At 40.0% G+C, this 57671-nt stretch carries 44 protein-coding genes (1 of these 44 running past the window's edge); 24 read left to right on the plus strand and 20 right to left on the minus strand.

The window, feature by feature from the left end; all coding sequences use genetic code 11:
* On the minus strand, positions 1–217 hold a 217-nt coding region (locus AC1M83_RS07980; protein ID WP_481590403.1), incomplete at its 3' end, for a hypothetical protein.
* 107 nt (positions 218–324) lie between these two features.
* Complete coding sequence (gene tusA / locus AC1M83_RS07985; protein WP_035264077.1) at positions 325–582, minus strand: sulfurtransferase TusA; 258 nt, start codon at positions 580–582, stop codon at positions 325–327.
* 200 nt (positions 583–782) lie between these two features.
* Between tusA and AC1M83_RS07990 the strand changes: the two genes are divergently transcribed.
* Together AC1M83_RS07990 and lnt are read left to right on the plus strand one after the other, a co-directional pair.
* Positions 783–1622 carry an HlyC/CorC family transporter gene (locus tag AC1M83_RS07990; RefSeq protein ID WP_092767211.1) on the plus strand — a complete coding sequence of 280 codons (840 nt, stop codon included), beginning with the start codon at positions 783–785 and terminating at the stop codon, positions 1620–1622.
* Positions 1619–3178: an apolipoprotein N-acyltransferase gene (gene lnt / locus AC1M83_RS07995; protein ID WP_481590404.1), complete on the plus strand. Its 1560-nt coding sequence runs from the start codon at positions 1619–1621 to the stop codon at positions 3176–3178. Before AC1M83_RS07990 ends, lnt begins: the two co-directional genes overlap by 4 nt.
* A gap of 63 nt (positions 3179–3241) precedes the next feature.
* Here the strand turns inward: lnt and AC1M83_RS08000 are convergent, their stop codons facing one another.
* The 3 genes from AC1M83_RS08000 to gspF all read right to left on the minus strand — a co-directional run bounded on the left by AC1M83_RS08000 (position 3242) and on the right by gspF (position 5545).
* On the minus strand, positions 3242–3574 hold the full coding sequence (locus AC1M83_RS08000) for a hypothetical protein (RefSeq protein ID WP_481590405.1): 333 nt from the start codon (positions 3572–3574) through the stop codon (positions 3242–3244).
* Between the two features lie 281 nt (positions 3575–3855).
* Positions 3856–4281 (minus strand): type II secretion system major pseudopilin GspG, encoded by a 426-nt coding sequence (gene gspG / locus AC1M83_RS08005; protein ID WP_228143111.1) that lies wholly within the window; start codon positions 4279–4281, stop codon positions 3856–3858.
* Positions 4282–4339: 58 nt separating this feature from the next.
* On the minus strand, positions 4340–5545 hold the full coding sequence (gene gspF, locus AC1M83_RS08010) for a type II secretion system inner membrane protein GspF (RefSeq protein ID WP_481590406.1): 1206 nt from the start codon (positions 5543–5545) through the stop codon (positions 4340–4342).
* 152 nt (positions 5546–5697) lie between these two features.
* Between gspF and AC1M83_RS08015 the strand changes: the two genes are divergently transcribed.
* The 6 genes from AC1M83_RS08015 (at position 5698) to AC1M83_RS08040 (ending at position 12577) form a co-directional block, all read left to right on the plus strand.
* Positions 5698–7920, plus strand: coding sequence for a primosomal protein N' (locus AC1M83_RS08015; RefSeq protein ID WP_481590407.1), 2223 nt, complete (start codon positions 5698–5700; stop codon positions 7918–7920).
* A 110-nt stretch (positions 7921–8030) separates the two neighbouring features.
* Positions 8031–9911 carry a monovalent cation:proton antiporter-2 (CPA2) family protein gene (locus AC1M83_RS08020; protein WP_481590408.1) on the plus strand — a complete coding sequence of 627 codons (1881 nt, stop codon included), beginning with the start codon at positions 8031–8033 and terminating at the stop codon, positions 9909–9911.
* Between the two features lie 50 nt (positions 9912–9961).
* Positions 9962–10837 carry an Hsp33 family molecular chaperone HslO gene (hslO, locus tag AC1M83_RS08025; RefSeq protein WP_035264061.1) on the plus strand — a complete coding sequence of 292 codons (876 nt, stop codon included), beginning with the start codon at positions 9962–9964 and terminating at the stop codon, positions 10835–10837.
* Between the two features lie 153 nt (positions 10838–10990).
* A complete protein-coding gene (locus AC1M83_RS08030; RefSeq protein ID WP_035264059.1) occupies positions 10991–11914 on the plus strand; it encodes a DnaJ C-terminal domain-containing protein in 924 nt (307 codons plus the stop codon).
* The gene (locus tag AC1M83_RS08035; RefSeq protein WP_035264056.1) at positions 11911–12237 is read left to right on the plus strand and encodes a chaperone modulator CbpM; all 327 of its coding nucleotides are present in this window, start codon (positions 11911–11913) and stop codon (positions 12235–12237) included. Before AC1M83_RS08030 ends, AC1M83_RS08035 begins: the two co-directional genes overlap by 4 nt.
* A 76-nt stretch (positions 12238–12313) precedes the next feature.
* Positions 12314–12577 (plus strand): HP1242/YdcH family protein, encoded by a 264-nt coding sequence (locus AC1M83_RS08040; protein ID WP_035264053.1) that lies wholly within the window; start codon positions 12314–12316, stop codon positions 12575–12577.
* Positions 12578–12659: 82 nt separating this feature from the next.
* Here AC1M83_RS08040 and AC1M83_RS08045 read toward each other — a convergent pair whose 3' ends face one another.
* From AC1M83_RS08045 to rpsO, 3 genes are all read right to left on the minus strand, one after another.
* The gene (locus tag AC1M83_RS08045; protein WP_481590462.1) at positions 12660–13892 is read right to left on the minus strand and encodes a magnesium transporter CorA family protein; all 1233 of its coding nucleotides are present in this window, start codon (positions 13890–13892) and stop codon (positions 12660–12662) included.
* Between the two features lie 106 nt (positions 13893–13998).
* Complete coding sequence (gene pnp, locus AC1M83_RS08050; protein ID WP_481590463.1) at positions 13999–16086, minus strand: polyribonucleotide nucleotidyltransferase; 2088 nt, start codon at positions 16084–16086, stop codon at positions 13999–14001.
* Between the two features lie 242 nt (positions 16087–16328).
* A complete protein-coding gene (gene rpsO, locus AC1M83_RS08055; protein ID WP_035264047.1) occupies positions 16329–16598 on the minus strand; it encodes a 30S ribosomal protein S15 in 270 nt (89 codons plus the stop codon).
* Between the two features lie 249 nt (positions 16599–16847).
* Here rpsO and AC1M83_RS08060 point away from each other — a divergent pair, with 249 nt between their 5' ends.
* A complete protein-coding gene (locus AC1M83_RS08060) occupies positions 16848–18143 on the plus strand; it encodes a serine hydrolase domain-containing protein (RefSeq protein WP_481590409.1) in 1296 nt (431 codons plus the stop codon).
* 64 nt (positions 18144–18207) lie between these two features.
* On the opposite strand, the gene AC1M83_RS08065 is transcribed toward AC1M83_RS08060, so the two are convergent.
* The 5 genes from AC1M83_RS08065 to AC1M83_RS08085 form a co-directional block, all read right to left on the minus strand.
* Entirely contained in the window at positions 18208–19668 is a 1461-nt protein-coding gene (locus AC1M83_RS08065; RefSeq protein ID WP_481590410.1) for a S8 family peptidase, read from the minus strand.
* A 43-nt stretch (positions 19669–19711) separates the two neighbouring features.
* Positions 19712–19999, minus strand: a complete 288-nt coding sequence (locus tag AC1M83_RS08070; RefSeq protein WP_481590411.1) for a hypothetical protein — start codon at positions 19997–19999, stop codon at positions 19712–19714.
* 606 nt (positions 20000–20605) lie between these two features.
* Positions 20606–22375, minus strand: a complete 1770-nt coding sequence (gene recD / locus AC1M83_RS08075; RefSeq protein ID WP_481590412.1) for an exodeoxyribonuclease V subunit alpha — start codon at positions 22373–22375, stop codon at positions 20606–20608.
* Between the two features lie 87 nt (positions 22376–22462).
* A complete protein-coding gene (locus AC1M83_RS08080; protein WP_481590413.1) occupies positions 22463–26182 on the minus strand; it encodes a UvrD-helicase domain-containing protein in 3720 nt (1239 codons plus the stop codon).
* Positions 26179–29847 (minus strand): exodeoxyribonuclease V subunit gamma, encoded by a 3669-nt coding sequence (locus AC1M83_RS08085; RefSeq protein WP_481590414.1) that lies wholly within the window; start codon positions 29845–29847, stop codon positions 26179–26181. The genes AC1M83_RS08080 and AC1M83_RS08085 overlap by 4 nt, the downstream gene beginning before the upstream one ends.
* A 187-nt stretch (positions 29848–30034) precedes the next feature.
* Between AC1M83_RS08085 and AC1M83_RS08090 the strand changes: the two genes are divergently transcribed.
* Positions 30035–30547 (plus strand): hypothetical protein, encoded by a 513-nt coding sequence (locus tag AC1M83_RS08090; RefSeq protein ID WP_092767239.1) that lies wholly within the window; start codon positions 30035–30037, stop codon positions 30545–30547.
* Positions 30548–30611: 64 nt separating this feature from the next.
* On the opposite strand, the gene pap is transcribed toward AC1M83_RS08090, so the two are convergent.
* Positions 30612–32066, minus strand: a complete 1455-nt coding sequence (gene pap, locus AC1M83_RS08095) for a polyphosphate:AMP phosphotransferase (RefSeq protein WP_481590415.1) — start codon at positions 32064–32066, stop codon at positions 30612–30614.
* Positions 32067–32261: 195 nt separating this feature from the next.
* Here pap and AC1M83_RS08100 point away from each other — a divergent pair, with 195 nt between their 5' ends.
* The 14 genes from AC1M83_RS08100 (at position 32262) to AC1M83_RS08165 (ending at position 48060) form a co-directional block, all read left to right on the plus strand.
* Positions 32262–32972 (plus strand): DUF8198 family protein, encoded by a 711-nt coding sequence (locus tag AC1M83_RS08100; protein WP_481590416.1) that lies wholly within the window; start codon positions 32262–32264, stop codon positions 32970–32972.
* 224 nt (positions 32973–33196) lie between these two features.
* Positions 33197–34141 (plus strand): bifunctional demethylmenaquinone methyltransferase/2-methoxy-6-polyprenyl-1,4-benzoquinol methylase UbiE, encoded by a 945-nt coding sequence (gene ubiE / locus AC1M83_RS08105; protein ID WP_035264034.1) that lies wholly within the window; start codon positions 33197–33199, stop codon positions 34139–34141.
* 19 nt (positions 34142–34160) lie between these two features.
* Positions 34161–34817, plus strand: a complete 657-nt coding sequence (locus AC1M83_RS08110) for a ubiquinone biosynthesis accessory factor UbiJ (RefSeq protein ID WP_035264026.1) — start codon at positions 34161–34163, stop codon at positions 34815–34817.
* Between the two features lie 19 nt (positions 34818–34836).
* The gene (locus tag AC1M83_RS08115; RefSeq protein WP_481590417.1) at positions 34837–36456 is read left to right on the plus strand and encodes an ABC1 kinase family protein; all 1620 of its coding nucleotides are present in this window, start codon (positions 34837–34839) and stop codon (positions 36454–36456) included.
* Between the two features lie 58 nt (positions 36457–36514).
* Positions 36515–37600, plus strand: a complete 1086-nt coding sequence (locus AC1M83_RS08120) for a patatin-like phospholipase domain-containing protein (protein ID WP_035264022.1) — start codon at positions 36515–36517, stop codon at positions 37598–37600.
* A gap of 91 nt (positions 37601–37691) precedes the next feature.
* Entirely contained in the window at positions 37692–38474 is a 783-nt protein-coding gene (gene hisIE, locus AC1M83_RS08125) for a bifunctional phosphoribosyl-AMP cyclohydrolase/phosphoribosyl-ATP diphosphatase HisIE (protein ID WP_092767251.1), read from the plus strand.
* Positions 38475–38637: 163 nt separating this feature from the next.
* Positions 38638–40131, plus strand: a complete 1494-nt coding sequence (locus AC1M83_RS08130) for a UvrD-helicase domain-containing protein (protein ID WP_481590418.1) — start codon at positions 38638–38640, stop codon at positions 40129–40131.
* A gap of 27 nt (positions 40132–40158) precedes the next feature.
* Positions 40159–41526 (plus strand): AAA family ATPase, encoded by a 1368-nt coding sequence (locus AC1M83_RS08135; RefSeq protein ID WP_481590419.1) that lies wholly within the window; start codon positions 40159–40161, stop codon positions 41524–41526.
* A gap of 314 nt (positions 41527–41840) precedes the next feature.
* Positions 41841–44678 (plus strand): monovalent cation/H+ antiporter subunit A, encoded by a 2838-nt coding sequence (locus tag AC1M83_RS08140; RefSeq protein ID WP_481590420.1) that lies wholly within the window; start codon positions 41841–41843, stop codon positions 44676–44678.
* Between the two features lie 3 nt (positions 44679–44681).
* The gene (locus AC1M83_RS08145) at positions 44682–45047 is read left to right on the plus strand and encodes a Na+/H+ antiporter subunit C (protein ID WP_092767259.1); all 366 of its coding nucleotides are present in this window, start codon (positions 44682–44684) and stop codon (positions 45045–45047) included.
* Complete coding sequence (locus AC1M83_RS08150; RefSeq protein ID WP_481590421.1) at positions 45047–46858, plus strand: monovalent cation/H+ antiporter subunit D; 1812 nt, start codon at positions 45047–45049, stop codon at positions 46856–46858. Before AC1M83_RS08145 ends, AC1M83_RS08150 begins: the two co-directional genes overlap by 1 nt.
* Positions 46859–46861: 3 nt before the next feature.
* The gene (locus tag AC1M83_RS08155) at positions 46862–47386 is read left to right on the plus strand and encodes a Na+/H+ antiporter subunit E (protein WP_416224323.1); all 525 of its coding nucleotides are present in this window, start codon (positions 46862–46864) and stop codon (positions 47384–47386) included.
* On the plus strand, positions 47383–47658 hold the full coding sequence (locus AC1M83_RS08160; protein WP_092767266.1) for a monovalent cation/H+ antiporter subunit F: 276 nt from the start codon (positions 47383–47385) through the stop codon (positions 47656–47658). Before AC1M83_RS08155 ends, AC1M83_RS08160 begins: the two co-directional genes overlap by 4 nt.
* A gap of 15 nt (positions 47659–47673) precedes the next feature.
* On the plus strand, positions 47674–48060 hold the full coding sequence (locus AC1M83_RS08165; RefSeq protein ID WP_481590464.1) for a Na+/H+ antiporter subunit G: 387 nt from the start codon (positions 47674–47676) through the stop codon (positions 48058–48060).
* Positions 48061–48093: 33 nt separating this feature from the next.
* Here AC1M83_RS08165 and AC1M83_RS08170 read toward each other — a convergent pair whose 3' ends face one another.
* From AC1M83_RS08170 to aroK, 6 genes are all read right to left on the minus strand, one after another.
* Complete coding sequence (locus AC1M83_RS08170) at positions 48094–48984, minus strand: metal-dependent hydrolase (RefSeq protein WP_481589148.1); 891 nt, start codon at positions 48982–48984, stop codon at positions 48094–48096.
* Between the two features lie 281 nt (positions 48985–49265).
* A complete protein-coding gene (locus AC1M83_RS08175) occupies positions 49266–50687 on the minus strand; it encodes an FAD-dependent oxidoreductase (protein ID WP_035263992.1) in 1422 nt (473 codons plus the stop codon).
* Between the two features lie 72 nt (positions 50688–50759).
* Positions 50760–55235: a glutamate synthase large subunit gene (gene gltB / locus AC1M83_RS08180; protein ID WP_171076729.1), complete on the minus strand. Its 4476-nt coding sequence runs from the start codon at positions 55233–55235 to the stop codon at positions 50760–50762.
* A 413-nt stretch (positions 55236–55648) separates the two neighbouring features.
* Positions 55649–56494: a hypothetical protein gene (locus AC1M83_RS08185; RefSeq protein WP_481590422.1), complete on the minus strand. Its 846-nt coding sequence runs from the start codon at positions 56492–56494 to the stop codon at positions 55649–55651.
* 14 nt (positions 56495–56508) lie between these two features.
* Positions 56509–57588, minus strand: coding sequence for a 3-dehydroquinate synthase (gene aroB / locus AC1M83_RS08190; protein ID WP_481589151.1), 1080 nt, complete (start codon positions 57586–57588; stop codon positions 56509–56511).
* Between the two features lie 25 nt (positions 57589–57613).
* Positions 57614–57671, minus strand: the 3' end of a protein-coding gene (gene aroK / locus AC1M83_RS08195) for a shikimate kinase AroK (protein ID WP_035263975.1). The gene runs 485 nt beyond the window's last position; only the last 58 of its 543 coding nucleotides appear in the window; its start codon lies off the right edge, out of view — the gene reads right to left on this strand; it ends in the stop codon at positions 57614–57616.

Here is a 57671-nt window from a genome sequence, read left to right on the forward strand (position 1 = left end):
TGCCGATGAATTGTTTGAGTGGAATTAAGGCATTGGTCGAGAGACAGATGAGTTCTGCTTGCACGCCTTCGTTAAGGGCATGGCTGCCATCGATGCGTTGTAGGAAGACTTGGCTATTCAGCTGTGAATGACTGAATTGGATGTGGAGGGCTCTGTTTTGGGCGGTTAGACCGAGCTGTTCAATCGTACGCTGAATATTATTGATGAAATTCTTCATGTCAAAATGAGTTAATCATTATTATTTAGATATTCTTAACCCAAATTGTACACGAAAAAATCAATTTTAAACGATATGAATTGTTTCAACCGTTAATTCACGACGGGCTAACCTTTTTTTACCAAATAATGAAATTCTTTGTTCCCATTGTCATCTAAACGTTCTTCTTGCAACAGCAATTCATGACCAAGATGCATACAGAATTTAGGAATATCCCAAGAAGTTGAATTATCTGTTGCAAATACTTCCACCACATCACCAGACTTAGATTTACGAATGGCTTGATGTAACATCATCACCGGTTCTGGACAACGTAAACCACGTGTATTCAACTGGATTTGAGGTTGAACTTGAGAATCAGACATTCAATATCGCCCTTAAAAGATTGGGCGATTATTTTATCATAATTCAATCTTTTCACTCCCAAATTCAGAAAAAGACTCCAAATACAGTGGTCTATGATCAAATAGATCATTAGGAATCAAAATTTTACCAATAGACAAGCGTATTTTCTTCGGTATGATTAAAACTTATTTTTTCAATTGAAGAGTCTTTAGGAAAGATCATGCAAGAGGAATCAGGTACATCGTGGGGTATGCGTGGCTTACGCAAATGGTTAGGCACAGCCCCAGAAACCCGAGATGAACTGTTAAAAATTGTACAAGATTCACGTCGACTACTCGAACCAGATACAGTAGCGATGCTCGAGGGAATCTTTGACCTTCCAGCGACTAAAATTCGTGAAGTCATGACGCCACGAACTTCAATGGTCAGCTTACAAGAAGATGATGAGTTATTGGATATTCTTGATGTTCTCATCGAGTCAGCGCACTCACGTTTCCCTGTATTTTCAACAGATCAACCTGATAACGTCATTGGTATCCTTTTGGCAAAGGACCTCTTACCTTTCTTAAAAGATCGTGATTCGAAAGTAAATGTACATTCGCTGATGCGCCAACCGATTTTTGTGCCTGAAAGCGCGCGTTCTGATCAAGTGCTCCGAATGCTAAAAAACACTCAAACACATATTGCGATTGTGATTGATGAGTACGGTTCTACTTCGGGTTTAGTGACACTTGAGGATATTCTTGAAGAAATTGTGGGTGAAATTGAAGATGAACATGACAATGTCGATGAAGAAGCCAATTTTATTGTTCCAGATCAAACCAGCAACAGCAGTAACACGTGGTTAGTTCAAGCACTTACACCAATTGAACATTTTAACAATGTTTTAAATGCTGAATTTTCCGATGATGAAGTGGAAACTGTGGGTGGACTATTACTGCAAGAAATTGGTTTAGTCAGCGATCTTCAAGGCCAAGTGATTGAATTGGGAGATTGGGAATTTACCATTGTGGAAGCAGATGTCCGTACTATTCATCTGATTCGAGCTGTGCGTAAATGAGAGCCTATTTTCAAAAATTATTGAGTCCTTCAGAAAAACAAAAATCATTACCTTTCATTTATCCACTCCTTATTGCTTTAACAGCAGGTGCGACTTTTAGTCTCGCACTTGCACCTTTTTATTGGTGGTGGCTGGCAATATTATCGCCAGCATTGCTATATGCCACACTCAGTAAGCGGAATTCTAAACAAGCATTCCTCATCGGTTGGGCTTACGGTTTTGGATTATGGTTTGTAGGTGCATTCTGGTTATACACCTCTATCCATGTGTATGGTGATACATCTGCGTTTTTAAGTGTCATCATGATTGCGATTATGGCCTTGGTGATGGGGCTATTTACTGCAATACAAACTTGGATATATCGTCGATTCTTTCCAGAAACACCACTTACTTTTGCCCCTTTATGGGTATTCTTTGAATGGGCAAAAACTTGGGTATTTACTGGTTTCCCTTGGTTATTTGCAGGTTATGCTTTTACCGAGCGCTTCTTAGATAGCTATGCACCTTTATTTGGTGTATTTGCAGTTTCTTTCGTGGTCATTCTCATTGCATCTGCACTTGTTGAAATCCTACGAAGACGCTACTTTTGGGCTATTCCAGTTTCAATTGTATTACTAGGTGCATGGGGCGCATCCTATTTAACTTTTGTTGAAGAAAAAAAATCAACACCGCTGAGCGTTTCTTTAATCCAAGGTAATATTCCTCAAGATTTAAAATGGTTAACTGAGTATCAAATAAAGACACTTGAAATCTATGCGCAATTAACACGATCAGAATGGGGACGTGACTTGGTGATTTGGCCTGAATCATCAATCCCAATGTTTCAATCAGATATCGAACCATTTTTAGATGCAATGGATCAGCAAGCCAAAAGTACCAACACAGCTTGGGTAACAGGCATTCCATATTGGGATTTAAATGAATCGAAGGCATTGGGTTATCCTCGTTATTACAACTCCATGATGGCATCCGGTGATGAAGCTACAGGCTTATATAAAAAACAGCGTCTCGTTCCTTTTGGTGAATATATTCCGCTGTCTGGCCTGTTAAGTTGGGTGTTACCTGCGCTTCAAAATGATCCTTCAATGAGCGGTTTTTCACGTGGTCCACAGGATCAAGCTCCATTTTCAATTCACAACCACAAATTAGCTGCTGCGATTTGTTATGAGGTTGCCTATCCGAACCTAACCCGACGCAATGCACTAAATAGTGATTTCCTCGTCACCGTTTCAAATGATGCGTGGTTTACGGGTACCGCTGGTCCGTGGCAACATTTACAAATGGTACAAATGCGAGCAAAAGAAAATGGACGCTGGTTTATTCGTGCAACCAATACAGGTGTGACTGCTTTTATCAACCACAAAGGGGAAATCGTCAGCCAAGCCCCAATTGATCAAAAAGCGGTTCTTCGTGGTGATTTACCTGCAATGCAAGGGCAAACTTGGTATACGAGATTCAGTGATTGGCCAATATTGGGATTGTCATTGATTTTATTGGTGATGGGTTGGTTCTTTAGACCTCGTGTTGTCGATGTCAGTTTTAAATCTCGTCGATAACACTTGGTTCAAATCAAATATACGTTCTATATCAAAAAAACCGAGCAAATATGCTCGGTTTTTTTAAATTTGTGTTGTGAGGTAAGACAGCATTGCCATCAAACTCAACATCGGAATAGATCGATAAATTTTAATCAGCAGCGCTTCACATGTTGAAGATACATCAGACAGCGTCAAAACAGATGCTTTAAGTGCACTATAAAAACTTAAAATCGTAATCGCACTAAATACACTAATCGCCATAAATCCGATCATGATTTGACTGCTTACATCTGCATTTGACCAAAGATCAATAAATAAATGACTGATAGGCAATAAACTCAAAATAAGCAGTGCAGACTTGAGCACAGTCCAATGAAATAAATTGATTTCATCTGACAATATTAATGCTTTCATCATTCCCCCTTATTATCAAGCTAAGCTGTTGGCTCCATTATGCAGGGAATAATTAAAATAAAAAGCCTAATTTTCTTCATATTTTCTGTTTCTTGTAACCATTAAATATGGGAATAATTCTTATTATAAATCTCAAAAACCAATTATTTATAAAAATTATAATTATCAAAAACTTAACCAGATAAAATCAAATAATAAAGATTATCACTTCACTCAATATTTATTAATTCGATTAAGTGAAGTGATTAATACCATGAATGGTTTTTAATAATGATTTTTATTTATGGTGTGTAAAAGATATCAGCATCATTTCCTTCACCACCCTGCTTTCCATCTGCGCCGAATGAATAAAGATCATATGCACGACCTTCCGAACCGGGAATCACATATTGTAAATCATTATCCCAACTATCTTTAGGATAACCACCCTTCACATAACCACCAGGTAACCAATTTTTTGCTGAAGCTGGTTGATTGACCAAGGCATCCAAGCCCCCATCTTGCATCGATGGATATTGGTTATTGTCTAATTTGTATTGATCTAATGCACCTGCAACACCTTTCAGCGTAATGATTGTGGTATCAACCTTCGCTTTCTCACCACGCCCCATGACATTAGGCACAATCAGTGCTGCAAGCACACCTAAAATCACAATCACCACCATCACTTCGATCAGGGTAAAACCAGATTGTTTTCGCATTTTCATCTTGTTTCGCATATTTTCACTCGCTATTTCATTCATTATTAGAATTTATTGAATCTGTTTAAATCATATTGTTCATGTTGACGATTGGCAACATGACAGCAATCACGATCACCAATACAATCGCAGCCATTAACACCAACATTAGTGGTTCCAACAGCGCCAATAATGTTGAGATCAATGTAGTAACCTCTCGATCTTGCATCGTCGAAGCTCTTTCTAACATTCGATCCAACTCACCCGAGGCTTCACCACTTTTGATCATTTGCACCATCATCGGTGGAAAATAACCACAGCGTTCAAGTTGCGTCGCCAAATTTCCACCCTCTGTGACCTTTTCAGCCGCGACATTGACTGCATCTCGAATAACCCAATTGCTACTTACTGCTGCACCAATTTTCAACGCGTCGACCAAAGGAACACCAGATTGCGTTAAGATAGATAAGGTACTTGAAAAGCGGGCAGCATTAATACCTCGTGATAGTTTTCCAAATAATGGCAACTTCAACGTGAGACGATCAAAAGCATAATGCCCTGCGGCAGTCCTTAAAAAACGCACCAATATAATGAATCCCAACGCCGACGCGACCAATACAAATGGCCAAGCTTGACGTATAAAATCACTGGCTTTCATTAAAGCAACCGTAATCCAAGGTAGCGCATCTTTACTTTGGTCAAAGGTTTTAACGATGTCTGGCACTACATAGGTCATGAGTCCCATCACGATACCGAAAGACATCAACATCAAAATAATAGGATAAATCATTGCACCTTGAATCTTCTTTTGCATCGCAAAGCGATTTTCAGTGTAATCAGCCAATTGATCGAGAATAAGATCTAAGTGTCCTGATCGCTCACCAGCAGCAATCGTTGCAATATAAAGTTCAGGGAATCTGCCAGATTGTTGCATCCCTTGAGCCAAGGAATGACCTTCTAAAACCTTTGATCTTACAGATAACATCAAATTTTGCACGTGAGCTTTTTCGCTTTGTTTGGCAACTGCTCTTAATGCTTCCTCAAGTGGGATCCCCGCTGCAACTAATACGGATAATTGGCGAGTCATCAAAGCTAAGTCATAAGCTGTAAATTTTTTTTGAAAAAAACCACCAGTTCGATGCTTGTCTTTTTGTTCTACAGCATCAACTTGTACTGGAATCCATTGTTTATCCCGAAGCTGTTGTCGAATCTGTCGGGCTGAATCACCTTCTAGCACACCCTTTTGCTGCTTTCCTGAAGCATCGATGGCAGTATATTGATATGCGGGCATGATAATGCTCTAATTTTCCTAATTATGATGTCTTAAGAGTTGCCTTAGACCGTTCTCTTCATTCATATTGATCACTTGCAACAACTTGAACACTCTATCATAAGCATTGGTTATCCACGATAAGTTTTCACCATATTGATTGACGACTATATATGACAAATATTTCAGAATTAAGCCAAATTGTTTATCGAGTGCGCATCGCGGTGCCAGTTTATCTATATGATTGTTTTGATTATGAAGTTTCTGCAGAACAATACCAAACTATACACATAGGTTGCCGTGTTCTTGTTTCGTTTGGTCGTCAAAACTTAGTCGGAATCGTACTCGAAAAGATCGCACCAGAAACGCCATTAGATCCGAAAATCAAACTGAAACCCATCACTGAAATCTTGGATCTGCAACCCATACTCAATGCTACGATCATTCAGCTCGCGCAGTGGTCTGCTCAATATTATCAATTCCCCATTGGGGAAGTCATGCATACCACTTTGCCGACATTTTTAAGGCAGGGTAAACCCTATAATTTATTAGCTCACTCTTGGAAAGTTTTAAATTTAGACGCTGAAAAGAAAGTGGCTCGATCTTTAAAACAACAAGAGGCTTATAAAATTTTAAAGCTACACCCTCAAGGGACTGCCGAGACGATACTGAATTTGAGTGGTGTGGAAACAGCAACATTAAAAGCGCTTGAAAAGAAAGAAATCGTCGAATGTAAATTGATTCAGCAGGACTTTAGTCCTGAACCTGTACAGCTGGCTCAAATGCCATTGACTGCAAATGATGATCAAAAAAAAGCAATTCAATCCATCTTAAAAGCACAAAATCGCTATCAAGCATTTTTACTCGATGGTTTAACTGGAAGCGGAAAAACTGAAGTTTATTTGCAAGTCATGCAAGAGGTTTTACAAAAAGGTCAGCAAGTATTGGTACTGGTACCAGAAATTGGCTTAACCCCTCAAACTATCAGTCGATTTCAATCTCGCTTTCACTGCAATATTGTCTTGTTGCATTCCGGACTGAATGACACAAAGCGCCTCCAAGCTTGGCAATATGCTCAAACAGGGAAGGCCTCCATTATTCTTGGTACACGCTCTGCGATTTACACCCCCATGCCAAATTTAGGGCTCATTATCTTAGATGAGGAGCATGACCTGTCATTCAAACAACAAGAAGGTTTTCGCTACCATGCACGTGATGTTGCTCTCTATCGCGCTTATTTAGAGCAATGCCCCATTGTCCTTGGCTCAGCAACACCAAGTATTGACTCATATCATTTGGTGGAGCAAAAAAAATTAACGATTCTGAAACTCGATGAACGTGCCGCAGGTGCAAGCTTACCTAAAATTCATTTAATTGATCTAAAGATTGCTCAAAAACAGCATGGCATAAGCGAACAACTCATTAAAGAAATTCAAAAAAGACTCAATCAAGAAGAACAGGTACTGATCTTTTTAAACAGACGTGGTTATGCACCTGTCCTGATCTGCGAAAGCTGTGGATGGCAAGCCAATTGTCCCCATTGTGATGCACATTTTACGCTTCATAAAAAACCATATGAGCACCTGCATTGCCATCACTGTGGGACAATTAATCGACTGCCTGATCAATGCCCCTCTTGTCAGCAACACACCTTGAAGCCTATTGGAATGGGCACGGCAAAAGTTGAAGAGAATTTACAACATTTATTTCCAGACTTTCCTGTGGTCAGAGTAGATCGTGATTCCACGAGCCGTGTCGGTAGTTGGCAAAAAATTTACGAGCAAATTCATCAAAGTAAACCGATGATTTTACTTGGTACGCAAATGTTAGCCAAAGGTCATCACTTTCCGTATGTAACCTTAGTTGCAATCTTAGATATTGATAGTGGTTTACTCAGTGTTGATTTCAGAGCAACGGAACGTACAGCCCAATTGATTGTTCAAGTTGCAGGTCGTGCAGGACGAGGTGAAAAAAAAGGTGAGGTTTATCTACAAACTTTACGACCAGATCACCCTCTACTCAACACGCTCATTAATAAAGACTATCGTGCTTTTGCTCGTGAAACACTTCATGATCGTCAAGCTGCTTTACTCCCTCCAATGCGCTATGCAGCATTAATACGTTGTGAATCGCGTAGTCAGGAAGAAAATCTCAATTTTTTAACCAATATGACACAATCGCTCCAACAACATACTGGTGAGCTGATTGAGATTTGGGGTCCAATTCCTGCGCCAATGGAGCGAAAGGCTGGGCGTTATCAGGCACATGTGGTTTTATTGTCATCAGATCGTGCAAAAATGCATTTCTATATACGAGAATGGTGGCCATTCGTGCTTCAACAAAAACCTTCAACGATGAAGCTCAGTATTGATATAGATCCTCAAGAGCTAAGCTAATCATGAATAGAGTTAAATTATCAAAGTCAAAGACCTGAATTAAATTTACACAGCTAAAGCAGACACGATTACAATTTCATCAGTCCAACATTCCACTTTAGGGAAGGCCAATGCCATTGTTGTTACAAATCACAATTTTTCTAGCTGCCGCATTAATTTTTGTTCCGCTCGGAAAAAAAATTGGTATTGCGACAGTCTTAGGTTATTTGTTTACAGGAATATTACTTGGTCCAAGTGCATTGAATGTGACCAATGATGCCGAAACATTAATGAAATTAGCTGAGTACGGCGTGATTTTTTTGATGTTCTTAATCGGCCTAGAATTACGCCCTCAGCGCTTGTGGAATATGCGTCACTCTATATTTGTGATTGGAAGTGCTCAAGTCTTGATCACAGGTATAATTCTTGTCGCAACCATTTGGCTGTTCTTCCAACAGCATCTTGCTGCTAGTGTCGTAATTGGTCTTGCCCTTGCTTTATCATCTACAGCATTTGTCATGCAATTACTTGCAGAAAAGCAGCAGCTGAATACCGCGCATGGTCAGCAATCTTTCTCTATTTTACTGTTTCAAGATATTGCCGCTATTCCTTTACTCGCCCTGATTCCCCTACTCGCGGGAAATCAGTCTACACATCATGGTATTGCTTATTTTGCCGCTGTTGTTGCAACGTTTACTGGCTTATTTTTATTTAGTCGCTATGTGATGCGACCATTTTTTAGATTCATTGTACAGAGTGGTGCCACTGAACTCATTACGGCTGCTGGACTCTTCATTGTTTTAGCTGTCGTTCTGTTTATGGATATGCTCGGATTAAGCACCACGCTCGGTGCTTTTCTGACAGGTGTGTTACTCGCGGATTCTGAGTTTCGCCATGAACTGGAATCGAGCATTCAACCCTTCAAAGGTTTATTACTCGGTTTATTCTTTATGAGCGTAGGCATGATGACACCGATTGATCTCCTCGTAGATCAGCCGCTATTCATTTTTGGTGGGGCATTCGTGCTGATCATCATAAAAATATTAAGCATGATTGCAATCGCACGATATTTTAAATTTCAATGGAAAACCAGTGTATTGATTGCCATTTGTCTTGCTCAAGGAGGAGAATTTGCTTATGTGATCTTAGCTGTTGCGAATACCGAAGGTTTAATTACTCAAGCAGTGTTATCCCCTACGATTCTGATCATTGCAATTTCGATGGCACTCACCCCTGTCATTTTCTGGCTTGCACAACGATGGCTCATTCCATATCTTGATCGAAAGACTGATAGCGCTGAAGATGTCCCATTACCAGACACTCATTCAACATTAATCATTGCAGGTTTTGGACGCGTCGGACAAATAGTGGCGCGCGTTGCTTATCTCAATCATGTCAGCTTTACAGCCATTGATAATAATTTAGAAAAAATTGATTTTGTGAGAAAGTACGGTGGTAAAATTTATTATGGAGACGCCTCCTCCCCTGATTTATTGAGATCTGCAGGCATCGAGCATGCTAAGGCATTTGTACTTGCTGTAGACGATGTGGAAATGTCGATGAATATTGCTCGCCATTTACGTTTGAATTATCCAACGCTCAAACTCATCGTCCGTGCCCGTGATCGACATCATATGCATTTACTTAAAGACTTAGGCATTGAGCATATTTGGCGTGAAACTTTTCTATCTTCACTCGGTATGGCATTTCGCACCTTAACCGCGTTAGGTTTAAGTCAAGAACATGCTCAACATAGTATTGAAATATTTAGAGACTATGATGAGCGTCTATTAGCTGAGCAACAACGCATCTATACGGATGATCAAAAAGTCTTTGAAAGCTATCGAAATTTCTTAGCGGAACTCGAACAAATTTTTGAAAATGATGCGCAACAACATCAACCACTTTTAGAAAGTTTAGATGAAACCATTGATTCTGAAGTAAGTTCTATAGAACGACGCGCTAAGCACTCGCAAAACCAAATTAATGTTTGTCGAGATGAAGAATTTTAACTTGTGATTTACAATATCGTCACCATCTAGACAGGGATTTGGAGAATTTTATGTCTGATTTACGTCAACGTTTTTTTATTGATAACAGCCCTGTTCGTGGTGAAGTCGTACATCTTGAAGATACGCTTAAAACAATTTTAGCGCAACGCGCCTATGCACCTGCGATTCAAATTTTATTGGGCGAAATGCTCAGTGCAACTGCATTGTTGGCCAGCACACTTAAAATTAAGGGACGTATTAGCCTCCAAATTCAAGCTTCTGGCACCTTAAAATGGGCTATGGCTGAATGTAATCACCTCGGTGAAGTACGCGGATTAGCTGAATATGAAGCTGATCCACGTTTTGAAGAAGCATCAGACAGCAGCATCGTTCTGAAAACTTTGGTCAGTCCAGTTTTATTTATTAATATTGAACCTGAATTTGGCGAACGCTATCAGGGTATCGTGCCTTTAGATCAGCCGAATTTAGCTAAATGCCTCATGCAGTATTATGATTTATCTGCCCAAATCCCAACCAAGATCGTTTTAGCTAGTACTGCTCAACGCGCTGGTGGTCTTTTGATTCAATTGTTACCGCGTAACAATGATGAAGAGCAGCAAAAGGTTGATGAAGATATCTGGCCTCGTCTAACCATGCTCACTGAAACTTTAAAAACAGATGAACTTACTGAGCTAGATGCGCAAGAAATTTTGTATCGCTTATATAATGAAGAAGAAGTCAGACTACCTGAAGCTGAACAACTTCAATTTGGCTGTACATGTTCTAAAGAGCGTTGCTCTACAGCATTAATTCAGGTGGGTGCTGAATCTGTGCGTGAAATTTTAGAACAACAGAACCCTATTACAATGGACTGTCAATTCTGTAACACTCAATACAGATTTACTGCTGAAGAAGCACTCGGTCTATTCGGCGAGCACCTCAGTTAATCCTTAACAGTTCTCTTCGAAAATCAGCAAGTTTTACTTGCTGATTTTTTTGGTTGTAAGAAATTGAAACAATTATTCACCATCTGAACATATTGTAGTCTTCGAAAGTCTGCTCATAATGATTAAAAGTTAATCAACGGTTATTTTTGCTTAATGGCAAATAATTATTATGAGGAACTCGGACTAGATCGCGATGCGAGTCCTGAGGAAATAAAAAAATCATATCGAAAACTGGCTCGGAAATACCATCCCGATATCAGTCAAGCACCTGATGCCGAAAAAAAAATGCAGGCGATTAATACTGCGTATGACACATTAAGTGATCCTTTAAAAAAACAAGAGTATGATCAACAACTCGATCAGTTGAATAGTCAGTCTCCTTTCTCGGATACTAAAAACCATACAAATCATGAATTTTCTGGCTTTGAAGATTTGTTTGGGCGTTTTGGTACAGGTTTTGGTGGAGGTTATGCACAGCGCTCACACCAATATAAATCCCAGCCAATTCGTGGTGAAGATCAACATGCCAGTATAGAAGTGCCCTTACAAGTCGCTTTTGAAGGTGTCACTCAATCCATCCAATTGCGTATACCCACTTTTAATGCATATGGACAACCTGAAGTTCAGCGAAAAACCCTTGAAATTAGAATCCCGAAAGGGATGAAAAACGGTCAACAAATTCGGCTCAAAGGTCAAGGACAAGCTGGTTTATCGGGCGGTGAAAATGGAGATCTTTATATACAGATCCATTATCAAACCACTGACAGCATATATGTCGATCAGGCAGACATTTACTATCACATTAACATTAGTCCTTGGGAAGCTGCTTTAGGCCAAGACATCGAGCTAAAAACCCCCTCTGGAAAGATTAAAGTCAGCATTCCTCAACATACAATTTATGGCAAACAACTCCGTATTAAAGAAAAAGGGATTCCCTCTTCCCCCCCGGGACACCTTTATCTAATCCTGAATATTGTTTATCCAAGAGCAGAATCCCCGCAGCAAAAACAGGCATATGAGCAATTTGCTCAAGCATTTACACATTTCAACCCTCGTGATGAAGGAGGTGAATCATGACAACGATTCAGTACCGAGAAGTGTACAAAAATGGATATTTAGAGGCTGAAATCATTGATGACCAATGTATTTTTGATTTAAAGCATTTTGCCCAAGCATGCGGACAAAGTCCTGAGTGGGTTTTGCAATTACTTGAATATGAGATTCTACCTGCTCGTTCTGAGCAAAAAATCCATCAATTTTTTGGTGAAGAACTTACTCGAGCACGGAGAGCTTATCGCTTGCAACGGGATTTTGAAGCAAGTCTCCCTGCCGTCGCCATGATGATGGATCTGATAGATGAAGTACAACAATTGCGCAAGCAAGTGAAATACTTCAAATAAAGCAAGCCCACATAAATGCATGTACTGTTACATGCATTTATTTTTTATTGATTAGAATGAAAGGATTAAACCATCAATGAAAGTTAAAGAATGCAATAAAAAGCTGAAAAACCTTTTCCCTGAGTTCCGTGAACTTATTCAGCCTTTAAGAGAAGAAAACCCTCACTTCGCTAAAATTTTCGAGGAACATGAAACGCTAGATCATGAAATTACGCATTTGGAACTAAATCCAGTTAATGTAATTAATGATGATATTGAGTTTCTAAAGCGAAAAAAACTTAAATTAAAAGATGAAATGTATCGTTTGCTCAAACAAGCGCAGACGAACCTTACTCAGTAATTTCAATTTAATATTATAAAATAACGGTGAATCTGGCACTTATCATTCTGACTTAAAGCATAAGTGCCTTATGTGACGTTGACTATTTTAATCGAGTCCAACGTCCCATTTCTCGGAGCGTACCTTTCAATGTTTTTTGAATCGGTTCATACTCCAAAAATGCAAACAAACCGAGTTGTTGCTGCTGGTTTTGTTGAGCCAACAATTCCATCACACTTTTTTCACCGCGCCCGACCATTTGTCTACGATAAAAATACCAAATTAACAAAAGTGTTGTCACACACATGGCTGTGAGCATATACCAAAAGCCATGCGGTGAGTTTAATCCTGGAATAAATTCAAAATTCATTCCGTAAATACCTGTAAGAAGAGTCAGTGGTGCAAATACAGCGGTGATAATTGCTAAAATTCTCATATTTTCATTGGTTTGATTGGCCACTGCTGAAAAGTGCAAATCGATAGCGGCTTGTACTGCATGGTTTAACCGAACACTGTGCTTTTGTATTCTTTCAATATGGCTAATTAAATCATCCATTCGGACGAGCATTAAATTTTGCTTCTCTGCCTTACGTTTAGCTTTAATATGATGATAATTTTCGACAATTTCATCTCTTAATTCTTGTAGGCATTCAACCTGTTCTTCACACAAATTTTCAACTTGTTGAAAAGCGGTGATCTCTTGCAGCAGTTGATTCCATCGATTAAATTTTTGATTTCCTTGTAATAGTTCTCTTTGCCAAAATTCCACACGTTTGGTTAGTGGCACACGTAAACCTAAATAGCCATCCACCATCATATTCAGTAATCTAAGCACAATATCTACAGGACTCTGTGCTAATTTTCGTGGAATATTCTGTTGCTCTATAGGTCGTGTTTGAATCGCCTGCACTCTTTCAAGATATGTTTCAAATACACGATTACCTCGTTCATGCACTGTGATTAAAACATTTGATGTCATGACAAAACTTACCGGCGTTGTAACAATGTCCGCAGTTTGTTGCTCAGCTGAATGACCATTCTGAATTTGTATGTGGTCATCTGGGGTGATTAATTTTTTAAAGATCAACAAATCATAATCATCTAATGCATCAAATACGCAAGGATGCTCAAGGTTTTGAATATCTTTAAGATGAAATTCATTCAACAGAATTCCAGTGTTCTCAAAAATATATCGTTGCCACGTCTCTGTATTTTGAATCAATTCGTGGCGTTCAAAACTCAACCATATAAATTCTGCATCAACATCAGTCGATAATGCTTCACTCAGATAAATATACCCGTCACCTTGATGATAATAATAATTAAACTTTTGCATTTTAGTTATTTTTAAATGAGAACATTTTGATCGTGCCATAAAAAAAGCCTTGTGTAACACTCGTTTAAACGAAGCACCACACAAGGCTTAGAATTAGCTTAAATGATTAAGCTTGTTCAATGTCTTTCATTGTAAGTTTGATACGACCACGGTTATCAACATCCGCAACTTGTACCTTAACTTCTTGACCTTCAGTAAGAACGTCTGTCACATTCGCAATACGCTCGTTCGAGATTTGTGAAATGTGAAGCAAGCCATCAGTACCAGGAAGGATATTGACGAACGCACCGAATTCAACGATACGAATGACTTTACCTGTGTAAATTGTACCTGGTTCAATTTCTGCTGTAAGCGCTTGGATTTTCGCTACTGCAGCCATTGCCGCTGCTTTAGTTTCACCAAATACACGTACTGTACCGTTATCTTCGATATCGATCGCTGCTTTGGTTTCTTCAGTGATTTGACGAATAGTTGCGCCGCCTTTACCAATCACGTCACGGATCTTATCAGGATTGATGCTGATCACTTGGAATGTTGGTGCGTGCATTGAGATTTCAGGACGAGCACGTGAAATCACTTGATTCATCTCATTCAAGATATGCATACGACCTGCATACGCTTGATTCAATGCAACTTCCATGATCTCTTCAGTAATACCTTCGATCTTGATGTCCATTTGAAGTGCAGTAATACCGTTTGCAGAACCTGCTACTTTAAAGTCCATGTCGCCAAGGTGATCCTCGTCGCCTAGAATGTCTGAAAGAACTGCGAAACGTTCACCTTCTTTCACTAGACCCATTGCAATACCTGCAACTGGCGCTTTAAGTGGAACACCTGCATCCATAAGTGATAAAGAAGCACCACACACAGACGCCATTGAAGACGAACCATTCGATTCAGTGATGTCAGATACGATACGAATCACGTACGGGAAGCGATCAGCTGGTGGAAGAACTGCTTGAACACCACGACGTGCCAAACGACCATGACCAATTTCACGACGTTTAGGACCAGATTCACGACCAGTTTCACCTACAGAGTATGCAGGGAAGTTGTAGTGAAGCATGAAGTTATCAGTCTTCGTACCTGCAAGGGTATCCACCATTAATGCATCACGTGTATTACCTAAAGTCGTCGTTACTAACGCTTGAGTTTCACCACGTGTGAACAATGCAGAACCGTGCGCACGATCTAACACGCCAACTTGTACGTCGATTGCACGAACAGTTTTAGTATCACGACCATCAATACGTGGTTTACCAGACAAGATATTGTCACGAACTGTACGATATTTAAGGTCTTCAAATAATTCGTTCACTTCATCAGCAATACCTGTTTCATCATTTTCAGGAACGAATTGCGCAATTGCTTCAGCATGAAGTGCATCAAGTGCTGCATAACGGTCTTGCTTAACCGCAATCGTGTATGCTTCAGAGATTTTCGCTTCAAATGCTTCTTTTAATTTTGCTTGAAGTTCTTCATTTTTAGTTGGTGCAGTCCAAGTAGACTCTGTTGCACCCGCTGCTGCTGCGAATTCTTTGATTGCTTGAATTGCAATTTGCATTTCGTCATGACCAAAAAGAACTGCGCCCAACATTTGGTCTTCAGAAAGTTCTTTCGCTTCTGATTCAACCATAAGTACAGCAGCTTCAGTACCCGCAACGACAAGATCAAGATCAGATTGAGCAAGTTGTTCGTGGCTTGGGTTAAGAACGTATTCACCGTTGATTAAACCGACACGTGCAGCACCAATTGGACCACGGAAAGGTGTACCTGCAATTGCAAGTGCAGCAGAAGTACCTAACATTGCAGCAATGTCAGCTTCCATTGTTTTGTCAGATGATACAACTGTCGCAGTCACTTGGATTTCGTTGTAATAACCTTCTGGGAACAACGGACGAATTGGGCGGTCGATCAAACGTGAAATTAAAGTTTCAGCTTCAGATGCACGGCCTTCACGCTTACCATAACCACCTGGGATACGACCTGCAGCATATTGTTTTTCTTGGTAGTTAACAGTCAATGGGAAAAAGTCTTGACCTGCTTTCACAGTCGGTTGAGCAACAACAGCAACCAATACAGTCACACCACCCATGGTAATCACTACTGTATTTGCTTGACGCGCCACACGGCCTGTTTCAAGCACAACTTGGTGCTGACCGAATTGGAATTCTTTACGAATAATATTAAACATCGACATGTTCTATTTTTTCCTGATTTTATTCTAGTGGAGACCCCTAAGGTTTGGCATTCACAACACAGGTTTTAAATGACAAAGCTTAGAAGCCGACCTCACTAGAAACACTATTTTTAAACACAAAGAAGGAGCGAAACTATTCGCCCCTTCCCCATGATCTAGTCGAAACTAGATCGCCTTTAGTTTTCAGCAATACAGCATTCAACATGCAATAATCCGAAAATAAAGTTTAAATCGAATTAACGACGTAAACCTAAAGCAGCAATCAAATCGCTGTAACGAGTAGCATCTTTACCTTTAAGGTAGTCAAGAAGCTTACGACGTTGGTTAACCATACGGATAAGACCGCGACGGCTATGGTGGTCGTGTTTGTGCTCTTTGAAGTGACCTTGTAAGTCATTGATTTGAGCAGATAAAAGAGCTACTTGAACTTCTGGTGAACCAGTGTCGTTTTCAGCGCGAGCAAATTTAGCAATGATCTCTGCGCGATCTGCGTTTGTTAAAGCCATTCGATTTCTCCGAGATGCTTATTTAAAAGTATTTGATACAAATCAATGACGCTCTTCAAAGCGGAATTGACTGCCGTGCATCACTACAGCAGCGTGCTATTTTAAAGGAACCCCCCTCAAAAAGCAAAATTATCCGCTCAATAACTTCTGGCAGAAACAATCATCAATTCATGTCGTTAAAGATACTGACTTTTGTTTTTTGGCAGGGCAAACTTGCCTGTTATAAAAACAATGAAACATGGAATGAACGTGAAATTACTCTCTACAAATACGTGCATAGCACCAAAAGACTTAACTACGATCACTCGTCATAAAGACGAAGTTGCGCCAGAACTTGGGGGAATGACGCAACAGCAAATTGATAAAATTTGGCACAGTGTTGAAGCACTTTATCGTACTGGCAATCATCCAATGATCAGTATGTGTTTACGTCGCAAGGGTCAGATATTAATTAATCGCAGTATTGGTTACACAGAACTTGGTCCAAACTATCAAACAGACCCTTCTAAAGTTGCGACACCAGAAACACCGGTCTGTATGTTTTCTGCCTCTAAAATCGTTAATGCCATGTTAGTGCATTTGTTAGATCAACAAGGGAAAATTAACTTACTTGATCCAGTGAGTCGCTATATTCCAGAGTTTAGTGTTAACGGTAAACGACGCGCCACCATATTTCATTTGTTATCACACCGTGGCGGTATTCCTAAAATTGAAACTGAGGTCACTCCAGAGCTTTTATTTGATCGTCAAGGGATCCTGGAGCATCTTTATGCAGCAAAACCGATTGCACCCGTAGGCTCGCAACTCTCTTATCATGCTGTAACTGCTGGATATATTTTAGGAGAATTGGTTGAACGTGTAACAGGACAAGATATTCGTGATTACTTGCACGAACATATTGAAAAACCAATGAATTTACCTTTCTTCAACTATGGTTTAAAACCAGAACTACGTCATTTAGTTGCAAAAAATTATCCAACTGGGATTCACCCTGTCTTGGGGACTGACCTATATCTCAATCGTGTATTAGGCGGAGGACTGCAACTGGCAGTGGATGTCACTAATGATCCCCGTTTTATGGATACCGTCTGTCCTGCAGGAAATATTTACACCAGTGCTGAACAAGCCAATCGCTTTTTTGAAATGTTACTCAATGGTGGTCGTTATCAAGACCAGCAAATTATCAATTCAGAAACGGTTTTCAGAGCAACACTCCCTACATCCAATACAACAATAGACCGTAACCTTTTAGCACCTATGCGTTATGCACTTGGTCCGATGTTAGGCAGTAATCCAATCGGTGTATTTGGCCCAAATACTGGACAAGCTTTTGGTCATCTAGGTTTCTCGAATATTTTATGTTGGGCAGATCCTCAACGGGATATCAGTGTATCGTTCTTAAATACAGGGAAATCTGTGTTAGGCACACATTTAGCCGCTTTAGCAAAAGTGCTATATCAAATATCCAACCAATGCCCAAGTATTCCTAAGGAAAAAAGACGCGCGTTATTTGGAACTGATCAATCTGAAACTGAACGTGTTTAATATCAATGTAAAAAAGGCATCATTTAGATGCCTTTTTTTAAAGTTTTCATCTATTAGCTATTAATTAACCACTACAGATTGTCACAAATAAGAAAGTACGACAGTTACGTTGTGGTGCTGGAGTTGGTGTTGGCGTAGGAGTTGGCGTCACTACAGGTGGCTCAACAACAGGGGGTTGTGGTGCTGGAGTAGATGGAGCACCATTTAACGCAGCAATTAAATTCAAACGAGGTGTGCGAATTGAGTTACGATGATCCGTAACCAAAGTTCCCGTAGACGTCATACGTGCAACAATTTGATCCAATGATTCATTCGGGAAAGCATTATTCGCACGTAACACAGCAACAGCCCCAGCGACGTGAGGTGCAGCCATTGAAGTACCATCCATTGTATATCCGCCAGCGGTAATACGTGAACCAGGCGCCAATAAAGTTAAATTACGACTCGAGTTACTGAAACACGTTACTTTGTCGCTATAAGTTGCACTGTCAGAGCAATTTTTAAATCCAATTGAACCTACATTAGCATCATAAACCGCTCCTACACTGACCGCACCCGCAGTACATGCTGGATAGGATATACCTCTCAGATGGCTATCATTACCAGATGCAACAACTGGTAATACCCCATAGCCTCTCAACTTCGAAAAAGAATCTGTAAGTACGGAACTAGTACAAGTTGAGGAATAACTACGTCCATTACCAATGCTTAAGTTTACAGATTTAATGTTTTTGCTTTGGGAGTGGTTCGCCACCCAATTCAAGGCAGCCACTAGATCATAATCGTATGCCGGCCCCCCATCTCTAGAGGTACTACCAGTGAAGACATCAAGCATGACAATTTTTGCACCTGGTGCAACTTTAGAAGCAATTGCTGCAACGTTAGTTCCATGTCCATTAACATCTAACTGATAGTCTTCTCGAGCAACCTCGACAGTTTCTAAAACTTTACAAGTCGATGATGGTACACCTGGCGCTGTACAATTACCAAAATCTGAATGTCGGTAATTAATACCTGTATCTAAGATAGCAATTGTTGTCCCCTCACCAGTATAGCCTTGCGCAGCCGCAGGTACTTGACCAATTAATGGTAGACTTTGAGATGCTGTCGTATAAGAAACATTATTTGGATAAACTGCTTTTACATTCGGGTCATTCAATAAGCTTACGAGCGTGTCACGCTTTTGAACGCGATGAAAGCTATATGGTAAAGCATTATAATCACGTAGTAATTGAATACCACCTAAACGTATAAACCGCGATTGAATCGATTGCTTCTTTTGAGCAAGATGTTCACGAAGTTGAGTGCGATTATTTTCTAAATGATTAGTGTCAACATGATATTCAACGATTAAATCATTTGAACTGTTGTTCAGTAATGCCGACAGATTAATACCACCTTTCGACACTTTTTGTTTTGCCTGATTGTTCAATTGAGCGTTAGCTGCTACAGGACTCATCTGAGCCATCGCAGTTCCGACCATCAAAACACTCAGACATGCGCTTAATGATAAAGTTTTAAACATAATTATTCTCCGTTGTTATGTTTTTAGTGCGCAGGGTAAAAAATTACACTTGATTGGCTGGATCAGTTTCTGGATCAATAGGCTTAATCGAAAAATCGCTCTTCGGATCTACTAAATCTGGAGAATCAGTAACAGGCATCTTCTCAGACTCATTTAAATCTTCGACTTGATCTTCGTTAGGCGATATTGGCGTTTGCTGTCCACTCTCAGGAGCAGATAGAGAATCAATCTGAGCGACTGAGGAAGTGTTTTGATCTGCAGGCTTAAAACATTTATACAACCCAAACAGAACAACACTCACCAAAATGATTAAAATTATTAATTTTTTCATGGTTTTTTTGTAAAGTGATAATTTTTACGCACTTTAATAGAATCGTTAAGTCAAAACAAGTATAAAGATGCCTAAAAATTAAAATTGAGATAAACGGTTAAAAAAGGCCCTATGACAAGTCATAGGGCCTTTTTTGCGCTGTAGATTCTTATATTTTAGTTATGATTCTGTTATTTATATTTTTATTGTAAGTGCTGCACACACATTTATTATTAATACGGTCCTTGTTCTTAAGGTTTCATTTCCTTATATGACTATTTTGCCAGATTCATTATGCAACACAAGTCGCAGTTTTCTGATCTTTATGTAAGAAATTGCGTACATTATGTAATCAATTTAATCTTATATGTATATAAAAAAGCCCTGTAGTCTCTCCCAAAACTACAAGGCTTAGCGGCTGTAAGTTTCCTCTTTTATCACTTACATCATTGTAAGTTCGCAGTCTCTCGACTATAAATTATTGTAATTATGCGATATTGCTCAACTTTCCGTGTTGAACCTTTTATGCAAGCAATCATCGCAAAAAATTGTACGAAGCTCTATGCGCCAATTTCTCGAATCCTTGTAAGATATTTCCTACAAAGGTTTTCTATTTTCAACCAATCGTTAAATATTAGATATAAATAAAGTGTTTAATTTATTCAATAAACCTGTTTTTCTTATTGTTTTAATGTTTATTGCCTCAAATAAAGCATCAGTATCCACCAATAAACTGACTGCTTTTTTTGCCCTCGTAATCGCGGTATACAATAATTCTTGGCTCAATAGACGTGACGCAAACTCATCTAATACAACTGCAGTGTGTTTAAATTCAGAACCTTGCGACTTATGAATGCTCAGCGCATAACAGGTTTGCATTGACTTTGGTAAACGTGATGCTGGAAACCATTGGTCAAGACTTGGAAAATATACTTCAAATTGATCAGCAAACTGGCGATGTCTGAGACATATCCCAATATCACCATTAGAAAGCCCGAGTTGATAATCGTTATATGTCATCATGACAGGGCGACCAATATACCAAAGGTCGTGTCGTGATATCCGCATGTGCTGAAATAGCTCCCTTTCAATCTCATCATTCAAACGATTCAATCCCAAATGTCCATGTCTCACTGCAGCTAAGATCCTATAATCATCAAATTTTTGGATAATTTCAGCCACATCCTGCTGCTGATATCCATTTCTGACATAAAGGTTGAGTGCTTTAAAGTAATCCGTAAACCCCGAGCTTAATTTAAGGTAATAGGCTTTTAAATCTTGATCTGAATATTCTTTATTCAAATACTCTAGTTGAACAAGATCCTCTTGAAGCTCAGCTAAATTAATCTGTTGGATTTCAGATGCTCTACAAATCTCCTTCTCAAATTTAGCCAACACCTCAACTTTCGAGCTTTGTGGTAAGCATTGATGTGACTGGATGAACCTTGCCAAATCACCGATTTTTGCACCTGCTTTGAATCTTCGACTGGTCACTAAATTCACGTGATGGTCTTTAAGCGCTTTTACTTGTTGTAAATCCGCCAAAACCATCCCCACATCAACCGAGGCCAACTGCTGTGCATCCCCTAACAAGATCAAACGACATTGGTCTGGAATGGCTTCAAAAAGCATCGTCGCGAGATTGAGATCGAGCATTGAGGCTTCATCAATCACCACCACATCATAGGGTAATGGCTTTTTCAGACTGTATTTAGGTTGAGCGCTATGCCCTAAACCCAGAAGACGGTGAATCGTTAACGTATTTTGCTGCTTTAAGTGGGCAATATCCAAACCCATATTGAGCATTGCATCGTCATTTAATGAGTTTTGCAATGCTTCTTTCATTCGCTGTGCAGCTTTTCCTGTCGGTGCAGCCATTGCGATTCTTAACTGATGATTCGACTCATTTAATACAGCAATAATACGCGCTAGAGTATACGTTTTCCCTGTACCCGGACCACCCGTAATCATACTCAGCGCTTGCATTGATACCATTTCTAAGGCTTGCTTTTGAAATGGATCGGTTAATAATTTTTCATATTTTGTGCAATCTACAGGCACTATCGTTTGCTGCTTTAAACGATAAACTTGTTGAGCTAAACGCTGCTCTAATTGCCAATAGCGATATAAATACAAATAGTTCTGATCATAAACAAAAGGCGCGACCTGTTGTTCTGCAAGCTCTGCGCTCACGAGCAACTTACTCAGATCTTGGATAACCTCCCCTTTCAAATCAATACAACTATCGCCGACAGTAGATGCCATCAGAACTTGTTCAATGGTGTTAATGGATTGTTCATTTAAATCATCTGATGAAAGATACTGATTTAGGATATATTCAGCCCAAGTTGTTACCCATTGAGGAACATCAACTTTTTCATTCTGATTAATTTCCACACAGTTATCCTCATAGTTATCTACACATTTATCATCAATATTATCCACAAGATAAATTAATGATTAATAATAAATTCATTTAAATATTCATGCTATTTTGCTGTTTTTATCCTCAGCAAAATAGCCCAATATTGCATCTAATCTTAAAATAAATTCTGAACTAGGACGCCAATAATTAAATCCATATTGGTCAGTGCCATTCATCCCACGTAAATATAAATAACTGGCACCACCAAGATCTCGATCGATGTTGTAGTCATCAATATGAATACTTAAATAGCGATGTAATGCCACCAAATATAGGGCTGCTTGTAGCCAATAACTTGCATGCGTCATGCTCAGCTGAATAGCTTGAGCTGAATAGTCTTCCACATGATTTCCGAGATAATTACTCTTATAGTCGGCAATGTGATAGCGCTTCCCATCATAATAAACCAAGTCAATTGAACCATTGAGGTAACGTGCTGAATTTGCAGCATTGAATTCGGGCATATTAAGCCCAAACTCTAAAAATAATTGCTGAATACGCTGAATACCAAATATTCGGTCTGCTAAAGCCAAATAGAATGGAAATTCAGCCAAATGTGCTTCAGGTACTAATTGTTTGAGTCGAAATTCAGGTTGAATAGGTGTCTCTAAAACCTCTGCTAACCATTCAGCCATCATTTCTAACAGATGTTGCTCGGCATCATGATGTTGATGAAAATCTGATTGAAATTTAGCGAATAATTGCTCCCATAAACTCGAATAGGCATTTTTAAAACGGCGGCGAATTTCTAATGTCCAATCTCGGCGATCTTGAAAATCGATATGTTCAAAAATTTCATGTAGGAAATTTCCAGCTAATGTTCCCATCGGAAAATGAGCACGAATCCAACTCAAAGGTTGTTGATGATCCAAATCCTCAAATTGATATGGAGTCACGAGCGTCACAGCATTGACCTCATCACTCGCATGATGTTCAATCATATCTTGAGCCGCCATACGATCTTTAATTTGTTGATGACTCAAATGTTGTGCGAGATAACTAAAACTGGTTTTGGCTCTAGGATAAAAATGAACTTGAGGATATTTCTGCGCAATCATTTGAACATTATGATGTTCTTTTTTTGCGATTACTTTCTCAGGGCATTGCTCTAAACATGGCTCATCTAAACTGAAAGCATGCTGAAATTGGTTCGCACCATGACCACGCCAAAACGCCAAGCCATAAATAGATTGCCCTTTTTGATCACTCATCATTGAATAAACGCGGTGTTGTGCTCGAGTTAAGGCCACATACCATAATCGTCGATGCTCTGCCAAAGCACGTTGGTCATGTTGCTCAACCTCTAATGGTTCCAATAATTCTTCACGCTTTAACGCCACGACACGTTGTGCGACGGACTTTCCAGTTCCATGATCCTGCACTTCACGAATTGAAAAGTTAAGTTCGCTTCGATCTGACAGTTTACGATCTGCGCCAAGCAAGAATACAATCTTAAACTCCAATCCTTTAGATTGGTGAATAGTTAAAAGGTGAACGCCCGCTTGATTACTCAACTGTCTTTCAATTTCCCACTCTCTTTCCATCGGATTTGAAAGCTGCCGCATATACCAATGATAAAGGGTATGCATACCTCTTAACTCATCACTGTTTTGGCTCAACAACTCTGAAATGTGTCGTAGATTGACCACTTCGCGTTCATTGTCATAGCTGAATTGCTCAACCAAGTTTGTCCAAACTTTGAATTCTGTGAGGAAACTTTGCCATGCTGTTAAAAAGCCTTGGCCCATCCACATTTCACGAATTTCTTCAAATTTCATGATAAATAAACTTAAGCCATCTGCTTGAATTTGAAGTTGCAAAAAACGATGTAAATTAAAACCCATCAATCGTGTAAGTAAAGCTCTCTTTAATTTAGCTTCATCAAATGGATTCATGATGGCTGTCAAAATTGCACCAACATCTCGAGCAATTCCACTTTTGAAGACACTTTTTCGTGAAGGTCGATTTACAGGAATGCCTAACATCAATAAGTGATGATGAACTTTATCTAAATCAGGATTGTTACGAGACAAAACAGCGATATCATCTGCCTGAAGCTCAATACGTTGCCCCTGCTTTTCGAAATATAGCTGACTTTGGGCAGCCTGATTGAGCAAATCCAGTATCTTCCAAGCAACCTGCTCTAACTCGTGTTCCTTATCATTTACTTGAACCCAACGAAGCGGAGCATAATTTTCTAAACCGGATTGGATCAATAATGGATGCGATCGAGTACCTGCTGTAACAGGCGTATATTCAACTTGTTCACCAAAATCCATTTGTTGTTGAAACAATGCATCGACGACTTCGACCAATGGTTTCACTGAACGATGATTATGCACAAGTTGGTAAAAACGCCCTGCTTTAGTTTCAACATCTTGATATGCTTTTAGGAACGTGAGCATGTCTCCACCGCGGAAACCGTAGATCGCTTGCTTACGGTCTCCCACCATAATCATACAACCCTGCTTCACACGACTTGGATGTCTCCAAATCTGCGCCAACATATCATCTTGATCTTGGTTGGTATCCTGAAACTCATCCACTAAAATAAGTGGGTAACGCGCGTGAACGTACTTTGCAAACTCCTGACCTTGCGCTCCCTGCAGTGCTTCGGCCAAAGTTCGAATTTGCTGTGAAAATGTGGTTTCTGATTTTTGCTGTAACAACTCTGGCAAACGTTGTTTTACTTGTTGTGCTAAATAATATTGTAAATAACTCTCCAAATGCTCGAGTTGTTGGTTGAGCTTGTCAAACTGTTTAAAAAACTCAGCAAGTTCAACAATAATAGGATGTTGCTCAAATGCCGCCAAAACATCGACGGGACATTTATTGAGAACTTTTTTTCTTAATTCATTCAACTGACTAAGATGAGTGCTGAGATGCGACGCAAAAATGACTTCAATGCCTTGGGATTTAACTTGATCAAGGAATTCAGGCAACAACTGCGTGAGTGTAATTTTTAATTTATCTTGATCGCGCCACTTCTTTGCGACTACAGCATAATACTGCCCTTCAGGATCATAAAAGTCTGTTAATGAATCTAGCGTTTCAAGCTCGATCTGTATGAAGCGCTCTGCATGAGTTCTGAAAGCGTCTACATCTATGGTCGGCGCTGGCACTGCTTTGAAATAAGCAGAGGAAAAATTCAAACTCGTTTCAATTAAATCGATATAAGCATCTTGTGACTTAATTTTTTTCTTAAGCAGCAAATAATCTACAGTTGATTGAGGCTGCTGTTGAATCCATGCCCGTAATTCATCATGAATTAACTGAACCGTATATTGTTTTGCATCATTGGTGATTTGCATTCGTTCAATTTTACCGCTCTCAAATGCAAATTCACGAAGAAGCTTTTGGCTAAAGCTATCCAAGGTCCCAACAAAGAGTTCTTCAAGCTGATCTATCACCAATTTTAAACGTGCACATGCATGTGCAATCAAGCCAGAAAATTGATTTAAAATCACTTGATATAAAATATCTGATTCTAATTTTGCACGCGCCTGAACTTGATCTTGAGTTAGCTCACGACATGACTCTAAAAGTCCAAGTACCTCGATTAAACGTGCACGAATTCGACTTTTCAATTCAGCCGCTGCTTTGCGTGTAAATGTCGTCGCAATAATCTGCTTTGGTAAATATTCTTCTAATAAAATTCTGACCATGAGGCTGGAGAGCGTATACGTTTTTCCAGTCCCCGCAGAAGCCTCAATCCAATGCAATCCAGTGAAATGCATATCCACAATTGGCTGATATGAGACTATAGGCTTTTGACTCATATTTCAGCCTCCGATTGATACATATATATCGGCTGATATAAGACATAAGCAAACTGATCACACGCTTGTTTTAATAAGTGCTCAGCATCTAAATCCTGTAAAATATACTGCCAATCTCGGTGCAAATGACTTTCTTCACTGTCATTTAAACTATAACTCAGAAAGGCATCGCTTTTATTCCACTCATTTAATAGCTTATCGAGGTTATTTAACTGCTGATGACCCTCTTCATCAGTGACCCATTCTAATGCTTTTCCATCTGCAGCAAGTTTCATCAGCAATGCTGCAGGTAAAACGAGAGGCTCTATTTGGGCTTGTTTATATACCCGAATCCATTGAGAAAGCATATCCTGAGCTTGTTTCGTCGTCAGGCCAGTACACATGATCGTTTTATCACTAAAGATTTGGATGCGCTGCATTTCAGTTGCAAGATGATCTGGTAAGTCTCGATAACTTAACCAAAGTAAGTATTCTAACCATACATGTGCTCGTCGTTGTGCGCGTGCACTGGATGTTGAAACACTCACCCAGCTCATCTCATTCCCTTGAGGAACGGTCACTTGAAGCTGTATATCATCTATTGCTATGACGCGCTGAGTGATTTTGGTCGGCTCATCAATATAGTACTTTTGCCTTTTTAATAACTGTTGATGTTCTAACAGACTCATTTTCAAACTGACTTCTTGTAATTTGCCGACAGGAAGCTGGTCACTGAGTAATTCAGTCTGAAGCTTCGAAACATTTGGCTGCTGTTGTAAAAAGTCACGAATAGAGTATCGCGCCAATCCATCTAATAACAACGGCTCATTCACCTCAGGTAAATCCTGATCCTTTAAATTAGATACGCCTAAGGTTTTTAAATAAAGACGCGCAGGAAAACAAATATCTTTGATCCATTGTTCAGCATTCAAGACCATGATGTCCTGATTCAATTCAAGCTTGGTATTAATCCAAGCCTCTCTATGACCACGTTGATCCTGACGATTGAGGTTAGAAGCCACGGCATACCATTCATCTTCATAGCGCTGATGCTGTTGCTGAAAACCATCAGGATCAAAGGGTTGCAAAGGATGCACCGTATAGAGTGTGCTCAAATTCTGATGAACTTGAATGCCATCAATATCAATGAGAGGATTCGAGGAAGATTGATCTGATGTTTTTATGATCCACGCGAGATGTTGGAGTAATTCCTGAACACTACTCGATGGATCTCGTACTTCACCATCGGCTACATCAAAACCATTATAGAATAGCCAGAGATTATCTTTGGCCAATAACAAAGCGTCTAAAAAAGCACCTTGATCATCATCTAAACGTGATCGATCACCAATCATTGGCTTGAGTAAATCCATTAAATCAAAAGGTAAATGGCTCTCCCGATTTGGAAACTTCCCGCCATCTAAATTCATCATGACAATTAACTTATACGGTATTGGCCGAATCAAACCAATTTGACTAAATGTAATTTGTCCAGTTGGCAATGCATAATCAAGTTGCGATTCAAGGGTGCTTTGGATTTCAGTCAGAATATAGCTCAAAGGCAAACGTATGTTTTTAAGAATGGCTTGATCATGTTCTTCATAGAAATTTGCCAGCGTTAGCATTCTTATTTGCTTTTGAATAATCTCTTTAATCATCTCTAACGAGCTTACACCAGCGCTTTCAAACTCATTAACTTCTAAAATTAAACGATTGAGCCAAAATTCAACATGCTCTGACGTCTCTTGATCATTTTCGATTTCAATCATCGTGAGCCAATCTCGACGCTCTACAAAGTGCTTATATATTTCAATGAGCGTGGCAATTAAGTGAAAATCACCCGAGTCCACTACATGAGAACTTAAGGTCTCCTGAAACATCGCATGAACTGGAACAGCCACACCCAGCGCCAAACGATCTAAGGCATACTTAAAACTGAACCGATAGTCTTGATCATACTCCGCCAATGTTTTTTGCAGATGTTGCTCATCCAAACCTCGTCGAAATCCCGCTTGTCTCAACAACGATAAGATGCGCTCAGTCCCGTTAATGTCTAAGCAATATCTCACCTGGGTCGCTGCTAAGTTCAACCAATCAGCAAAATCATCAATGGTAAATCGACTTTGTATCAGTTCAATTCGCCCTAACACTGAACGCCATGCCAATACTGTATCTAACTGCGTGATACCAGCTAGCTTTACTGGCAGATAAACACCTGTTGCAGTATTTTTTTGCGGAAACACACTCCGTATCAAAGGCTCAATTTGTTTCAGATCAGGCGCAAGAACTAAAATATCACTCGGACGGCGTGGTGCTTCTGCTGTTGACTGAGCAAGCCATCGGGTCAATTGATCTTTTAAGACTTCAAGCTGTCGTACAGCGGAATGACAAACATGAATGTGGATTGAATCGTCTGCTGGATCTAATACATAACTTTGAGCTTGAGGTTCAACCAAATGTAAAATATCTGATTGCAATTGGCTCAGTAAATGCTGCGGTGCTTCATCCACAAAAGCATCTATCCATTGCCCCTCATCACCCGAGGAAAGGTTCGACAACAGAGAAAAGTGATCACGTGCCTGCTTTCCCATTCGTGTTAATAAGGGATGTCTGGACTCACGTGCCAGCCCATTAAAGCTCAGACTAAAATTCTCAAAAAAATGCTCAACTTCATTATCAGCTGGTTTTCTTTGATGCTTTTGCTGAAACTTTTCGATATATCGCTCTTTGAGCTTTAAGTCATATTGTTTTTTCCAATTCGGATCGACACTATCCGCCCAATATTCTTGTGAGGGATTGTAATGCAAAATCAACACATCAATGTACTGACCCAAACGGCGCAAAAACTGTAATTGACTTGGTGGTAAATCCAAGAGTGTAAAAACGATCAGTTGCTGTGGTAGTTTTTTGAGGGCTATTTTCTGTTGCTGTTCATCACGAAGTACACCCCAAAAATCATGATCAATACTTTGCATTTCAACAAAGTCTTCATGAAAAATATTGAGCCATAACCAACGTTGCCAAGCCTCTAATTGTTGTGCCTGCGAAAATTTAAAACTGGAATCTTGATCGTTTAGATATTGTAATTGTTGTTCAATATTAAGTGCTTCATTACGCCCCCATACCTGAATCCAATTTTCAGGACAACGACAATCATATTCACATGCTCGGCGACAATCTGCTCGATAAATCATGTAATTGCTGAACAATTTTGACACTTGATCAGACACCCAATACAACATGCTCATTTTTTTTCGATATTGTTCATTTGACTGTTCAATACGTGCTGCGCTGTCATAGATACGTGTGATTAATGGGAATAAAGGATGTTCAACCTCAAGCTGATTATGCGCACGCTGTATAAAAGGTTTGAGTGCTTGGAAAATACGCCACTTCATAATCAGACGTGGAATATTCGCTTTACGTACTTTATCTTTGTCACTCAAAATTTGCTGGTAGGCATACCATTGAAAGCCACGAATACGTTGATGGAAAAATGTATTTGCACTGATGCCTTGGTGCTCAGATAACCGTTGGGTTAACCACTCTTGCATTGCCGCAGAAGGCACCACAAAATGTTGTTGCTGTAGGACTGCAAATGGGTTGTTCGTGGGACGCTTTTGAGTCGTGATGATGCCTTGTACCAAAACTTCAATGCGCTGACTTTGAATTACATGAATTCCCATAAGGTCCCTTTCACCATACAACGTACACGTTATGAAGTTGTGTGAACAAAATCATAAACATAAATTACTATACATCTTAATCTGACTATGTCACTTTTACTTTATGACTTTAATAAAACTTTCATCTCGCGCTATGTTCATCATGTGATGGATCGAGAACCATAGACTTTGATTAGGTGATAAATAAATGAAAATTGATAAAATTCCAGAAACAATCGACCCAAATTTAAATTTAGAACAAATTCGAGATGAATGTCTTGATCTCGTCAAAAAACGCTCTTATGTTTCAGCAGGTGTTGCTGTCATTCCTGTGCCCTTTTTAGATGTTGTGATTGACGTAGGTATGTTGTCAATTTTAATTCCAGAAATTAATGCTCGCTTTGGCTTAGCTCCTGAACAAATCAGCGTTTTTGATCCTCAAACCAAAAAAATCCATTGGAACGAACTACGCAAACGCGGTTTCGAGTTTTCTGGTCTAGTCGTGGCTCGTACTGCCGCTAAAGCTTCGCTGAACAATATGGCAGCCAAAGTGTTGACCAAGCAAGTAACTAAGTTTATTCCATTGGGCGGTTCAATTATTGCAGCTAGCTTGGGTTATATTGTCATGAAAAAAGTGGCTGAGGCTCATGTTGAAGAAAGCTATAAACTTGCCAAAAGCATTCAACAAAAACAACAAGCAAATGTTGTGAAATACGCTTAACACATAAAACCTTAGACGTATAAATAAAGCCCTTACAGGGCTTTATTTATATCTCTCACCAGTTCTAGGCGTCTACTTTCAATTGTTTCAAAATTGCCTTCAAAATCTCAAGGCGTGCAGTATATTTATCATTGGTAGCAATGATATACCACGGCGCATCTTCGGTATTTGTTCGGTGGAGCATGTCTGCTGCAGCCAATAAATAATCATCCCAACGTTTGCGATTACGCCAATCTTCAGCCGTAATTTTAAAACGCTTATGCGGTGTTTCCTCTCGTGCTTTGAAACGATTGGCTTGCTCTTCTTGACTGATGGCCAACCAAAACTTAATAACGACTGTTTGCGTATCTACTAGATCTTTTTCAAAGCGATTAATCTCATCATATGCACGTTTCCACTCTACATCCGTTGCAAAACCTTCAACTCTTTCCACCAATACACGACCATACCAAGAGCGATCGAAAATCGAGATTTTTTCATCTTCAAGCAGTTTATTCCAAAAACGCCAGAGATAAGGCCGCGCCAATTCATACTTTTCGGGCGCAGAAATATTATAAATTCCATATTCTCTTGGATCGAGCTTTTTCACAATACGCTTGATCGCACCACCTTTACCTGCAGCATCCATCCCCTCAAAAACGATCACCGTTTTTTGTCCTTCTGCGCGTAATGCTTCAGCGACTTTCTTGGTCAGTTTCTTGAGTTCAGCCTTATACTGATCTTTTTCAAGTGCTGCTTCATTGGGGGACGTTAAAATTTCTGGAATATCCGCTTGATGCCATTTTTGGCGCATTTTTTGAGGATGATTTGGCAAATCTTTCAGTCGCGCTAATACAACTTCTGCGAATTTCTGATCACGACATACTTCATCTTCACAATCGATAATGACCCAGTCTTGGGTAAATTTTTGACGCAATCGTTGCACATTTTCATATTGTTTTTTATTGCGCCAATCCAGCCCATGCAATTTATGCCAACGCTGCTCCGAAGGTTCAATTTTATCTAAACGCTTCTGTAATGATTTCCACGATAAATCAAACCAAACTTTCACGACATCAACATGATTATTTTTTAAATCCTGCTCAAAGCTTTGCATTTGCTGCAAATAATTTTCGAACATGGTTTCATCAAATGGTTTTGAAACATGTAAGGATGTGGCTAAAAGATCACTATACCAATTTCCAAACATGACGATCATTTGTCCTTCAGCAGGAATATAACGTGCATAAGGTTGCCAATATGGGATATTCGGCTGAATAAGGTGAGGAGGGTCAGCTTTGACTTTCAAATATCGTGGATCAACCCATTCTCTTAATTGCTTAACCGATTCTCCTTTACCTGCTAACTCAATGCCACTTACCAACACCACTAAGCTTTTGGCATTTTTCTTACCACGTGTATCTTTGAGAGCATATTGCGCTTCAATTAAGTCTAAATTGATCTGATCTGCATCAAATATTTTGTTCTTATCTTCGGGTTGATCAGTATTTTTATCAAATTGTTGTTTTGGTTCAGACATAGCCCACTCAAAATTATTGTATTTTCGACAGTATACGCAAGGAACAGTATCAACTTAAATCTTCAGGTACAATTTATTGCAATTGTCTTTTCATCCATGACTGACCTGAAAGGTTTTATTTTAGATTTCAACAGTCATAGTCGAGCGCAATCCAACCTATTATGCTTTTTTCAGTCCTTTTAATTGAGCTAGAACATGTCCAAACTTGCTGCATTAGATCAACTTTTAGAACAATACAAACAACTCAATTATCATCAGGATCCGGCACTTAAACAAAGGTTAAATGATGCTCAAAATTGGCTAAAACAGCGTATACTTCACACACATGCTGAGTTATTCGCTGAAGACAAAAATAAGCTGATGGCTCAATATTTTATTAACCGTCTTTATGGTGGCCCTGAATTTGATGACCTAGCATTGCAAATCGAACGTTTACTAAAATACGCACACAAAGCTGAAAAAATCATTCCAGAAAATGCCATTAAAACTGGGTTAAAATCTGTAGGACTGGCGGTCTTGGCGATGCAACTGGATGAACAAGTTGCACAGCATTTACTCCAACATTATCCAAAAGACCAACCCATTACTGATGAAATGATGCGTGAAACTTTAGTGGCTTTAGATCAAGAGCAAGCGCGCCATGAACAACTCAATCTGTTGGATGAGCTCGGTCTGAGTCTGGACAAATACATGCGTTCATTCATCATGCACACAGCGTTTAAAATGTGTAAAGGTGCAGCAAGCAAATATAATTTTGAACTGATGTATGACTTTATTGGTGAAGGCTTTGTCGCTATGAAACCAATGAAATCGGCTGCGACCTTTATTCGGAGTTTTACAGAAAAAGAGCGAATCATTGTAAATAATGTCCACTCAGGGAAAGAAAATCCCTTCCAAATCGCTTAATTAGAAATCATTAGCAAAGATTCTGATCAGCCGAAAAAGCGTAAAAGCGTCTGGTCAGAATATCGAAAATAAAAGAACATCTTCTCATTTCATGGATGAAACTTCGCTTTAATTCTGTATATTATTCATATCAATTGCATAATCTAGACTGAAAAAAACTGAAGAATCTGTCATTATGCAGTTTAATTCAGATTTAATATTATTTGTGTTCAGGAGTGACTCGAATGTCTAATGAAAATCAACAGCCTCATGCTCAGGTTGAGCCGGCAAATAATAAAGACAACGTGAGTCCTTTTTTAACAGATCCATTACCAACTGGCGCACCTCAAGGTCAGCAACAATCGCTACAAGAGCAACTGACAGATACGCCAGTACATTCTTCAGTGCCGAAATATAATTTGCCACGTGGTGCGAATACTGGAAACGTTGGACCAACGACACACTTCGGTTATAAAACCGTAAATTCTGAAGAGAAAGCGCAAAAAGTCGCTGAAGTTTTCCATTCAGTTGCCGCGAAATACGACATTATGAATGACTTAATGTCATTTGGTATTCATCGTTTGTGGAAACGTTTTGCCATTAATATGTCTGGCGTTCGCCGTGGGCAACGCGTTTTAGATATCGCTGGTGGTACTGGTGATTTAGCGAAAGTATTTAGCCGTGAAGTTGGTCCTACTGGGCATGTTGTATTATCTGATATTAATGAATCCATGCTGAATGTAGGTCGCGACCGTCTGATCGACGCGGGTTGTACCAACGTTGATTTTGTACTGGCGAATGCTGAAACCCTCGAGCCTTTCGAAGACAACAGTTTTGATTTACTCACCATCAGTTTTGGTCTACGTAATGTAACAGACAAAGATGCAGCACTTGCAGCAATGTATCGTGTACTTAAACCAGGTGGTCGCTTACTTGTATTAGAGTTTTCAAAACCAGTCTTTGAGCCTTTCTCAAAACTCTATGATTTGTACTCATTCACTGCTTTACCAATCATGGGTAAAATTGTGGCAAATGATGCTGAAAGCTATAAATATCTTGCTGAATCAATTCGTATGCACCCAGACCAACGCACATTGAAAAGCATGATGGAAAATGCGGGCTTCCAAAACTGCGATTATCACAATTTAACAGGTGGTATTGTTGCAGTTCACCGTGGTTTTAAACTCTAACCACAGGTAGCACTTCGTCATGTGGTCAATCTTAGCACTGGGTGCAGTTGAAAAAACCATACATCATTGGATTAATTTGGATGCGATTACTCGTATCCAATTTAACCAATTACAAGGGAAAATCCTTCGTGTTGTGATTGATACACCACAGCTTTCCGTTGATGTGTTTTTTGATGAAAATAAAGTTCGTTTAGAACCAACAGTAACAGGTCATAGCACTCAACCCTCTATTTTCGAACAGCGGCCTTGGGAGCAAGCTCACACGATTACTGAAGCAGACTCCACATTGCATGTTAATAATGTGGTCGACTTGTGCAAACTATTTCTAGCAAATGACATTGGCAATATCCCCGTTCAAGGTGACTATCGCCTTCTGCAAGACATTCAAAAAATTATACAAAATGCTGAGCCAGACTTCGCTTCGCAATTGAGTGATTGGATCGGACCTAATCTTGCAAGTCAAATCGGCAAGGTTCAATTAGCACCACAACATTTAATTAAGTCACTTCAATCTCATCTTTTTTTTGCGGAAGACTTTTTAAAAGAAGATACCGGACTATTCGCACCACGTTGGCAAATGGACGATCTTCTCCATGGAACTCGCCAGCTTAATCAAGATATTGATCGACTAGAAGCAAAAATTCAGCTTTTAAAATCAAAATTTAACCCTTCGTAGATTTCAGGTAATTGCATATATGATTCCGCACATTAGACGTTTAATCGAACTTTGGCGTATAGCTGCGCACTATAGACTCGACACGTTGGTTCCTGCGGAAGATATTCCTGCAAAGGTTCGCCCCCTGCTGAATCTTATACGTTTGCATCCTGCTGCACTTTCTAGTCGAGAACGTAAAAATCCTTTAAAGCTTAAAGAAGCTTTAGAAGAAATGGGGCCACTCGCAATTAAATTAGGGCAGCTCCTCTCTACGCGTCGCGATCTAATTCCACCAGAAATATTACAACAATTGGTGTTATTACAAGATCGTGTTAAACCTTTCGATCTTGGAGTGGCTAAGCAAAGAATTCAAGATTCGCTTAAAGCAGATGTTTCCACATTATTTGCGCGCTTCGATGATAAGCCGCTAGCTGCTGCTTCAATTGCTCAAGTACATACCGCTGCTCTTCACGATGGGCGTGAAGTTGTCGTGAAAGTAACTCGCCCTAATATACGTGCTCAAATTATTCAAGATTTTGAAATTTTAGAATGGCTTGGTCACTATTTAGAAAAAAGGCTAGAAGCTGCCCGTGCTTTGCATCTATCAGAAATTATTCAAGATTATCGTCAAATCATTTTAAATGAACTCGACTTGACTCTTGAAGCCGAAAATACACGACGTATGCGCCATTATTTTACTGGCTCAAGCATGATGTATGTGCCTGAAGTGTATATGGATAGTCTGGATGTGATGGTGGCAGAGCGCATCACCGGTGTGCCTATATCAGATACTGCGACCTTTGATCGTTTAGGAATGAATCGTGCAGACTTAGCAGAAAAAGGCTTAACAATCTTCTTTACTCAAGTGTTTCGCGATAATTTTTTCCATGCAGATATGCATCCGGGTAATGTTTTCGTAGAAACGATTAATCCGCAAAACCCAAGATTTATTGCGCTCGATTGCGCCATCATGGGCGAGCTTTCCAAGCATGATCAAATGACGATAGCACGTATCTTGCTGGCAGTCATGAACAGTGATTTCATGCAATTGATTCAGATTGTGCATCAAGCAGGTTGGATTCCACCAGGCACGGATCAAGATGCTTTAGCACGGGAAATGCGTCGTACAGTAGGACCTATGGTTTCGAAACCGATGCATGAGTTAGATTTCGCAGGCATATTGATCCAAGTGATGGACATCGCTCGACGTTTTCATTTAGAAATCCCACCGCAACTGATGTTATTGCTTAAAACCTTAGTGCATGTTGAAGGCTTAGGTACAGACCTTTATCCTGAATTAGATATTTGGAAGTTAGCAAAGCCAATTCTAACGGATTGGGTTAAAGCCCAAATGAATCCTCAAAAAAATATTAAAGAATTAGGACAAAAAATTCCCGACTTATTATTAGGTGCTCAGGATTTACCAACTTTACTGATTGACAGTCTTAACGGTTTAAAAAATCAGTCTGCATGGCATGCTAAACAATTGAATGAACTTCAAACACTGCGCTTGCAAATGGAACATCAGCAAAAGCGTAGTTGGATTTTCGGAAGTGTAATCGCAATTTTGCTCTCAATCGCTGTGATTGCACCATGGTTCATCTCCATGATTTTAATTGTGTTGGCATCCTTCATTGCTATGTGGCGTATGGTGAAATAAGTTCACTATCTCATGTCAAAACTTACTACTTCAATAGGTTTTAGTCGCTGAATTGCTTATGATACAGATCCTCAAGACCACTCAACCTTGCTTGAATATTCATGTAGGTTATAAAGCAAAACAGGTCATTGAAGAACAAGGTTTACAAGCCAGTGCGGTTGATTTTGTTCCTGGAGCAGCAGGTGGTCCTAAAGGTATTGGAATTCAAGGATTGGACCAAGCTGTTTTTGGTGAGTTCTTTGCTCAAGCACCGAAAAAGCGAACTTTAATAGGCTCATCCATTGGGAGTTGGCGTTTTGCAAGTATTGCAGCGCATGGTGCACAAGCAGGCACATCCAAATTAGCAGACTTATATACCCATCTTGAATTTCGACCTAAGATGAATATTATTGAAGTTGGAGACGTCTGTCGCGGCATGCTTAAAGCCCTCCTTCAAGGTAAAACCAATCAAATTATTGATCATCCCGACTACCATTTGGCTATTTTGTCAGTAAAGTCATCGAAAAAATTTCAAAGTGATCATCCTCTTATGCTTGCCCGTGCAGTTGCTGGCATTATCGGTCTCAATACTTTTTCGAGAGCTAAAATTGGGCACTTCATGCAACGTACAATTGCCCAACCACACAACGCTTCACGACTTTCACTCATCAAAAATGAATTCGAACATCTTGATTATGCGTTGACTGAAAAAAATTTAGAAGATTGGTTAATGGCATCTGCATCCATTCCATTTTTGATGCCGGCGGTCAGAAATATCGAAGGTGCAGATGTCGCTGCTTATCGTGATGGCGGGCTAATCGATTATCATATTGATCTACCTTTACCGAGTCATGGGATTGTCCTCTACCCTCATTTTACAGATCAAATAACACCAGGTTGGTTCGATAAGTTCCTCAAAAAACGTAGATCTAATGCTGAATATCAAGCACGAACCGTATTGATTTCACCCTCTGAGTCTTATTTAAGATCACTTCCTTTAGGACGTCTTCCTGATCGCAAAGATTTCACACTGAAAGGGCTTGATCAAAAAAAACGAATCGAGCTTTGGAAACAGTCTGTAGCTGAAAGTCAACGATTAGGGGATGCATTCCTAGAAATGATCCATAAGCAAAACTTTGAAGAATACATGCAAGATCTTAAATAAATTAATTTCTACTCTCCCCTACAAAGATTTATTCGCTTAAACTAATGACCTACAATTTTGTAGTGTCTCATTTAATTCTGGTGAAATCCTTATGAACAATACGCAATGGCTCGATGAAGTAAAATTTAACGAACAAGGTTTAATCCCTGCCATTGCTCAGCATCATCAAACAGGTCGAGTGTTGATGGTGGCTTGGATGAATCGTGAGTCTTTGGCACTTACAGCAGAAAAAAATCAAGCTGTTTACTACTCTCGTTCACGCAGCAAATTGTGGCATAAAGGCGAAGAATCAGGTCACTTCCAAACTGTGCATGAAATTCGTTTAGATTGTGATGCTGATGTGATCGTTCTTCAAATTGAGCAACATGGTGGCATTGCTTGCCATACAGGACGTGAATCATGTTTTTATCGCCGCTTAACATCAAACGGTTGGGAAATTGTAGACGCTCAATTGAAAGATCCGAACCAAATTTATGGCGAAAAGTCTGAGAATGCGCATAGTAAAGTGATGAATGCATCAACAGCTCAAGCTGAGCAAGTCGATGTATTACATTATCTTGGTCAAATGATGGCAGAACGTAAATCTGCAGATCCTGACTCTTCTTATGTGGCAAAGCTTTATCATAAAGGTCTCAATAAAATATTAGAAAAAATTGGTGAAGAAAGTTTTGAAACGGTAATTGCTGCTAAAGATTTCAAACAAGAAGCGACACTGGATCACCAAAATGATTTAATTTATGAAGTTGCTGATGTTTGGTTCCATACCATAGTCATGCTGGGTTACTTCGATCTTGATATTCAACTCGTTTTAAATGAGCTTGCACGACGTCAGGGTCTGTCAGGACTTGTTGAAAAAGCGAATCGCACGCATTAATTTACTCTTATAAAGCCATGTTCAAACATGGCTTTTTTATTTAATTCGGCTTTTTAAGTCGCCGAAGACTCCCCATCCAAAAAGAAGAAGATTGAACTCTCCCCTTTGTAAATTCTTGCTATACTCACTGATCATTTTAAAACCATTGAAGATTTATTAACCTGTGTCTGTCATTGTCAAACCTACCTTAGAACAAGAAATTGCGATTCAACAAGCGCAATCTGGTCAATCCTTCAAAGTGATTGCCTATGCAGGTACAGGTAAAACAACAACGCTTAAATTAGTCAGTGATGCGATGCAACAGCGTCGCGGTATGTATCTTGCCTTTAACAAAGCGATTGCCAGCGAGGCTCAACAAAAATTTCATCAGCGCGTGGATTGTCGTACATTCCACTCTTTAGCATTTCGAAGCGTTCCACGTGGAGTGACTGATAAACTTAGACTCCCACGCTTGAGCCCGAGCTTTATTGCCAAAGAATACCGTTTGCAACCCATCACATTACGCCGACTCATGGGGGGGCGTTACGAAAAATATGCGCTTATGCCTAGTCGTTTGGCGGGCTTAGTTGCAAATGCTGTCAGTTATTTCTGTTCAACAAGCTCGCAATATCCTGCACCCCGCCATATTCAAGCACCAAGTTGGCTACATGCTGACGATATTGCGGTATTACAGCAACACCTTTATCCTGCAGTCGAACGTCGTTGGTTAGAATCAATCGACCCTAATCATCAGGCTGGCATTGGGCATGACATCTATCTCAAATTATGGGCTTTATCAGATCCTTTTATACCCGCAGACTATGTATTGTTTGATGAAGCACAGGATGCTGACCCCCTGATGCTGGGGATTTTACTCAAGCAAAAAAGTACGCAAGTCATCTATGTCGGCGATGCACATCAACAAATTTATGCATGGCGTGGGGCAGTCAATGCGATGCAACAAATGCCTTTACCCGAATCGCGCCTAACCACTTCATTCCGTTTTGGTGATGATATCGCTGAAGTTGCTAATCACTTATTAGGCGCACTCAATGAGACTGTTCCATTGATTGGCAACCCCGAATTCCAATCAAAAGTCGTCAACAAGCCTCATACCAAAATGCGAGATGCGATTTTGTGCCGTACTAACGCACGCGCGATGGAACTTTTACTCTCAGGATTAGTTCAAGGAGAAAAAGTGAGCCTGCAAGCCGATCATGCGAAATTAAATCGCTTTGTTGATGCTGCAAGCTTACTTAAACAAGGTAAAAGAGTAACGGACGTTCCAGAGTTAGCTTGGTTCAACTCTTGGCATGATGTGCATGAATATTGTGAAACAAATGATGGTAGTGACATCAAGCCTTTGGTTAAATTGGTTGATGAACATGGTACAGATCCACTCAAACGAGCTCTTGCCAAAATCACACCCATTGAACAAGCGGACTATGTAATCTCAACCGCTCATAAAGCCAAAGGTTTAGAGTGGAATCGCGTGCATTTAGAAGATGATTACCAATTTAAAATTAATGGACTAGAACATAAAATTAGCGATGAAGAATTACGTTTACTTTATGTTGCATGTACACGAGCAAAAAGCAGCTTAAATATTCATCATATTTATGATTTAATACAACAACTCAAACTTAAATCCACGATTAAAACGAAAGCAACAGCATAATCCCCTACGATAAGTTGCAGGCAAAATATGAAAGTTCAATCTATTCAGTTACGTCACTGTTATCATTTTTCAGATATAAAAATTAAATTTGATCCAACTCAACGACCAATATCTATTATTTTAGGTGATCAGGCCTCTGGTAAAACTGCGATTATTAAAAATATTTATCAAGCTTTAACGTGGTTTGCTGCACGCGCCAAAGATTTAAGAACCGCTGGTGTAGTCATGCTTGATTCGGATATTAAGCACAAACACATTCAAGCCAAAATAGATATTTGTGTTCAATATCCCACGGATATTGGATCTATTGAACAGGCTGCGACCGTGCAAAACAATGAAGAGGGTTTGTGCGAATGGCAACTCTATAAAACATTAACCAGTAAAGGTGTAGGTCATAGTAAAGCGCTAACGACTCAATTAGAATCACTCGTTCATCTTTATCAACAAGCGATCAAACAAGATCCTGCTCAAGGCATGCCTATGGTGGCCTACTATCCTTCTGATCGTTTTATCAACGAAGTGAATTTGCTAAGCAAAAATAATCCTGCTGTATTACAAACACATGCAGCCTACGAACTTGCAGCACTCCCTTATACAACCTTTGCTCGGTTCTTCGAATGGTTTCGTGAAATTAGTGACATCGAAAATGCACGATTAGCACAAGTTTTTCAAAAAATTCAAACCAATCAAAAATTATCCTCTCATCATGACCAAGAGGATTTAGTTGCAAAATTATTGAATCTTGAAGCAGAGATGCAACTACCATCACTCAAAGCACTCAAGAAAGCCATCCAGACATTATTCCCATCGATCAGTGACATTTATATTGAATACACGCCCAAGATCCAATTGATGCTGGTACAAAATGGTCAAGAAATTCCTTTTTCGCAATTATCTAATTCGTATCGTCAATGGTTGTGTTTAGTAGGTGATATTGTCAGACGACTTTGTCTCCTGAATCCTCATAGTATTGACCCATGCCTTGATGGTGAAGGCATTCTATTAATTGACAATATTGATGCTCAAGTAGATGAAGATTTTGTGCAAAACGTACTCAGACGTTTGCATGAAGCATTCCCACAAATTCAAATTATCGCATCTGCATGCTCTGAATTGATTTTAAACAATGAAGTAGATGTACAACATTTTAAGTTAGAAAATAGAAAAATTGTTGAAGTAGAACAAAACCAAATCAGGGAACAATATGATGAACTATTTGCTCAACTCATGGCTAATGATTTACAAGATGATCAAATCACTGAAGTGAGTCGATCTACTGATACGCTTGATGGCTTGCGTTTGTTTGAATACTTCAAAAATTTATCATTGTCAGAAAAACAGCGCTTTATTGAGTATCTCCAAGCTGGAGATTTATCGAGTATTTCATCACCCTAATTGATTGGAATTAGATGAATTAATCGGGTATGACTCACTCAATTTAAACAGAAATTTAAGCTTTTTTTCGCTATAATTCTGAATTGTGTAGCTAAAAAGTTTGATGTAATTTTATACATGTAATAAAATCTACTCATTCATTTTTTAATCAAAAAATGTCTATTTCTTTGCATTAGCTTTCCAAGTTGCGCAACACAACTTGTTTTTGTTTTTAAAATTCGTTCGGCTTTCAAAGTTTAAGTAGTTGGATGACTCTTTGCCATCCTCAAGCTTTTGAAAGATAAAACTCATCATAGGTTCCGACCTACAACTCTATGGATACGAGTGTGCTACCGATTATTATATTGTTACCATTAATACTTGGCACTTTTCTTGTCCTCTGGCTGCAAAAAATCTCTCGCGGGGCGACAGCATTAGGGGCAATTGGAGTCAGCTTAACAAGTTTTATCTTGTTGCTGACTCAAGCCAAAGACGTCTTTCAAGGTCAAGTCATCTCTGAACATTGGTCATGGTTACCACAGTTTGGTATCGACTTAAGCTTTAGACTTGATGCATTAGGCTTGATCTTCTCCCTCCTTATTACAGGGATTGGGACACTCATTTATATTTATGCTTATTATTATTTAAATCATAAAAACTGTCTAAGTAAGCTATATTTCTTACTGATGCTGTTCATGGCCGCCATGCTCGGCATTTCACTTTCTAATAATTTACTTATTCTTCTTGTCTTTTGGGAAATGACCAGTATTTCTTCATTTCTTTTAGTGGGTTATTGGAGTAACTACGAAGCAGCACAGCGTGGCTCAAGAATGGCCTTAACCATCACGGGTATGGGTGGTTTAGCCATGCTCGGTGGTTTTATTCTATTAGGTCAAATCACTGGCACATATCAAATTGATCAAATCCTCAATATGACGGCGCAGATTCAATCGAGTCATTTATTTGTGCCAGCCTTGCTCCTTATTCTTTTAGGTGCATTCACCAAAAGTGCTCAATTCCCTTTCCATTTTTGGTTGCCAAATGCAATGGCTGCTCCAACACCCGTGTCAGCTTATTTGCATTCAGCGACAATGGTGAAAGCCGGAATTTTCTTACTGGCGCGCTTAATGCCGATCTTTGTTGGTTCTGCTTTGTATCATAACCTCGTCACATTCATTGGTTTATTTACCTTATGTATGGCCGCGTTCTTTGCCATTTTTAAGGAAGATCTGAAAGGTTTGCTTGCCTACTCCACCATTAGTCATTTAGGCTTGATCGTTTGCTTACTGGGGATTGGTTCACCACTCGCTGTGGCTGCAGCTATTTTTCATATCATTAACCATGCGACCTTTAAAGCAGCATTATTCATGATCGCTGGTATTATCGACCATGAAACAGGTACACGTGATTTACGAAAACTCAGTGGGGTATGGCAGTTACTTCCATTTACAGCGACTTTAACCATGATCACAGCAGCCTCAATGGCTGGTGTACCACTGACCAATGGATTCTTATCCAAAGAAATGTTCTTTACTGAACTATTAGCGAATCTCTCGGGTGGTGTAGGTATCTTCGCAGCAATTATTGCAACACTCGCAGGTCTGTTTGCTGTCGCGTATTCTGTTCGTTTAGTTCATGGCGTATTTTTTGATGGTGATTTAGGCAAAGCGATTCCAAATAAAGATGCGCATGAACCACCAATTGGTATGCGTGCACCTGCAATTTTATTAGCTACATTATGTATTGCAGTGGGTCTATTACCAGCGCTCTTAGTAGGCGATATCGTCAATGCTGGTGCACGAGCAAGCACCAACCTTCCAGCTTTTGAAGGCGTACATCTAGCAATCTGGCATGGCTTTAATGTGCCTTTATTGATGAGTGCGATTGCATTGATTGGCGGTATTATTTTTTATTTTAGTCTTGCGAAGAACAGTAGAATTCGTGACATTGACCTTGATCCAATACTTGGCAAACTTCAAGGTAAAGTCCTGTTTGATCTCTTTCTCAAACATTTGCTCTTAAATTCGCGAAAATTAAAAAGAGCAACAGAAACAGGTTCTCTACAAAACTATTTATTGTGGATATTAATTTTTGCTGTTGCTTTAGTCTCCATGCCTCTCATTGGTCAAGGTATTTATGCAGGTACACGCGAACTGACGCATGCACCATTGGTTGCAATCGTGCTTTGGTTATTACTGTTTTCAGCGTGCTGGATGATGCTTTGGTTTCACCATGAACGCATTAAAGCCGTTCTTATCAGTGGAGCAATCGGTCTTGTCGTGACGATGGTCTTTGTTACGATGTCAGCACCAGACCTGGCACTCACACAAATCACAGTCGATGTTGTCACAACTGTTTTACTTCTGATGAGTCTGTCCCTCTTACCACAACTTACGCCTTATGAATCTTCACGCACTCGTCGTTGGAGAGATGCGGTGATTGCAATCATCGGAGGCCTAGGAATCGGTTGGATCACTTGGATGATTCTAACGCGTGATCACAATTCAATCTCATGGTTCTTTGTTCAACAATCTCTACCGCTCGGTGGTGGTTCAAATATTGTGAACGTAATTTTAGTCGATTTCCGTGGATTTGATACCTTTGGTGAAATCACAGTACTGGGTATTGCTGCGATTGGGACACTGTGTTTAATGGATGGAATGCGTGCTCATGGTACGACCATTACACAAGGCTTAACCTATCGCTTTAATCCATCACCGTTGATGTTCCGAATGACCGCATCTTGGGTCCTTCCGATTGCCTTAGTCGTCAGCTTATATATTTTCTTACGCGGACATAATCTTCCAGGGGGTGGCTTTATCGCAGGTCTCATTACATCAATGGCGCTTGTGATTCAGTACATTGCACTAGGTCAAGATCACACTGAACAACTCTTACGAGCAAAGTCTGGGCGTCTTTATGAAATTTGGATTGGTACTGGCTTAACTATTGCTGGTCTGACTGGGGTCGCTGCGTGGTTCTGGGGTCGACCATTCCTGACCAGTGCTCATATTTATGTAGAGCCGATCATTCTCGGAAAAATGCATTTGCCATCTGCTGCAGCATTTGATGTTGGTGTCTATGTCACAGTCGTTGGTGCAACAATGCTCATGATTTCCGTTTTAGGCGACTCACGCAACTCAAGCATCACCGGCCCTGTACCGAAGGAGTAAAGAATGATTAGTTTAGAATTTTTACTCGCCTCCGCTATTGGATTATTGGTTGCCACTGGTATTTATCTGATTTTACGTGCCCGCACTTTCCCTGTGGTACTAGGCTTGGCCATGATAGGGTATGCAGTCAATTTATTTCTCTTTGCAATGGGGCGGATTCAATTAAATTCACCTGCGATTTTAACCAATGCCACTCAAGTTACAGATCCATTACCTCAAGCACTTGTATTAACGGCAATTGTAATCGGTTTTGCCACAACTGCTTTTATCGTGCAACTAGCATTGAGAAGTCGCTATGAATCGGGTACTGATCATGTTGACTCTAAAGAAGAAATAATCAATACAGACCCAAGAGAGGATGAGCCTTAATGATGAATTTTTATGATTTATGGCTCACCCACTCGCCAATTTTAAGTATTTTAATTCCGACATTTACTGCATTTATTTTAGTGCTATTGGGTAATCCAGGTTCAGGATCTTTAGCGCATGACTGGCGTCAACCTTGGCGTCGTGGAATCAGTTTAACATCGGTTTTTCTTGGTTTAGCGACTGCAATCATTTACTTAATTCAGGCAAACTCTGGTCAGATCTATGTGTATAGTTTAAGCGAGTGGTCAGCTCCTTTTGGCATTGTACTTGTACTAGATCGTTTGGCAGCCTTTATGCTCGTGCTCACCTATGCTCTTGCGACACCAATTATTTGGTTTGCAAGTAAAGAATGGGATGAACGTGGACGCTATTTCCATGCAATGAGCCATTTTTTACTCATGGGATTATGTGGTGCATTTCTAACAGGCGACTTATTTAACTTGTTTGTTTTCTTTGAAGTGCTGTTGATGGCTTCATATGTATTGCTTCTACATGGTCAAGGCAAAGCACGTTTCCAACTTGGTATTCACTATGTAACGATCAACCTATTAGCGTCTGCATTCTTTTTGATTGGCTTAGGGATGATTTATGGTAATACTGGTAGCCTGAATATGGCTGATGTGGGTCGAATTGTACGTACACTTGAAGGTGATCAGTACAATATGGCAGTTGCAGGCGGATTAATGCTGTTTGTAGTCTTTGGTATCAAGGCTGCAATCCTCCCTGTCGGACTATGGCTACCTAAAACTTATGCCGTCGCCACGACCCCTGTAGCCGCATTATTCACCATCATGACCAAAGTGGGTATCTATGCCATTTTACGTGTGAATGGAACCGTATTCACCGATGAGCTTTCGCGAGAAATTCTCAGCACTTGGCTGCTTCCAATTGGTTTAATTACGACTATTTATGGTGTAATTGGAGCGATTGGTGCAGAGCGAATGCGTCGTTTTGTTGGTTTCATGATCCTATCGTCTATAGGAACGATTGCAATCGCCCTTTCTCTGATGACTGCAGATGCTTGGGCTGCAGCGCTATATTACCTCGTGCATAGTACGATTATTGCCGCTGCATTCTACTTGCTATGCGGTTGGATTACTTCGCAGCGTGGTGCATTCAAAGATCATCTAAAAATCGCACCAATCATGAAACAGCAGACGCTAGTTTCGATTTGCTTTTTCATTATTGCACTCATGATGGCAGGGCTTCCACCCTTCAGTGGATTCTTTGGAAAAGTATTTATCCTTCAAGCGGCCTCTGTATCTAGCTATCAATTGCTCATTATTATTGTCATTCTGATTGTGAGCTTGCTTAGTATCATAGCTTTCACGCGCTTAGGATTCGTTATTTTATGGCGTTCAACTGTACCAGAAAATGACCCTAATCAAGAGTCTTATCATGAATATCAAAAGTTACCAAGCAAGGCACCTCCACGTAATGACACCACAATTTTTGTCTTTATTATAAGTTTAATCGCTTATGTGATATTTGCTCATCCAGTCACACAGTATATTCAACAAACTGCAAATCAGTTAAATGATTCAGAACAATATATTAATGCTGTTTTAAAAATGGATGAACGTGGTGAAGTAATTAGTGTACAACCATTTGATCCCAATTATCTTCCAGAAACAAAATACGGCGGAGAGTTTGCAGACCCAAATGCACATTATATTCCACATGTTATAAGTGAAAAATCACTTGAGGGCGAACACATCTCAGAGTTCAAGCGCCGTCAAATCAAAGAACAAGAATTGAACCAGCGACAACCTGAAGAAGCCCAATCTAAGCTTCAACCGATGGAGCAGTAAATGATACAAAAGAGCTCTCTATTTGATCGAATCATGCCACATCCTTTTGTTTCAGTTATCGTGGCTATCAGTTGGCTGATGTTGGCTAACAGCGCAGCGTTGTTTGATATATTGGTTGCTATTCTTATTGGTTTAGTCATTCCTAAGCTAGTACAACCTTTTATCGTTCGTACACCCAATATTCATTGGGATTTAGCAGTTAAACTGGTTTTTGTTGTGTTATGGGACATTATCATCAGTAATATTCGTGTTGCTAAACAAGTCCTAGGACCTACTGATCGTCTACACCCTAAGTGGTATCGGGTACCTCTAGATACGGATCATGACCAAGTAAACAGTTTACTGGCAATGATCATTACGACTACTCCTGGTACAGTCAGTGCTGGAATCGACCAAGAACGTGGAGATATTCTTGTTCACTCGATTAATACAGACAATCCAGAGGCTGATATTTTAGAAATCAAACAGCGCTACGAAGCGCCTCTCATCGCAATTTTCCATGTAAAACAGCAAGGAGATTCTCAATGATCATTCTTCCTTATGTATTGGGAATTAGCTTAATTGGAATTACGATTTCAATGTTGCTTTGTCTAATCCGTCTTGTAATCGGTCCTTCAATGGTTGATCGACTACTTGCATTAGATACTTTATTTCTGAATGCTACGTGTTTAGTTGTGGTTCTAGGAATTTATTGGGCTAGCACCTCTTTATTTGAAGGTGCACTATTGGTAGCCATGCTCGGTTTCGTATCGACAGCAGCATTGGCTCGCTATTTTACGACAGGCCATGTGGTGGACTAGGAGAAAACTATGAATATTCAGCTGATTATGGAAATCTTAGTTTCCTTCTTCCTGATCAATGGTGCCTTTTTTACACTTGTAGGTGGAATTGGAATGGTGAAATTGCCTGACCTATTCATGCGTCTGCATGCCCCTACAAAGTCGAGCACACTAGGCCTAGGTAGTTTTTTAATAGCAGCTATGATTTATTCAGCTTTTCATAGTCGCTTTGGGTTTGCTGAACTACTGATTACATTACTTGCCTTTATTACGGCGCCTGTATCGGCAAATTTAATTGCACAAGCTGCATTACATTTACGTTTACGCTCTACATCAGGCGATGTCCCCGAAGCACTAGACCGCCCTCTCCCTTGGCAGCGCCAAAGAAGAATGCGTCAGTTTAATCAAGACTCATCTAAGTAATAAAAAAACCTAGCTTTCGCTAGGTTTTTTTTGTTAGCTATATAGTACAGGTTGGGGATGCTCTTGGAAGCCTTCCACTTGATATTCTTCAGCTAATTTTGCCTTCCAATGATTCACGATATCCGTATAGTCAATTTCAGAAGGATGAAAATCTTCTTTGTAATATGATAAATATTCTGGAATTAGCTCGATCATCATTTTAGAAATCAGGTAAATACCATATAAGTTTCCACTGACCTTCGGTAAGCTTTTTCGACGATCTTGCCAAAATAATCGAGTCGCTGAATAAAATGTAAGACTCGCGAAACCTGTGGTTACGCTACGCATAATATTGCGGCGCACTTTGGTATCTTTGTATACCGCTTGATAGACATCAAATGCAACTGCTCGATGTTCAATTTCTTCAATAGCATGCCACACCCAAAGCTTAGTTGCATCTTCATCTAAGGTCGACAGGACTTCAGGATGACGAAGAATATAACCACCCAATAACGCTGTAAAATGCTCAAAAGCACAGGTAATTGCTAACTGCAATTTTGGATGGGTAGTACGAATAAATTCATCGCGTCGCGCTAACCATGCTTGAAAGTTGTCAAGTTGATAATCATCACGGCGCCAAGCGTCATTAAATTCCGCATGTGCTTTTGAATGCATCGCTTCTTGACCAATAAATGCTGCAATCTGCGCTTGTAATTTTTCATCTTTCACTTTATCTCGTACATTACGAACACTATGAACAAAGAATTGTTCACCAATTGGAAAGGTAGAAGAAAGTGCCGTCAACAAGTGTGACATGACAGGAGAATTCGCGAAAAAATGGCGTCGTATGGCTTTAGGATTATAATTTAAACGTCGTACGGTAATCCCAATCGCTTTTGGACGATTTAAATAAGATTTATCTTTGGCGATTTGTGTAGTTGTCATTTTAGAGCCTATATGGATATAGCATTTCTTATTCATACTGTCAGAATAAATCAGATTTAATATTGCAAAAATAACCACACAGACAAATAAATTATATTTTTTGCCAATAAAGTCGCAAATTAAATTACAACTCCATTCTCTTTTTTAATTTAATTACATGATTCGTAAGATAGTTCTTGAATTGGATACTTTTGAATATTCAACAAGAGATTGTCAAACAAGTCATGCATATAAATGAAAAATCCTACCGAAGTAGGATTTTTTGTAAGGCATGTTTTCGTTTAAACATCAAGATAATCTAAAATACCTTCAGCAGCCTGACGTCCTTCCCAAATCGCAGTTACGACCAAGTCAGAACCACGCACCATATCTCCACCGGCAAAGATTTTCGGATTAGAAGTTTGGAACTTGTATTGTTGATGCTCAGGAGCAACGACACGACCTGAACCATCTAAATTAATACTTACATCATTAAACCATTCTGCAGGGCTTGTACGGAAACCAAAGGCCAACAGCACTGCATCAGCAGGTAAGATTTCCTCTGAACCTGGGATCGGTTCAGGACTGCGACGACCACGACTATCAGGCTCACTGAGTTGAGTCGTCACAAATTTAACACCTGTGACCTTTCCATTCTCACCCACGATTTCGATCGGCTGACGATTGAACTGAAATTCAACACCTTCTTCTCGCGCATTTTTAACTTCACGGCGTGAACCTGGCATGTTTTCTTCATCGCGGCGGTATGCACAAGTGACAGATGTTGCACCTTGGCGGATTGAAGTACGGTTACAGTCCATAGCAGTATCACCGCCACCGAGTACAATAACTTTCTTACCTTCCACACTGATAAATTCTGAAGGATCTTTCTCCCAACCTTGGCAACGATTCACATTGGCAATTAAGAAATCAAGCGCATCATAAACACCTTCCAAATCTTCACCTGCGAAACCACCTTTCATGTATGTGTATGTTCCCATACCCATGAAGACAGCGTCATAATCAGCAAGCAATTGATCAATAGTGATGTCTGTGCCAATTTCTGTATTTAAACGGAATTCAATCCCCATGCCTGTAAAGATTTCACGACGACGTTTCATCACGTCCTTTTCCATCTTAAATTCAGGAATACCAAAGGTCAGCAAACCACCAATTTCTGGGCGCTTATCAAATACGACAGGTTTAACACCATTGCGCACCAAAATGTCCGCACAACCTAGACCTGCAGGGCCTGCACCAATAATCGCGACTTTTTTATCTGTCCATTTGACATGAGACATGTCAGGACGCCAGCCCAATGCAAATGCCGTATCATTAATATACTTTTCAGCATTTCCAATGGTCACCGCACCAAACCCATCATTTAGTGTACATGCACCTTCACACAAACGGTCTTGAGGACAAACTCGACCACACACCTCCGGTAGAGTATTGGTTTGGTGGCAAAGCTCTGCTGCTTGAAAAATACGACCTTCAGCAATCAGTTTTAACCAGTTTGGAATATAGTTATGTACTGGACATTTCCATTCACAGTAAGGGTTACCGCAACCTAAACAACGATGTGTTTGGTTTTTAGCAACTTCGGCTGTAAAAGGTTTATAAATTTCCACAAACTCAGCTTTGCGGACGTTGAGATCTTTTTTCTCTGGATCTTGGCGTGCGACATCCAGGAATTGAAAGTCATTATTAAGGCGTTCTGCCATGTCTCTCTCCGTGGGTAGATGCAGTCTGTTGTTAGTTCAGCTGCATCTTCCTATATATCTGCAGTAGTGGAATTATTGAGGATCAGCTTGAGTTGTTTTTAATAAAGTCTGCAAGTTTGCAGCTTTTGGTTTCACCAACCAGAATTTACGGCTGTAGAAATCAAACTCGTTACGGATCTTGTACGCCCAAGCACTACCAGTTTCCTTAATATGCTCATCTAAAATGCGGCTTAAGAACTCTTTATGTTCTTCCATTGATTCGGTCGAAATACGATTAAGCTCGATCAACTCGTGGTTATAATGATCAACAAAGTCATTATCTAAATCAAGTACATAAGCAAAACCACCTGTCATACCCGCACCGAAGTTATGACCAACTTTACCCAGTACCGTCACAATACCACCTGTCATATATTCACAACAGTGATCTCCAGCACCCTCAATCACCGCGAACGCACCTGAGTTACGAACAGCAAAACGTTCACCAGCTGTACCTGCAGCAAATAATTTACCGCCTGTTGCACCATATAAACATGTGTTACCAATGATCGCTGTTTCTTGTGTTTGGAATGGAGAACCCTTCGGTGGAAAAATTGAGATACGACCACCCGCCATACCTTTACCCACATAGTCATTCGCATCACCCTCAAGCTTGATATGCAGACCACCCGCATTCCATACACCAAGTGATTGTCCAGCAGTACCTGTCAAATTCACTTTAACAGGGTGTGCTTCCATACTTAAGTTACCATAGCGACGAGCGATCTCACCTGAAACACGTGCCCCAATAGAACGGTCACAGTTACCAATGCTAAAACTGTATTCACCACCTGTACCAGCTTCAATCGCAGGCAATATTTCTGCGATCATAGACTCAGCCAAAACACCTTTATCAAATGGTGCATTTCCTTCGACTTCGCAATATTGAGCTTTGCCTTCAGCAGCTGGATGTGATTCAAGTAAAGCACTTAAATCTAGGTGAGCATGCTTATCTGTTTCACCAGGTAGCATTTCTAGTAAATCGGTACGACCAATCAAGTCTTTCAAACTTGATACACCTAATGCAGCCAACCACTCACGTGTTTCTTCAGCAATAAAGGTGAAGAAGTTAATAAGCATTTGTGGTTCGCCGATATAGTGCTCTTGACGCAAATGATCTTGCTGAGTCGCTACACCAGTCGCACAGTTATTTAAGTGGCAGATACGGAGGTATTTACAACCCAACGCAATCATTGGTGTAGAACCAAAACCGAAGCTTTCCGCACCTAAAATAGCTGCTTTCACGACATCTAGACCCGTTTTTAAACCACCATCCGTTTGAACGCGAACTTTACCACGCAAATCATTTACACGAAGGGCTTGATGCGCTTCAGAAAGACCAAGCTCCCATGGCGAACCTGCATGATGAATCGAAGACAATGGCGATGCTGCTGTACCACCGTCATAACCAGAGATGGTGATAAAGTCAGCATAGGCTTTTGCAACACCCGCAGCAATCGTACCCACACCTGGCTCAGATACCAGTTTTACAGAGACCATCGCTTGAGGGTTCACTTGTTTTAAATCAAAAATTAACTGCGATAAATCTTCGATTGAATAAATATCGTGGTGCGGTGGTGGAGAAATTAATGTCACACCCGGTACAGAATAGCGTAAACGTGCAATTAAGCCATTCACTTTACCACCTGGCAACTGACCACCTTCACCCGGTTTTGCACCTTGTGCCACTTTAATTTGCAGTACTTCTGCAGAAGTTAAGTAAGCAGGCGTTACACCAAAACGACCTGATGCGATTTGTTTGATTTTTGAGTTACGGATTGTGCCGTAACGCGCTGGATCTTCACCACCCTCACCTGAGTTCGAACGACCACCAATTGTATTCATTGCAATGGCAATCGCTTCATGTGCTTCTGGTGATAATGCCCCTAAAGACATCCCTGCAGAGTCAAAACGCGGAAGAATCGCTTCTACAGATTCAACTTGATCCAGTGGAATTGAATTTTCTGTTTTGAGTTTAAATAAATCACGAATGGTTGCCACTGGACGATTATTTACAAGCTCAGCATATTCTTTGAAATCTTCATATTTCCCAGAACGTACAGATTTATGTAGAGCATTAATTACATCAGGGTTAAAAGCGTGATATTCCTTATCAAATACAAATTTCAGCAAACCACCTTGCTCAATTGGCTTACGTGATTTCCAAGCGGTTTCTGCTAATTTTTTCAAATCATTTTCAAGATCAACAAAAGTCGCACCTTTAATACGGCTTGGAACACCTGTGAAGCATTTATTAACAACTTCTTCAGATAAACCAACAGCCTCAAACAACTGCCCACCGCGATATGAAGCAACGGTGGAAATACCCATTTTTGAAAGGACTTTCAACAATCCTTTTTCTATCCCTTTACGGAAATTCGCTTGCGCATGAATCGGATCACCTAACAACTCACCTTTCGCAATTAAATCATTAATGACGTCATATGCAAGATATGGGTAAATTGCTGTTGCGCCAAAGCCAAGCATTACGGCAAACTGGTGTGGATCACGCGCTAAAGCTGTTTCAACAATAATGTTTGCATCTGTACGTAAACCTGCATGGATGAGGTAATGGTGGATAGCACCCGTTACCATCGCTGCATTGGCTGGTAAGAACCCTTCACGAATTTTCTTATCAGAAATCACCAATAGGGTTTTGCCATCACGAATTGCTTGTGCTGCTTCTTCACAAATACGTGTAATCGCGGCTTCTAGACCTTCAGTCTCTGCATAGTTTAGATCAATATCTGCAATCTCATAGCCCTTACGACCTAAAGTGCGAATTTGATGCATTTTAGAGTTTGACAGTACAGGACTTGAAATAATTAATCGATCCGCATGCTCTGGACCTTGTTCAAATACATTTTGTTCACGACCCAAACATGTTTCTAAAGACATTACGATCGATTCACGTAATGGATCGATTGGTGGATTGGTTACCTGAGCAAACTGTTGACGGAAGTAATCTGTTACATGGCGTACTTGACGAGACAATACAGCCATCGGCGTATCATCACCCATCGAACCTACTGCTTCTTGACCACTTTCAGCGATTGGACGTAATAACTGATCTCGCTCTTCAAATGTCACCATAAACATTTTTTGCGCTGCTTTTAAAGCATCGCCTTTTAAGCCTTGATCACATAGATATTCTTCTAGCTCTGGGCTGCCTTGGATACGCACTGAATTTTCACGCAACCATTGACGATAAGGACGCATTTTTTTCAGATGATTACTGACGTCTTTAGTATCCAGCAATTTGCCAGTGAAAGTGTCAATGACTAAGATCTGACCTGGTCCAACACGACCTTTAGATACTACGTCTTCTGGTTCATAACCCCAGACACCAATTTCTGATGCAAGTGTGATGTAACCATTCTTAGTAATTACCCAACGTGCAGGACGTAAGCCATTACGGTCAAGCATACAAATCGCATGACGACCATCTTGAATCACAAGACCTGCTGGCCCGTCCCATGCTTCCATATGTTTAGAGTTAAACTCATAGAATGCACGTAAATCAGCATCTAAAGTTTCAACGTTTTGCCATGCTGGTGGAACGAGCATACGTAGTGCACGGAATAAATCCATACCTCCACCAACCAAAATCTCGAGCATGTTGTCTAAACTTGAAGAGTCAGAGCCAGTACGGTTTACGATTGGGTTGAGCTCAGTTAAACCAGGTAAGAGCGGGTTTTCAAACTTTGGTGTACGTGCCATCGCCCAGTTACGGTTTGCTGTAATGGTATTAATTTCACCATTGTGCGCTAAGTAACGGAAAGGTTGTGCCAATGGCCAACGTGGCAATGTATTGGTTGAGAAACGCTGATGGAACACTACAATGTGTGATTCCAAACGTGGATCAGCTAAATCTGTATAAAAATCTGCAATCGCTTCAGGCATCATTAAGCCTTTATAAGAGATCACAGTTGAACAAAGTGTTGTAACGTAGAATGAACTATCTTGACTTAATTTTTGTTCAGCACGACGTCGAGCCAAGAATAACTTACGGTTAAACTCAACCTCTTCAACACCCATTGGACAGTTAACAATTACTTGTTCAAATGCTGGCAAAGACTGCATCGCAATTGAGCCTAATGCTTCATTATTGGTTGGCACTAAACGCCATGCAATTACACGCAAACCTTCTGATTCAATTTCTTTAGTCAGCACTTGTTTTGCATGTGCAGCAATTGCAGGATCTAGGCTAAGAAAAACTGTACCTACTGCAAAAATTTCACTGAGTGTAATATCACTTAAACGTTTTGCTTCTTCACGGAAGAATTGCTTAGGCATAGCCAATAGTAGACCACATCCATCACCCGTCTTACCATCTGCAGCAATACCACCGCGGTGCGTCATACAACTTAAACTATGAATCGCGGTCTTGACCAAGTCATGACTCGCATCACCTTGCATATGGGCGATTAATCCGAAACCACAGTTATCTTTAAACTCATCCGGTTGGTATAGACCTTTAGCGGGAGCTACAGTATTAGGCGATGGCATGTGCATAGCGTACCCTTCTTCAACATGGCCCTCATTGGGCAAAACTTATCTATTCTTCAAATACGATTTCTTTATAAAACAAAGACATGATTCTGTATGTCTTTCGTTATTGAACGTCTTTTCTGATTTAATTTCACAAATGTACGAGACGATTTGCACTCATTTAAAGCAGATCAATTTGACTAAATCGCACACTAAATTAAGGTCTTCGCTCCAAAATAGGGACAATTTACTTAATCAGTGCACCAATAAAGCAAAATCTATGCCAATATTTATTTATTCCGTGCAAGCGTTTTATTTCAATTATTTTGTCATTATTAACCGAAAAGGCACCAAATTAGAACCACTTTATCGCACCAATGATGTGCAAATTTATTATGCTTTCGTTTAATTTTGCGCCATTTTATACCATTTTAATTAAATGGATCACTAATTTGAGCCTCTTGACTCCGTTTATCCGTATTATTCTTTGAATTATCGCTCGAAATAGGGTCAACATTCGATTGCGAACGTCTCACATCAACCACATTTCCTGACTGATCTTTTCTTGTAATAGTCACATTGGTTGTTGCCTTAGCAGGATCAGCCACAGGGGTTGGCTTAGGACGAACCAGCAATGACTCATCAATCAATGGTACCGCTGCAGGTCGTAATTTAATTTCGTATAATTTTGCAGTTGTTAGTTCTTCAGAACCCATGTCATTGACTTGACCCACAAACTGATTAAAGCCAGCAACTTTAGGCGCTACAGAAGGTGGTAACTTTAAATCCAATCCATTTAAAGTTGTCTTGGCAGCACCTTCCCCCATAAACAGCCCATAACCCAAAATGTACTGTTCAACTTGATCCTCACCACTCAAACGAAAATAAATATATGGTTTACGATCAGTTTGCTTATTAAGAAAACTTTTAATTACATCTTCATTGGTAACGCGAAATAGTTCGATATAATAATTATTTTTATTGTCTTGAATAAACTTTGTGCCTCTAAATTCAGGCAAATGGTTTCCTGAAGCCACTTTACGCGCAGTTAATTCCAAAGGTCGCACTTGATCAGTCAGCCCGCCCAAATAATTTGTTGCTGCCACCTTTTCAGGTTGAATCTGGACTTGAGTTTCTTCAATTTGCTTAGACTGAGTAACCAACTCTTTGCTATCAGTCAAAATCCAGAATACAAAAGATGCGACTAAAAACAGTATGCCACCGATCAACCAAATATATTGTTGCGCTGTGCGTGGGGATGAGTGGCGTACCGTCATGAGAAAACCTAAGATTATGCTTGATTACGTAAAATCGCTTGTTTCATTAATTCCACATCAAACTCTTTGGTAATTACTGCTTGCCCTAGCGACTTCAAGAGCACTAAACGTAATTGACCATTCAGGACTTTTTTGTCATGAGACATATATGCCAAAAATTCATCAAGTGGAATTTGAGGACATTTTATCGGTAATTTCGCACGTTGAATGATAATTTTTGTACGTTCAAGGTCAGCTTCTGTGATCCACCCCATTAAATAAGATAAATCTGCCGCCATCACCATTCCCGTCGCCACAGCCTCACCATGTAACCACTCACCATATCCCAGATAAGATTCAATCGCATGTCCAAAGGTATGACCTAAATTCAGTAATGCACGCTCACCCTGTTCTTTCTCGTCATTGGCCACAATTCGCGCTTTGTGTGCACAAGAGCGGTACACTGCTTCAGCAAGTAATTCTGGATGTTGTGCAACGAGACCATCCATGTTTTCCTCAAGCCATGCAAGAAAAACAACATCTCCTAATAGGGCATACTTAATGACTTCAGCCAAACCTGCTGACAACTCACGCTCAGGCAATGTTTTAAGTTGCGCCATATCCGCAAGCACGACCTGTGGCTGCTGAAATGCACCAATCATGTTTTTGCCTAATGGGTGGTTGATTCCAGTTTTACCGCCAACGCTCGAATCGACTTGCGATAGCAGCGTGGTCGGGACTTGAATAAAATACACTCCGCGTTGGAAACAAGCTGATGCAAATCCAGCCATGTCACCAATCACCCCTCCACCCAAGGCAAGCACTGTACAATCTCGGTTAAATCCTGCCTCAAGCAAGGCATCAAAAATTAAATTCAAATGTTCAATATTTTTATAACATTCACCATCAGGTAGAACACATGTCTCAACTTTTTTACCTAAACCTTCCACAGCTGATACATAGTGATTTAAATACAACGGTTTAACCGTTTCATTGGTGACAATCATGACCTGTTGCCCATGAATATAGGGTTCAAGTAATTGTTGCGGATCTAAATCACTACCAATGAAAATAGGATAACGGCGTTCACCGAGTTCAACGAATAAGGTTTGCATGATGTTATAAGCCAATAAAACACATTTAATTCAATTCTTTTGCGACAATCACATTAAGAATACGTTGTGCCAAATCACGCGCA

Source organism: Acinetobacter sp. 25-47-130 (genome assembly GCF_056779705.1).

What these genes read in the sequence shown, in the direction of transcription:
- AC1M83_RS08175 (WP_035263992.1), bottom strand. Translation starts at nt 50,687, where the DNA reads ATGGCAGAACGCCTTAATAATGACTTTCAATTCCTGGATGTCGCACGC.
- gltB (WP_171076729.1), bottom strand. Translation starts at nt 55,235, where the DNA reads ATGCCATCGCCTAATACTGTAGCTCCCGCTAAAGGTCTATACCAACCG.
- AC1M83_RS08170 (WP_481589148.1), bottom strand. Translation starts at nt 48,984, where the DNA reads ATGACAACTACACAAATCGCCAAAGATAAATCTTATTTAAATCGTCCA.
- hslO (WP_035264061.1), top strand. Translation starts at nt 9,962, where the DNA reads ATGTCTGATTTACGTCAACGTTTTTTTATTGATAACAGCCCTGTTCGT.
- aroB (WP_481589151.1), bottom strand. Translation starts at nt 57,588, where the DNA reads ATGCAAACCTTATTCGTTGAACTCGGTGAACGCCGTTATCCTATTTTC.
- AC1M83_RS08065 (WP_481590410.1), bottom strand. Translation starts at nt 19,668, where the DNA reads ATGTTTAAAACTTTATCATTAAGCGCATGTCTGAGTGTTTTGATGGTC.
- AC1M83_RS08000 (WP_481590405.1), bottom strand. Translation starts at nt 3,574, where the DNA reads ATGAAAGCATTAATATTGTCAGATGAAATCAATTTATTTCATTGGACT.
- AC1M83_RS08035 (WP_035264056.1), top strand. Translation starts at nt 11,911, where the DNA reads ATGACAACGATTCAGTACCGAGAAGTGTACAAAAATGGATATTTAGAG.
- AC1M83_RS08160 (WP_092767266.1), top strand. Translation starts at nt 47,383, where the DNA reads ATGATCATTCTTCCTTATGTATTGGGAATTAGCTTAATTGGAATTACG.
- AC1M83_RS08020 (WP_481590408.1), top strand. Translation starts at nt 8,031, where the DNA reads ATGCCATTGTTGTTACAAATCACAATTTTTCTAGCTGCCGCATTAATT.
- ubiE (WP_035264034.1), top strand. Translation starts at nt 33,197, where the DNA reads ATGTCTAATGAAAATCAACAGCCTCATGCTCAGGTTGAGCCGGCAAAT.
- AC1M83_RS08030 (WP_035264059.1), top strand. Translation starts at nt 10,991, where the DNA reads ATGGCAAATAATTATTATGAGGAACTCGGACTAGATCGCGATGCGAGT.
- rpsO (WP_035264047.1), bottom strand. Translation starts at nt 16,598, where the DNA reads ATGGCTTTAACAAACGCAGATCGCGCAGAGATCATTGCTAAATTTGCT.
- AC1M83_RS08015 (WP_481590407.1), top strand. Translation starts at nt 5,698, where the DNA reads ATGACAAATATTTCAGAATTAAGCCAAATTGTTTATCGAGTGCGCATC.
- AC1M83_RS08135 (WP_481590419.1), top strand. Translation starts at nt 40,159, where the DNA reads ATGAAAGTTCAATCTATTCAGTTACGTCACTGTTATCATTTTTCAGAT.
- pap (WP_481590415.1), bottom strand. Translation starts at nt 32,066, where the DNA reads ATGTCTGAACCAAAACAACAATTTGATAAAAATACTGATCAACCCGAA.
- AC1M83_RS08145 (WP_092767259.1), top strand. Translation starts at nt 44,682, where the DNA reads ATGATTAGTTTAGAATTTTTACTCGCCTCCGCTATTGGATTATTGGTT.
- AC1M83_RS08070 (WP_481590411.1), bottom strand. Translation starts at nt 19,999, where the DNA reads ATGAAAAAATTAATAATTTTAATCATTTTGGTGAGTGTTGTTCTGTTT.
- AC1M83_RS08085 (WP_481590414.1), bottom strand. Translation starts at nt 29,847, where the DNA reads ATGGGAATTCATGTAATTCAAAGTCAGCGCATTGAAGTTTTGGTACAA.
- AC1M83_RS08185 (WP_481590422.1), bottom strand. Translation starts at nt 56,494, where the DNA reads ATGACGGTACGCCACTCATCCCCACGCACAGCGCAACAATATATTTGG.
- pnp (WP_481590463.1), bottom strand. Translation starts at nt 16,086, where the DNA reads ATGTTTAATATTATTCGTAAAGAATTCCAATTCGGTCAGCACCAAGTT.
- AC1M83_RS07990 (WP_092767211.1), top strand. Translation starts at nt 783, where the DNA reads ATGCAAGAGGAATCAGGTACATCGTGGGGTATGCGTGGCTTACGCAAA.
- tusA (WP_035264077.1), bottom strand. Translation starts at nt 582, where the DNA reads ATGTCTGATTCTCAAGTTCAACCTCAAATCCAGTTGAATACACGTGGT.
- gspF (WP_481590406.1), bottom strand. Translation starts at nt 5,545, where the DNA reads ATGCCCGCATATCAATATACTGCCATCGATGCTTCAGGAAAGCAGCAA.
- AC1M83_RS08150 (WP_481590421.1), top strand. Translation starts at nt 45,047, where the DNA reads ATGATGAATTTTTATGATTTATGGCTCACCCACTCGCCAATTTTAAGT.
- AC1M83_RS08045 (WP_481590462.1), bottom strand. Translation starts at nt 13,892, where the DNA reads ATGCAAAAGTTTAATTATTATTATCATCAAGGTGACGGGTATATTTAT.
- AC1M83_RS08120 (WP_035264022.1), top strand. Translation starts at nt 36,515, where the DNA reads ATGATACAGATCCTCAAGACCACTCAACCTTGCTTGAATATTCATGTA.
- hisIE (WP_092767251.1), top strand. Translation starts at nt 37,692, where the DNA reads ATGAACAATACGCAATGGCTCGATGAAGTAAAATTTAACGAACAAGGT.
- AC1M83_RS08100 (WP_481590416.1), top strand. Translation starts at nt 32,262, where the DNA reads ATGTCCAAACTTGCTGCATTAGATCAACTTTTAGAACAATACAAACAA.
- AC1M83_RS08140 (WP_481590420.1), top strand. Translation starts at nt 41,841, where the DNA reads ATGGATACGAGTGTGCTACCGATTATTATATTGTTACCATTAATACTT.
- gspG (WP_228143111.1), bottom strand. Translation starts at nt 4,281, where the DNA reads ATGAAAATGCGAAAACAATCTGGTTTTACCCTGATCGAAGTGATGGTG.
- AC1M83_RS08080 (WP_481590413.1), bottom strand. Translation starts at nt 26,182, where the DNA reads ATGAGTCAAAAGCCTATAGTCTCATATCAGCCAATTGTGGATATGCAT.
- AC1M83_RS08040 (WP_035264053.1), top strand. Translation starts at nt 12,314, where the DNA reads ATGAAAGTTAAAGAATGCAATAAAAAGCTGAAAAACCTTTTCCCTGAG.
- AC1M83_RS08090 (WP_092767239.1), top strand. Translation starts at nt 30,035, where the DNA reads ATGAAAATTGATAAAATTCCAGAAACAATCGACCCAAATTTAAATTTA.
- AC1M83_RS08115 (WP_481590417.1), top strand. Translation starts at nt 34,837, where the DNA reads ATGATTCCGCACATTAGACGTTTAATCGAACTTTGGCGTATAGCTGCG.
- lnt (WP_481590404.1), top strand. Translation starts at nt 1,619, where the DNA reads ATGAGAGCCTATTTTCAAAAATTATTGAGTCCTTCAGAAAAACAAAAA.
- AC1M83_RS08110 (WP_035264026.1), top strand. Translation starts at nt 34,161, where the DNA reads ATGTGGTCAATCTTAGCACTGGGTGCAGTTGAAAAAACCATACATCAT.